Source organism: Coleofasciculus sp. FACHB-542 (assembly GCF_014695825.1).
Lineage (GTDB): Bacteria > Cyanobacteriota > Cyanobacteriia > Cyanobacteriales > FACHB-T130 > FACHB-T130.
The window spans coordinates 57,672-99,315 of the sequence record NZ_JACJPB010000031.1 but is presented as its reverse complement, the minus strand read 5'-3'; the positions used below and the strand labels follow the sequence as shown (position 1 = coordinate 99,315).

Below are 41,644 nucleotides of genomic sequence, written 5' to 3'. Positions count from 1 at the left end.
AACTCAAGCAGTATCGAGCGATTGCAACGCGCTACGACAAGCGTGCGGTTAACTTTCTCGGTGCGATTCACCTCGCTGCTACGGTCATCTGGTTGAATTGATGACACGCCCTAGGATATTCTGTTCCAATTTTATTGGCAATGGGCGTGGCTGGAGTGGTGCATTACAACATTCACAAAGTCGCTAAAGTTGCGGAAGAGGTCAAATCCATACAAAACAATATTATACAAATAGATGAAATGATTCTTGGAATATCCGTAATGGTACGGAATACTAGAGGTCATGTGGTTTTCCCCAAGGAGAAAAGCTACGAGAAAACCTACGAAGAAGGAATTAAGTTATTTCGAGAAGCATCTAGATTTTTAGAGGGAGAGATTCAAGACCCTCAGCAACGAGAAAATTTGACTAAAATTATTGAGGCGGGTCAGAAAATTGATGAGGCGTCTAGAAAGATATTCAACTTGCTCGATAGCGGTAAGATTGCCGAGGCTGTTGAGTTAACGAAGTCTATACGAATGCTGGGAATTAATGACTGGCGTGAGGATATGCTTAAACAAGCAAATTATCAGTTAGCGGCACAAGCTAAACAACAAGATACTGCGATGTACTGGCTCACGATTGTAGTTTGGCTCGGTGCCGGATTATCCGCAATATTTGCTTTGGGAATTGGTTCGTTAATCGCTTCGCGCATCAGCCAGCAGATTAATGAGATCGTCGATGCGATCGCGCACTCTTCCAGAGCGATCGCTAGCACCGTTGAACAGCAAGAACGCATCGCTGTCTCTCAAGCCAGTTCGGTGAATCAAACCACGACAACGATGGATGAGTTGGGGACTTCTTCCCTGCAATCGGCGCAACAAGCCGATTGCAGCCTCTGCGGGAGCGCATCAGGCTCTGATATTAGCAGAAGGGGGAACCGAAGCCGTGCAGCAAACTCTGGGAGGGATGGCGACGCTCAGCGAGAAGGTAGAAGCGATCGCGGCTCAAATTCTGCAATTGAACGAACAAACTCATCAAATTAGCAACATTACAAACTTGGTAAGCGATCTCGCGAACCAGACAAATATGCTAGCGCTGAATGCTGCTGTAGAGGCGGTTCGGGCTGGAGAACATGGTAAGGGATTTGCGGTGGTGGCGGGGGAAATTCGGAAACTCGCCGATCAAAGCAAGAAGTCAGCGCAAGAAATCAACACCCTCGTCGTTGACATCCAACGCGCGATTAATTCAACCGTAAAAGTGACAGCGGAGGGCACGAAGACGGTGGAAGCCGGGGTACAGTTCTCTCATCAAACTGCGGATGCCTTCACGGGGATGACGAACGCCATCAACCATGTAGTTACAAACAGCCAACAAATTGCCTTGAGTGCCCAACAACAAGCGATCGCGATTCAACAAGTCGTTGATGCCATGAACGTCCTCAACCAGGGAGCAAAAGAAACGGCGAGTGGGATCGGGCAAACCAAAGCGGGCACCCAAAACCTCAACGAAGCAGCCCTAAACCTGAAGTCAATTGTCTAATCGCCAATCGCGAATTGATAACTCCCTCCCCTCGGCACCCCTGCCCATCTGCATTTTATAGGGCTGACATTCTAGCGTTGACACTGGGGGCAAAAATGCGCGGAGCGTCCGGCTAATCTAATGCGCTCAATCGGTGTGCTACAAACTCGACAGGGGACACCCGTGCGGTTATAAACCCAGGCGACCCCGCCATAGTTGCCGTTAACGCCCTGCACGTTGAGAAAGTTACTAAAAGTCGTTCCCCCAGCCTCAATACTGGCTTGCAACACTTGAATAATTGCCCCTCTCAAACGCTCAATTTGCGCTAATTTTAGATCGGCACAAAGGGTTTTGGGTGGCACACCACTGAGAAACAACGCTTCATCGGCATAGATATTGCCGACTCCAGCCACCACCGATTGATCCAGCAAGGCGGTTTTGATGGGACGGCGGCGATTTTGCAGTGCCAGCGCCAGGTACTCCACGGAAAACGCTGTGGAAAAGGGATCGGGGCCTAAAACCTGTAAACCAGTGATGATGCTTTCTGGCGGTGTTCCTGGCGGTACCCACCACATCTTGCCAAAGGTTCGCTGGTCAACAAAGCGCAACTCCTTCTCACTGGTCTTCTCACTGGTAAAGAACAGCCGCACTCGGGTATGTTTCTGGAGTGATTCCTGCGAGTCAAGCCATAGCAGCTGACCCGTCATTCGCAGGTGAACGCCCAACCAGGCAGATGAGGAGAGTTCTGCCAGCAGGTATTTACCACGCCGGTGCCACTGAGTAATAACTGAACCGGCAAGCCCAGCCAAAAAATCTACAGAGGAAAGGGGGTGGGCAATTGTGCGTTCAAGCAACACATCGCCACCCCATATTTCCTGATTCAGGGTCAATTTATTTAGACCCCGGCGAACTGTTTCAACTTCAGGCAGTTCTGGCACAACTTAACGTGAGTCAGTTCCCTGATTGGGAGAGCCTTGTACAACTGAGCTACCTTCTCCAGACTCTGGTGCAGCGCTGGCCTTCCCATCAAGAACTCGGTTGCCCTGACCTGTTCTGCGAGTCCGCTCGTCGATGGTGGTTTGTTTGCCACCGGAAGCGGCAGTAGTGGGTTTCTTCCCTGCTGCCTTGGGTGCTTCAACCTCTACCACTTCGTTCATGGCAAAGTTGTTGGTATTAACGCCAGCGTAGTTGACATTATTGAAACGGACAATCACTGGGTATTTGATGCCGCTCTGGTCTATGGAAGCAACAGTCCCAGTATCCTGAAACCAGAAAGATTCTTTGCGGAGAATCTGAACTTTTGAACCACGTTGAACCATAAGTGTTTTTTCCCTTACGTCATTAAGGTACAGCGTACTACTCGATCGGGAGCTGCTGAGCCTCCCAGTCTTTAAGTTTTATTACTGTTCGATCCAACGCAGTCGGACGAAGTGAGCGGGACGACCCCAGATGTCAGGCGTTGCCGAAATGTCTTCTATCGCCAAATTAAAGGGAATGGAGGTTGTAATGTATTGTTGGGCAAGACCGCCCAGATCGGGCGTTAATTGGGCAGCAGCGGTGGTAGCGATGCCTAAACCCAAAAGTTGCTCGATGGGGCCACGAGGCAGGACGAGATGGATACCCAAGGCGAGTCCGGCGGTGACAAGCATCCCGACTGACAAATTCGTGCCGCAACGCGGATGCACGGCGAGGTTCCATTCTCCACGGGTAATGCGCCGGAGGGCAGTGCGAACAGCACGATGCAAATCAGCGCTGTTGACTTGACCGTAGAGGTAAAATCCTTGGTCGGTGGAAAGACCTCCTAGAGTGTTGTTATCTAGTTGCCTGGAGGTTGATGCACCCCTGGCGTTCGGGGAGTTACAGGTGTCGCTCAAGACCCAAACCGTGGCGTGTTCTAAGGCATGAACCTGACGCAGCATCAGGATTTCCTTTAGCCCAGGAACAAAGTTCAGGGTCCTGAGGAGATCGGCATCTTGTGTCGGTTGAGGAGCTGGGGAGTCAAAGCTCCAGTCAAAGCTCCAGAAGTTGCCAGTCTGAGAAGAAGCAGAAGCAGTAGTCATAGAGTAGAACTACTCCAAAAGCAGATAGATTAACTGGGATGTTTTTCAACTTTAGCGTTTACGCCTTTGAGCCGTTGCAAATTTTTGTGAGATTGCCACTCGTGCTACTCGCGCTCAAAAGCCGGTCACGTTGGGATTTTGTCGGTTGAGTTGTTGAAAGGCTACTCCAGCAAGGTAGATTGATGAGCAGGCTGCTGAATGGGAATTTCGATTGCGAATTCTGTTCCTTTTCCTGGCTCTGAAAAGCATTGCAAGCTTCCACCATGCTTCTCAACGACAATTTGATAGCTGATGGCTAATCCCAGCCCTGTTTCTCTTTCCACATTTTTAGTGGTGAAAAAAGAATTAAAAATGCGTGACTTTACTTCGGAAGCGATACCCGGCCCATTATCGATAATCCGAATCGCTACTTTATCAGCAACTAGGGGCACCACTGTGCCGTGTGCGTCCTGTTGATTATTTGTTTGATTGTCAGTTGTGTGTTCGCTGACCGCCGAACCCTGAGTGCTGACAATTGAGGTTTGGATGACGATCCGGCTGGGATGGTTTCTGATTTCACTAGGCGATCGCTCTTTGTCATAATCATTCAAGGCATCAATCGCATTGCTGAGAATGTTTAAAAACACCTGATTGAGTTGTCCGGCATAACACTCTACCGGGGGTAAATTCCCATACTCTTTGAGGATCTGAATTCCCGAATGTTCTGTTTTAGCTTTCAGTCGATGCTGCAATATTAATAAAGTACTCTCAATTCCTTCATGAATATTGACCGGCTTCATCGCTGATTCATCTAAGCGCGAGAAGTTACGCAAACTCGAAACAATCTGACAGATTCTGTCAGCGCCTACTTTCATGGAAGACAACATTCTGGGCAAGTCTTCAATTAGAAAATTTAGATCGATTTCTTCTGCCTGTTCCTGAATCCTTAAAGACGGCTGCGGATATTCTTGCTGATAAACTACCAACAAATCCAATAAAGCTTGAGTATATTCATCTAAGTAAGTGAGGTTGCCGTAGATGAAATTAACTGGGTTGTTGATGGCGTGGACAACACCGGCAACCAGTTGACCCAAACTCGCCATTTTTTCAAATTGAATGAGCCGAGCTTGAGTATTTTGCAGTTGTGTTAATGCTTCAGTCAGTTGTCGAGATTTCTCGCTAAGCATCTCGACTTGTGCTTCTACTTGGGCGTGCAACCGAGCCTGTTTGATAAAGTTAATATAGGCTTTGGAGTGGTAGCGGATACGAGCGACTAGCTCAATTTTGTCTGGCAGTTTTATCAAGTAGTCATTTACATCCAGAGCAAAGGCTTCCGCTTTGACTGCTGGATCTTCTTTCGCTGAAAGTACAATAATCGGAACATCTCGCGTTGCGGAATTAGCCCGAAAAAATCGCACCAACAGTAACCCGTTAATTTCGGGCATTACTAAATCTTGTAAGATGACTGTTGGAGCAACTTCTGTCGCCATTTGAATTGCTTGAGTCGGTTCACTACAATAGTGAAAAATGATATCTTCTTCAGTGGCAAGCATCCGACGTATTGCTACACCAACCAGAGCTTGATCGTCAACGAGTAAGACGGTTAATGGCTGTTCCAAAGAAGAAGCTGATTCGGTTTCCTTAAGCATTGCGAGCATTCATCAACAAGAACATTTCACTTTTCTAGGAAAAATTTCCCTAGTTACGTTGAAATTTGGTTTACCATGATTTATTTAGTTAGATTTATCAAGTAAAATTATTTTTATGATAAGTGATTTTTAATCAATATTCCGATTGTAAAAAATCGTCCGCGATCGCGATTGTTTTTTCGGACTTATGCCTAAAGCAATCGTCAGTGTTAAGTTGGAACGTAATCGCAGATACAAGAACTTCTAGAGCATCGGTTTATTTATCACAAACGAAGCGTAAAGTTACCGAGTCAGCCAAATTTAGAAGGGTTGCAGAAGACTCGCGGTTAATCATGTCTCTACAGCAGGTCAACCCCTGCTATTTAACTTTAGTGGGATGCGTCCATCAATTGGGAGCCGCTGGTGTGGTTGAGGCGGGGGCTTCAGGGCTGTTTAGAGGTGCCGAACGACTGGTGGGTAAGGATAATTCGACACTGGGGCCACGATCGTAAATTTCAATGTCCCACTGCCCGGAACGATTGGATTCAAAGGCAATAAATCGACCGTTCCCGCTAATGGTGGGACGGCGGACTTCACCAAGAATATTGTCGGTAATGACCTCAGATTGCAGGCTTTGGCGGTCATAAACGAAAACATCTGGTTTGCCCCGTTCCTCGGAGATGTAGACGATGTAGCGACCATCGGCACTGATATCTGGTTGTTCGTGGATGACACCCGATTGGTTGAGTCCGGGGAGAGGGATAAGGCGACGGCGCTGAACGTCGTAAAGATAGACGCCGCGATGGGCTTGACGGCTTGAGGTAAAGACTAGGTAGCGACCATCGTAAGAAAATTGGGGTTCTTGTTCGGCGGCTAAGCTGTTGAGGGAGGCTCCCAGCAGTTGCGGAGGTGGAGTGAGCAAGCCGCGATCGCGACATCCACTCAAGGTGGCGAACAAACCAACTGCTAAAACTGGCAGATAACGCTTGTGTTTAGTCATTTGTCATTAGTTTTTCGGAATAGAGATTAAATAACTTCAGTCTGGTTGGGGAAGTACGTCAAAAGGGCGGGGATTCCCCCCGCCCTTTCGATGTGGCGTTTGATGTTACGACCACCCAACCAGAGTACTGAATGTAGCGTTGGGTAACGCGATCGCTTAACCCAATCTACGAGGTGAAGGGATGTAGGTTATTGAATCCGCGACCCTGATTGATTCGTTTGCTAGCGAATTAGCCATTGACAAATTGAAAAGCAATTGACAATTCGCCATGAATTCGCTAATCTCACAATTCACAATAATTGACTGACCAACAACCCATAACCAACAACCCATAACCAACAACCCATGACCAATGACTAATGACGATTGTCTTTTTTCGCAGGGTTTCCCGGTTGCTTGCTTAGGAAATCACTTCATCCGCCGGTGTGGGCAAGGTACAGCAGTTGACTTCATTGATACAAACTTTGCCCCATTGCAAAGCCCAGCGTAGCAGCGCCACCCGATTGTCAGTCTTGGTTTTGGTCAATACATTGCTGATGTGGTTATCCACGGTTCGTTTGCTGATTTCCAGCTTTTGGGCGATGTCATGATTCGTTAAGCCAGCAGCAACTAGCTCAATGATTTGCAGTTCTCGCTCGGAGAGTGTCGCAGGGGTATAAGTCTCGCTACCAGCCATAAGTATTTTTTCCTTAGTTATATCTACTTACTATCTCTTTAATTTTAGAAGATCCTTTGGGGGTAAGCCCGTTCGTGACTGGGATTGAGACAATATCTCCCACCTCTGGGAGTCGGAAAAAAGGCTGGGATCATCTTGAGCTTCTGTGAATATCCGGATCTAGGGGGTAGAGGCTCTGGTAGGCTGAGTTCATGTTGACAAGGAGTGCAGTTGTGACCCATCCCCGCGTTCTCTGCCTCGGAGAGATTTTGTTTGATTGTCTAGCCGATCAACTGGGGCGATCGCTTGAAGATGTCGAATCTTGGACGCCTTATCCGGGCGGCGCACCCGCAAATGTGGCGTGTGCTTTGGTGAAGTTGGGAACCCCTTCTGGATTTATCGGCTGTGTAGGTAAAGATCAGCCGGGAGACCAGTTGGTGCAGTTGTTGCAGGAAGTGGGTGTGGATAGTACGGGCGTGCAGCGCCATGACACCGCACCGACGCGGCAAGTTTATGTGGTGCGATCGCTATCGGGCGAACGAGAATTTGCCGCATTTGGCGTTAGCGCTACTTCTGCAAAAGAAACTCGTGACACGACAGAATTTGCCGATACGCACCTACAAGCGTCTGCATTGCCAGAAGCTTTGTTTGAAAACGCTGATTTTCTCGTCCTGGGAAGCCTGGAGTTAGCGTACCCTGATGCGCGAGCGGCAATTACGAAAGCCCTGGAACTGGCAGATCGGTACAATGTCAAAATTGTGCTAGATGTGAATCGGCGCGATATGTTCTGGCCCGATCCCAGCGATTCCAAACCGATGATTCAGGAACTTATTAAGCACGTCGATTTCCTCAAAATCACTGACGAAGAAGCTGAATGGTTATTTGAAACCACCGATGCTGGCGCGATCGCTTACCGTCTGGATTCAGTAGAGGGCGTTTTAGTGACCGGCGGTGAAAAAGGCTGTGCTTACTGCTTGGGCGGGAATGAAGACAAGGTGCCAGCTTTTTCCGTCAAGGTGGTTGATACCACGGGTGCGGGGGATGGGTTCCTTGCCGGGTTCATCGATCAGTTGTGCAAACACGGCATTCAGTATCTCGCTGATGCTGAAATGGCAAAGCAGGTGGTGACTTATGCAAATGCAGTGGGTGGGATCACCGCAATGAAGCCGGGAGCGATCGCTGCACAGCCAACAACGGCTGAAGTGGAAGACTTCCTCAAAACTGTAAATGTTGAAGGTTGAAAGAATCGTTGATGCACGAGTCTGAATCGCTCTTGAGCTTAATTGCACAGCGAATTGCCAACAGTCCCAACCAGCGGATTACCTTTGCTCAGTATATGGAGTGGGTGCTGTACGAGCCGGACTACGGCTACTATGCCACAAACGCCGTCAACATTGGGCCGGAAGGTGATTTTTTTACCGCTCCCAATCTGGGTGCCGACTTTGGCGAACTGCTAGCCGAGCAATTTGTCCAAATGTGGGACATTTTGGGACGTCCGGCGCAATTTACGCTTGTGGAAATGGGGGCGGGACAAGGACTCCTAGCAGCAGATATTCTGCTGCATTTACACCAGCATCATCCAGCATTCTTTCATGCCTTAGAGTACCTGATCGTTGAAAAGGCAGCGGGGCTAATTTCTCAACAGCAGCAGGTGTTGCAGAAATTAGCCCCAATATTCGCCCCAGAATTCGCCCAAACGCAAGGCGCTACACCCGTCAGGTGGTGTTCTCTGGAGGAGATACCTAGCGCTTCCATCACCGGCTGCTTTTTTTCTAATGAGTTGGTGGATGCATTGCCGGTGCATCAGTTTGCGATCGCGCAAGGGAAGCTCCAAGAAATCTATGTCACCATGCCGGATGGAACCCATTTTGAGGAAGTAATCGGCGAACTTTCTACGCCTCAACTGACTGAGTATTTTGATTTAGTGGGGCTTGAGTTGCCCTCTGCTGCCTATGCAGATGGCTATCGCAGCGAGATTAATCTAGCCGCTGGTGCTTGGCTGAGTACAGTTGCCGATAAGCTGAAGCGCGGGTATTTGTTGACGATTGACTACGGCTACCCAGCGGCTCGATATTACAATCCTCAGCGGAGTCAGGGGACGCTTCAATGTTATTACCAGCATCGGCACCATAACGATCCTTACGTGCAGATTGGGCAACAGGATATCACCGCTCATGTGGATTTTACCGCTTTGGAGCGTTGGGGCGATCGATGCGGCTTGGCATTGGTGGGTTTTACGAAACAGGCGTTGTTTCTGATGGCGCTGGGATTGGGCGATCGCATTGCTGCCCTTTCCCATAGCGATCGCCCGATTGCCGAGCAGCAAAGCATTATGGATGTACTGCGCCGTCGTGACGCCCTACACCAGCTCATCGATCCAACGGGATTGGGTGGTTTTGGCGTACTGGTGCAGTGCAAAGGGCTAAGCGAGGAAGAGAGAAAGCTAAAGCTCAAAGGTTTGACGATGCCATAAAACAATTAAAAATTTGCTTTTTCATTTTTAATTGTTTCAGCAACTTCAATTAAATTTTCAATTTTCTTGATATTCGGATCGCCTGCTAAATAACCAATCCCGCGATGCAAATGCAGGCGAAATTGAGTCGCCAAAGTCTCTCGATCGGTTCCTAATCTATCGTTGTGGCAGCGCTGTTTTAAGGCAATTAACAGAATATCAGACAATTCTCCCCCAAAGACGCGCCAAGTCATTTCGACATTACTATCTGCTGGAATTGGTACCGGCGAAGGGATTGTTGGCTCTGCCAAAGAGCGACAAAATGCCCAGCGGCAAAGAATATTCCACTGATCGATTTTGGTGTTGCGCTTGAGCTTACTTAGCTGATCTTTGGCTGTTTGAGACAGGCGAATTCGGTCAATCGGTGGTTCCATCAGTCTTTAAATAAAGCCTTAAGCGATAAAACGTGAGGCTTACTCACCCGAAAGCGATCGCTTCCAAGGAGTGCTAAGCACGGAGCCTCCTCTAATTCTTTACATTAAACCGCAATTCAGTAAAAATTCTCTAACAAAATATCTTTTAAAGTTAACCTTTGCGTACCTTTGGGTTTAGAAATAAAATAGAGTTTATTTGCAGGGTGGTAAGCCAAGTGACGAAAGAACCCTATTTAAATGATGTACAGGAGCCAATTACGACAGCTCCATCAGAAGTTTATCAAATCATTGAGCGAGTATTACAGGCGGAGAAAGATAAGCTCTACATGAAACAACCGCGCAATATCAATGATGATATTTTGACAATTGTGAAGGAAGTCGTGCGATGAAGCTAACTTCCATCAAATTATGCAATTTTCGGCAATTTTATGGTAAGACTCCAGAAATTTTGCTTTCCTGTGGAGAGGAAGAAAATACTACGATTATCCACGGCAATAATGGTGCGGGAAAAACAACGCTGTTAAATGCATTTACGTGGGTATTGTACGAGAAATTTAGTGCCGCTTTTGCTTCACAAGAGCAGCTGGTGAATAAGCGATCGCTTGCAGAAGCCAAACCAGGCTTTCCAGTAGAATGCTGGGTAGAAGTTACTTGGGAGCATAACGATAAGCGCTACCGGGCAAAACGCGAGTGTCGCGCTTATAAGGGTGCAACCATCGAGAAAGGCGAAAGCAAGTTGTATATGCAAATCGCCGGGGATGATGGAATATGGAGATTACCTACCCAACATCCGGAAGATATTATTGGGCGAATATTACCCGAAAGTTTGCATCAGTATTTCTTTTTTGATGGAGAGCGGATTGAGCAAATTGTTCGCTCTGAGAAAAAGGAGGAAATTGCTGAAGCAACGAAAAAACTTTTGGGAGTCGAAGTTTTAAATCGTGCTATCAAGCATCTGAAGGATACGAAAAAAGCGCTAGAAGCTGAGTTAAAAGCGATTGGTGACTCTCAAACTCAGCAGTTATTAAAGAAGAAAGAGCAGCGAGAGAAAGAAAGCGATCGCTTATCTAATCGTCAAACTGAAATAGGGGAAGAGTTAGCAGCTCAACAGACGTTCAAAAAAGAAATTAGCAACCAGTTGCGGGAACTCGATGCGGCTAAAAGGTTAGAAGAAGAACGAAAATCTCTGGAAGAACAAAAAGCCGTAAATCAACAAAATCTCAAAAGAAGCCAAGAAGCCTTAAAACGGGCTATTTCAACCCAAGGCTACACAGTTTTATTATCCGAGGCAACAGCAGCATTCCGAGCAATTATTGATAATTTGCGGCAGCGAGGCGAGTTACCATCGGGCATCGATCGGCAATTTGTCACAAATTTATTATCTCAACAACGCTGTATTTGCGGTACGGAATTGCCTGAGGGAACTGCTGCTTATGGAAGTGTTGAAAGCTGGTTGGATAAAGCGGGAATTGCGGCTGTTGAGGAAACCGCGATTCGCATGAGTGCCCAAGTAGATGAAATTGATAAGCAAGCACCAGCATTTTGGGAAGAGGTGGATACAGAGCAAGGAAATATCAATCAGTTTAGACAAACAATCTCTCAAATAGAGACGCAGCTAGATGAAATTAGAGAGAAGTTAAGGAAAGATCCCAGTGAGGAAATTCGCAACTTCCAAAAGCGATTAGATGAAATTGAAGCAAAAATTCGAGATTTAACCTTAGAAGAAGGGGAAAATAGACAAAAAATTGCAGATATTCAAACTGAAGTTGAAAACTTAGGGAAGCAAATTGCCAAACATGAGATGAATGAGGCAAAGCAAGCGCTAGCCCAGCGACGAATTGCTGCAACCCAGGATGCAATTGAGCGATTAACCGAAGTGCGATCGCGTTTGGATCAACAGTTCCGCGTGCAGTTAGAAAAGCGGGTACAAGAAATATTTAGTGAGATTTCCTTTACCCCCTATATCCCCAAGCTTAGTGAAAAATACGAGCTAACATTAGTAGAAAATACCGCCGGTTCAGAGTCACCCGTTGCCGCTTCTACGGGAGAAAATCAAATTCTCAGCTTATCGTTTATCGGTAGCATTATCGATAGGGTTCGCGAGTGGAGTCATAAGGAAATGCTGATGGTACCAGATAGCAGCACGTTTCCAATTGTGATGGATTCTCCCTTCGGAAGTTTGGATGAAATTTATCGGCGGCAAATTGCGAAGACGATTCCCAGATTAGCAAATCAGTTAGTGGTTTTAGTCACTAAAACTCAATGGCGCGGTGAAGTAGCCGCAGAAATCGCTACTCGGATTGGTAGGCAATATGTATTGACTTATTACTCTTCTAAGCCGGAATGCGAAAAAGATTCGATTGAATTAAACGGAAACGATTACGATTTAGTTAGGCAAAGTCCTAACGAGTTTGAATATACCGAGATTGTAGAGGTGGATTATGATTTCTAGTTCATCAGCGGCTGTACAACAGAATTTAGTGACAGATACGTGGATAAAAGCACCTTGGGAAGAATTTATTGTACTAGCTGATAATCCTGCTTATGAAAATGGTAGGTTTTATTTCGATCGGGGCTACATGAGGATTGAAACAATGCCAATTGGTTCTAGTCATGGGCAGGATAATTCTATCATGTCTAAGGTAGTGATTCTTTATGCAGCAGTCAGGAATATTCGGATTAATGAATTAGTTAATACCAGTTTCAGGAAATCAGGGGTGGGCGAATGCCAACCTGATTCTGCTTTCTACATTGGCTCAGAATTTGTATTTCCACCGCGTTCAAACTCTCCAATAGACTTAAATGAGTTTGAACCCCCAACATTGGTAGTGGAAATTGCGGCAACAACGCTCAATGATGATTTAGGGCGCAAACGTTTACTCTATGAACGGTTAGGAATATCTGAATATTGGGTTGTTGATGTAGAAACTGGGGATGCGATCGCATTCTCAATTTCCGATGGGCGGAGTGGCGAAATCCAGGAGTCGTTGGTGTTACCGGGATTGACACTTTCCCTCGTTGAAGAAGCACTGCAACGCAGCGAATCTGAGGATGATGGGGCAATTACTCGCTGGCTACTACAATCATTTAGCTAAAAATGCAGTCAAACAAAAGAGGATAAAAAGAGCGATCGCTCTTTTTCAAATTTATCCGCGAAAGGAGTAGGAATGGAAGTTTCTCCCAACACAGCCCGGATGATCGATTATTGGCTTGGCGGTTCTCATTACTTCCCAATTGATGTGGAAGCAGCCAAAGTTTGTGCCGGAGTATATCCTGATTTCCCAACCGTTTTTCGCGAGTTACGAGACTACATTGGTCAGGTATCCCGCTATATCGAATCTCAGGGCATTGACCAATTTATTGTTTTTGGTTCCGGATTACCAACTTGCGGCAATGTGCATGAAGTTGTAGCGCAAGCAAAGGTTCTTTATACCGATATCGATCGAGCAAATATCAAACTGGGTCAAGAGATTTTAGCCGAGAACTCGAACGCTGGCTACACCTTCTGCGATGCGACAAACCTGGATACCCTGGAGCAATCGGTTGTTGCACAAGTGCTAGGGTCAATTCGGCGTTTAGGTATGGTTTTTGTCGGTGTTGCAGCCTTTATCCCTGATGAAATTATGACCCAGATGCTCGATCAACTTTATGATTGGGCACCGGCGGGTAGTTTCTTGGCGCTGGATTTTGATGGTGAAGCGGGGATCGTGTATCCGGAAATGCTAGAACTATTGGACTCGATGGGGGCGCATGTTTATATGCGTAATCCCGAAACGATCCGAGCCCTGCTGGGACGCTGGCAATTAACTGAGCATGGTATCCTGCCAGTTGAGGCGTGGCAGGCTGACTTATCGGCAAAACCAATTGAGGCTAGCGAGCCAGTTTTTATGTATGGCTGCGTAGTTTATAAATAAAATTGGTCGGTGGAGCACTCCTGCAATGTTACTACAACATTGATTTAGCAATCAAAAACCTAACCCCCCAGTCCTCTTCCCTGCAAGGAAAAGGGGAAAATTACTGCCTTCCTATAGCAGGAAAGAGATTCTCCCTAGGATTACTGAATCAGCGTTGTAGATACAGGGCGATCGCGCATCGCTTCCCACTGGCAACAAATTTGTCTAAAAATACTTCAAAGACTTTCGTTGACATTCAAGCCTTTTAATGGTTAAAACTCTCAAATTTTTGACAAATCCTGCCGTTACTTCCGTTCTTTTTGTGTCTCTGTTGGGTTTATCAACGCCCAGTACTGCCGCTTTTTCTGACATTCAAAGCCATTGGGCGAAAGATTGCATTACTCAGTTAGCCCAAAGAAAGTTAGTGACGGGCTACCCGGATGGCAGCTTTCGCCCAGAAGCAACGGTGACACGCGCTGAGGCGGCGGTGCTGATGTTGAATGCCTTCCCGAATGCGCCCGTAAAGCGCAGCAGCACAGCTTTTAGAGATGTGCCTGCTAGTCACTGGGCGAATAAAGCGATCGCAACCGCTTATCAAAAAGGCTTTTTTTCGGGTTATCCAGGCGGGATTTTTCAACCGAGTCAAGCCATTCCCAGAGTGCAAGCAATCGGCGTTATAGCAGGTGCGGCAAATTATCCCATCCCGGAAAATGTCAGTCAGACGCTAGGGCAGTATTTTAACGATGCGGCGCAGATTCCAAGTTATGCCCAGAATGCGATCGCCTCCGCAGCAGTGGGCACCCTTGTCGTCAATTATCCTAACGTCAAACAGCTCAATCCCAATCGCAGCGCCACCAGAGGGGAAGTGGCAGCGTCGATGTGTCGGGCGTTAAACATTTATACGATTCCGCCGCAGTATATTGCCGGGGTGGAAGTGCAACCGATGGAGGTGCGGGCTTTACCGGGAAAACTGGATGCAGTTCCCACCTTTAACAGCAACAGTCCCGAACTCGTGACAACTGAAGGCATTCTGCTGTCTACCTTCCCCCCAGCAGGCAAACAGGTGCCGGAAGCGCATTTAAATTTCCCCTTCCAGGGACGATTTGATTTATTTTCTCACCACATCGCCAGGGCAGAAAATTCCTCGCAAACGCGCACCCTTTACCAAGGCGTGATTTTGCACAATCCCGGCGATCAACCTGCCACTGTCGAAGTGCTGCAAGCAGCAAGTTACCTTTCCACTCCCGATGCGCCGTTTATTTCCTTGCCAGATATTCAGGATAATCCTAACGGCACCGTCTACGCTGGCCCTGGCAGCCGGACAATGAATGATGTGCTGCGAGGGATTCGGCAGGAAAAATTCTCCCAAAAGGTGACAATTCCACCGGGGCAAAGCCAAATGCTGATGAATCAGCCAATTCCGGTGAAGGCTCCCTCATCGAATGGTCGCACCACGATGATGCGGTTGTCGAGCGATCGCCCAATTTATGTTGCCAATTTAGCCATGAATGCCCCCCGCAATGGCAATGGCAGTGAGAGGACACCCACCTTGGCTGAATGGCAAAAGCTGCTGAATACAGGCGGTTTGGCGGGGAAGCGCGATCCAATTCCCACACCGTTAGATCCTCCCAGAGAACCTACAGTTTTTAGCCGCGTGGCGGGTGTGTCCCAAGGGGCACAATGGCAAGCACAAATGACCGATGGTTCTAATTCCTCAGATTTAACGATTCCTCAGCCGGGGAAAGCGTTTTCTTATGTATTAGGCACTCTGCATCTCATTACCCTCGGCACAAAGCAAATTCAAAGCGCCCCGATGCTAGTTCGCTATCCCGATACGGCGTATTTTGCCCACAGCAACTATGGGGTGGAATACAATCTCACTTTGCCGCTAAAAAACTCTACTAATCAAACCCAAACTGTTACTGTATCCGTGCAAACACCCCTGAAAGATGAGGGAGGAACCGATAGACTTTTGTTCTTAAATCCTCTCACTAAGCAAGTGTTTTTTCGAGGCACAGTCAGGTTGCGTTACAACGATGATAATGGAGTGGAAAAGACGCGCTACGTGCATCTGGTACAGCGACGCGGACAAGCGGGAGAACCATTGGTAACGCTAAAGATGCCGCCAGGTGACAAAAGACTTGTACAGGTAGATTTTCTCTATCCTCCAGATTCCACACCGCCGCAGGTTCTCACCATCAGCACAAATGGGTAACTCACAATGAATTTAAAAACAGAAACAACAATTGAAGCTTTATACCGCATACCGGAAAATGGCAAAGCGGAAATTGTAAACGGAGAATTGGTACTGATGGCGGCGACAGGTTTTCTGCCAGGACGTGCAGGAGGTGAAATATATGTTAGCCTGCGCGATTACGAACGCAGCACCAAAAGTGGTTATGCTTTGCCTGATAATGTTGGCTTTATTGTCAATCTTCCAAACCGCCGCTCTTTCAGCCCTGATGCTGCATTCTACATCGGCAACCCTAGCGGCGGAAAGTTCTTAGAAGGGGCACCCGTTTTTGCTGCTGAAGTGAGAAGCGAGAATGATTACGGTGAGGCAGCAGAAGCGGAAATGGCAGCCAAGCGTCGGGATTACTTTGCGGTGGGTACGCTGGTGGTATGGGATGTAGATGTACTCAAGGCGGAAGTTGTCAAGGTGTATCGTGCTAGCAATCCCTCAAAGCCGCAAGTTTACCGTCGTGGTGAGGTGGCTGAAGCTGAACCCGCTGTGCCGGGATGGTTGATGGCAGTAGACGATTTGTTTGTTTAGACGCCCACTTTTAATAACACTCAATCAAGCTATTTTTACAGCTAAAAATCTATGACTGTAACTGGTAGACGCTTGTGGACTGTAGATGAGTACCACCGCATGATCGAGGCAGAAATTCTGACAACTGACGAGCAAGTGGAACTCCTAGAAGGACAGATTCTAGAAATGAGTCCTCAACAACCTCCCCATGCTGCTACGATGCAACGGGCGTTCAACTATCTCAACAGTCTACTGACAGGTCAAGCATTCCTGCGGATGCAGAAAATTATCAACAAGAAACTATTTTAGATGGAGATGCCATCTTTTCCCCTCTTGCCTTTCCAGAGATTGAAGTTCCAGTGAATCAACTGTTTCCCTAATCTGAGGATCGCTCTGTATCTGCATCGGTTCGGCAGATAATATAAAGAAAGTTCATTGTGCAAAGTCTTATTTTCTAATCAGACTATGACTCAAAAGCCTAAAGGATTTGACCCAGCGCCTCGTCAGCCCAAGAAAAAGGAAAAAGTGGATTTGCCTCAAGAAACCGAATTCAAAAAGCCGAAAGGTGTTCTTGAGCTTGGGGGAACAATTTTTAGGCTTGGCAAGGAGTTGGTTAGCTTGGGAAAAATATATCTGGAGCAAAGATTGAAACGTTCCCAAGGCAAAAAATGAATATTTTAGCTTAGAAGATGAACAGAGCGATCGCTATTTCAATTCGTTATGAGTATTTAAGCAAAAAATATTAACACAATGGGTGCAAATAGAATCAGAATTGCGAAAGATAAAGCTGATTTGGTGCAAGCCTTAGTCGCATCTGATAGCACAACTGGCCCTTTCCAAACCTACGCTGATGCGATCGCGTTTGCAGCAGCCTTGGGGGCGAAGCGGAAAAAGCGATCGCCTTTAGGGGAAATCTCCAAAAGGGAACCGGGTGCGATCGCGCTAGAGGTTTTTGTATCTAGAGGAACCGACCGGGTAATCCAGTTATTAGCGATCGCTGAAACTAAAGACATAAAAATTCTCTCCCCGACTGATGAAAATTCTGAAGAGCAACGTATCCGGATTTTTGAAGAATATGCCAACGGAGGGTTAGAGATTATACAAGATGAGTTGCGGGGAACAGTAGACTATACAGCCACCCTTTTATTAATCCTTAGTTCTGAACGTAATAAGGAAGAACCAGTAGAAGGGGAATTCGATCTCAGCAGGTTTCTCACTTAAGTTAGCTTTTATTATTACGTCCGACAAGTTTATCTAGCTAATTTACATGAATCATTAAATTTTTTCTCTCCCTCGTGTACTTAGCGAGCATTAACGCGCATAGCTAAGCGCATCCGTGCCGCTACGCAAACGCTAACGTGGTTCGTCGGGAAAATCTTTTACACATCCAACGATACACAAAATAATTTAATCAAGCCAGGAAATGATTGCGATTAAATTTTGCCGAATTTTGAGGTTAGTCACTCAAATTTTGGCTTACGCCTACTCAGGATTTATCGTCTTGTATTTCCTGCTGAGACTAATATTTTGGGATAGTTTCTGGCTTGTTGGCTTTGTTAGCACCTTTATCCCTTTTATTTTTTTACCGATATTAATTTTACCACTATTGGCATTTTCAACTATAAAAAAACGATGGTTCTCAATTATTTCATCGATTGCTTGCATCTTTCTGGTCAGTTGGTTGCATCTGAAATACTTTTCTCCTCACGCTTTACGATCAAACAGTTCCCAGCCTAATATCAGAATTTTATCCTTAAACAGCAGTTGGCATAAAACCAGTTCCCAAAATTTAGTTAAATTAATTCAACAACAACAACCCGATATCATTTGTTTACAAGAAATTGTTCGCAGACATACTGAAAAAGCCTTTCCTCGCTTACAGACATCCTACCCCTACCAAATTTATGCCCAAAGCGTGGCAATCCTCAGCAAATATCCAATTTTATTCTCCGAAAATTTACACTTAGCGGGTCATCGAGAAATTCAGCAACGAGCGATTATCCAAATTAATCAGCAGGAGGTAGTTGTTTACAATATTCAAGTTATATCCCCCTGGATTCGTCCCCAGAAAATTTTGCCTTTCCTCACTATTCCGATTTATGATTACACAAAACGCTCGGCAGAAATTCAGGATTTAGTGCAGCGGCTCCAGAAAGAAACCAAGCCATTTATTGTTGCTGGTGATTTTAATATGACAGACCAGTCGCAAGACTATCATTATTTAAGAACAGTTATGCAAGATTCCTTCCAAACATCAGGGTTAGGTTTTGGCTTGACTTGGCCTCATGGCTGGGAACTAAGCTTCTTGATTAAAAACTCAACTTCAAAATTAAATTATCCCCTCTTCAGAATTGACTATATTGGGTATTCAAAACATTGGGTTTCTCACTCTAGCAAAGTTTTACCGACAACAGGTTCAGATCACTTACCCGTAGAAGCAGAACTCATTTATCTCAAATCTGGTTGAGTCATAAAATCACTATTAGTCTGTCAAGACAATTTTGATAGTTTGTTCCAGGCGCAATTAATCGCGTCTGGAACTTAGGAACTCATTCAGTTACACGAAAGCCGTATCTAGAAGGCAAAGCTCAAGATAAAATTGGCGGTAATCCTACCTGCCTTGGCTCTACAAACTTGCCATTAAATCCCATTGCTTTATCTTCTATTGTTCTTCCTTCAGCTACCGCGCGGCGAATTTCTGCACGTTCCATGTCATCATCAACCCCACCCAGCAAGTAGACAATTAATCTGGCGGCTAAGTCCTTTCCGGCAACTGAAACCCGCTTTTTATTTGGGTCATACAAAACGCCATACCAAAGAGAATCAGGAGACTCCATGCCGCTGAAGCCATCATCCGCATCGTATTTCTGAAGCTTTTCAAAAATAGTTTTTAGCGAAAATCCCTTTTTGAAAACCAAAATTCCTAAAGCTTGAGCTAAGGCAACTTGCCCAACCGGGCGGAAAAGTATATTTCCTTCCCCGCCACCTTTTTCAAAATTGAAGCGGCGCATTTCCGGGGTTTCTGCGCCACTTTCTAGCCTTTTAAAGCTGAGCAGAGTTGTCAAATAGTCGAAAAGTTGATTAAATTCCTCAATTCCCTCCTCCAGTTCTCCATCATCAGGGCGCATGGGAATTAAACCCTTTTTACCAACAGGTTTCCACTTGGGAAATTTGTATTCTAAGTAGCGTTCAGACATTTCTTTGAGCGCTTGCAGGGTAGTTAAAACGGTTGACTTCGCGGCAACTGTTGCGCTATCCCAATTAACGCGAGGATTGCGCCCGTCAATATCTTTTAGTAGAGGATGGGTGACAGCAACTTTTCGGGCAACAATTGAAAATGCATCATCTTCATCTAGCTGTGCCATCTGACCTTTACTTAAAGGTACTGCCATGAGATTTACATGGACAAAGATGGATCTCACTCGTCGTCGTGCCTGTTCCCGCGTCTCTCCAGTCACGACTGCTGAAATAAATTCAATGCCTATCTTTTCTTTGGCTAAGTTTTGCAAATAAGCAGGGTCTATCTGATAGTTCTGTCTGAGATCGTCAATTGTAATAACAGCACCTGAAGGCTTTTTATCTTTTTTATATCGTGGAAGTTTACCTGTTTGAAGTAACTCCATTAAACCCTGCACGCCCATCAGTCGATGTTGACCATCCAAGGCAAAAATCGTGACATCTGGGGAAACGTTCAACAACCCTACTTTGCCGTCTTTATCTAGTGCCATAAAATCAGCAGCAGATTTAATCGCACGTCCGCTTGCATCCCACTCGGCAGCATTAGGATTGTCTACCCAAGGTTGATTGACCACTACTAATACTGGCGGGAATTTGTGAGTCTTTCGAGCTGCTAAATACTGCGTCAAGGGCGCTTGACGCGACCAATCTAGGGGTCGTTGCTGAATTTCTTCAATACTCTCGGCGTCGATTTCCACATTGTCTTTCTCTGGGTCGAATTTTTGCCGGAAAAGCGGTAGGCGAGACGCGAATCGAACGCGACTGGCGAACCATTCTAGAGTTGCCGAACCGATATACGCCTCCGTGCCGCCCATTTCTATCTTCTGAACCAGGAATTGGTCGTTCCGCGCCAGATATCTATCTAAAAGGAGCGCGATCGCTTGTTTTTCTTGGTTTTCCCGTTCCAAAATCTGGCTGGCAAGGTCAGTTGTGGGGTTGCTGGGGCTGTTCATAGGCACATTTACCGGGGATTTTAATCAATTTTTAAAAACTATCAGTCAAAAGTTGTTGTGTCAAATCTAGTTTTTAAAAACTTTATGTATACTGAGATCGTGTCCAAAACTAAATAAGGCTGGGTATTTATGCTTACCCCCTCCTTTGAGTACGTTTTGCCTGTGATTCGGGGAATTCAGGCAGGGCGAGAATACTACGTTTCGATGTGTCCGGTGCGATTTATCCCGAAGCTGTTCCCCTTGGACGATGGGGAAATGCCGCCGGAAATGAGGACAAAGCGATCGCTCAACCGCACCCGCGTGCCAGAAATTGCCCGATATATTTTGAACAATCCGACTAACTACATTTTCTCGGCAATTACGGCATCGATTGACGCGGATATCACTTTTGAACCGATTGGAACAGAGACAGAAGCGCGGAAGATTGGACGCTTGAAAGTGCCGATGGATGCGCGTTTTGCCATCCATGACGGGCAACATCGACGGGCAGCGTTGGAAATGGCGCTGAAAGAAAATCCCGAACTGGGGTATGAAACGATCGCGGTTATCTTCTTTTTAGATATAGGTCTAAAGCGATCGCAGCAGATGTTTATTGATTTAAACCGTTATGCAGTCGATCCCGATCCATCGCTAAACATTCTTTACGATCATCGGGATGAGAAAACAAACTGGGTGCGGTCAATTGTCAAGCAAGTTCAGGTTTTTAGAAACCTCACAGATACGGAACGCAGTACGCTGCCTACTCGCTCTGGCAAGCTATTTACTCTCAACAGCATCTATAATGCTACTCTTGCCCTGCTAACGGATCGCCAGGAGACTGAACAGCAGATTGAACGAGCAGTCCGTTACTGGAATGCAGTTAGTCGCTATATCCCAGCTTGGGAGCAAGTTCTACACGGGAAGGTCAGTGCAGGCGAAATCCGGCGGGATTACGTGCATAGTCACGCGATCGCGATCGCTAGTTTAGGCGCTGTTGGAGCAAGTTTGCTGTCGCTTTACCCGGAAAACTGGGACTCACATCTAGAAGGTTTGCAACAAATCGACTGGTCGCGCTCTAATCCTGATTGGAAAGGGATAATTATGTCTAGCGGTGGGATTTCTAAATCCCGCACCAGTGTCACTCAGATGAGTGCTTATATTAAAAAGCACCTGAATTTGCCGCTGACACCGGAAGAGGAACGGTTAGAGAATGCCCGTCTTATAAGGAGGGAGAAATGAAAAGACGATAAGAGCGAGCGCTTACATCCATCCCAGATTAGCTTTTGCCATACTAATTGCCATTCTTACAGCGCTGGCACTGGCTGTTATTCTGTAGGATTTACCTGGATTTTTGGGGTCTGGGCTAGATAAAACAATATTCCCTTCCCAAATATGGCTGTCTTTTGACCAATTAAGCTGAGCAATTTTTGAAATCTTCTCAGCTTCAAAATAATCCCTGTTTTTATCATAGGTGCAGTATAGCAAGTGTCCTAAAATTTCTAGACCAACACTTCTGCCTAAAATACATTCTTCCTTAAATGCACCAACTTCCTCAATCGTTAATTCTCCGGCAGTTGTCTCAAATATATGCTTTGTCTGACTGCATTCTGAAAAAAGCTGATTTAGGCAACTGATCAGAGCCTCAGATGATGACTCAACATCATAATCTTTCAGCTCGTTATTGGGATCGTCAGCAAAAGCGCAGCTTACTAGCTTGGCTATGTAATTAGTTGTGTAAATCAATCTCTTTTTAGTTTCGGGACTGCCTTTAATTTTCTCGGTTTTCCCCTCAAACATTGGCACTCTTTCAAGTACAGTTTTAGTAATACCAACTCTACCTTCAAATTCACCAAATGATAAAAGTAAAGATTTGTCCAATTGCCTTGTTTGCGCCATATCTTTGAAATCTATCTGGCACTGGTTAAAATTTTCTTCTAAAACCAGAGTAATAGGGAAGTTATTATCACCAATCAGCTCTCCTTGTGTACTTTCAATTAATTCATGAATAGCCCGCTTACGATGCTGCCCATCAGTAATATCTAACTTAACGCCACGAGGAATGACTACTAGACAAATTCCCCTCCCTAATTCGATAATATTAATCTTGCCCGGAGTTACATTTGCCGTCAGTGTACCTAAAACCCAAGGTTTCCCCTTTTCAACACGTTTTAGAATATATTCTTTTATTTCCTCAGCATGACCCTTCACCTCCGGACGATTTTTTCCAGAATCAGGATCATTACCAATAGATGGTTTTGCTTGGAGAAGAGTTGGCAAGTCGTCAGCAGGGACATTAATTTGTATCATTGTTCGCTTTCCTTGCTGAAAGCTCAGTCCTAAATAGCACTTCTCTCGATAATATTTCTCAAAGTATGGCGCAAGTAAACCCATTAAAGGCTGGTTTACTTCAGGCTGAAGAGGGTTGTTTTCAGGCATATTAATCAATACAATTAATTCTGTCAGGTCAATCTTCTATTTACTGATTATACAAGGTAAGCAATCGAGTCAGAACACGATTTAATATTAAAATTAAAATTCACGTAAATACAAATAATTTCAAAAAAGTAAAATATGAGGTTTAACTAATGACAGATACACAACAAATTCCCCTCTTCCCACCTCGCAATATTGCTGAATTAATAGAGGATATAGAAAAGTTAACTAAAGAAATTCAAGAATTATATTGTCTAGATGAAATACCTTGGGTAATTGGATATAGTGGAGGAAAGGATTCTACCACCGTATTGCAGCTAATCTGGAATGCGATCGCAGCACTTCCATTAGAAAAAAGAACTAAAGAAATTCATGCAATTACAACGGACACACTGGTAGAAAATCCGATAGTTTCTGCTTGGGTTCGTCAATCTGTAGAGCGGATGAAGGTGGCTGCAAAAGAACAAAAAATGCCAATAGAACCTCATTTGCTTAATCCCGCAGTAAAAGACACATTTTGGGTGAACTTAATAGGTAAAGGTTATCCAGCACCTCGAAATGGATTTCGTTGGTGTACTGATCGCATGAAAATTCAGCCTGTTAACCAATTTATTCGCGATATGGTTAGAGTCAGCGGTGAAACTATTGTTATTCTAGGTACTCGAAAGGCTGAAAGCCTCAAACGTGCAGCAACAATGACTAAGCATGAAGCAGGTAGAGTACGCGATCGCCTTAGCCCTAATGCACGCTTACCTAATTCCTTGATTTATAGCCCTATTGAAGACTGGCGTAATGATGAGGTATGGATTTACCTCAATCAGTGGGAAAATCCTTGGGGAAATAGTAATAAGGATCTATTTACAATGTACCGGGGTGCAACAGCAGATAATGAATGTCCATTAGTTGTTGACACCTCCACCCCTAGTTGTGGCGATTCTCGCTTTGGGTGTTGGGTTTGCACAATGGTAAGTAAAGATAAATCAATGGAGGCGATGATCCAGAATGATGAAGAGAAAGAATGGATGCAGCCTTTACTAAGTATCCGTAATGAATTAGATATTGAGAATGATCGCCCCAAAAGAGACTTTCGCCGAATCTATGGTAAGGTCGAACTTTTTGAACGCAATGTAGACGGTGAAACCTCAGTTGAACCAATTCCTGGCCCCTATACAAAATACTGGCGAGAACATTGGTTGAGACGAGTCTTAGAAGCACAAACCCAAACTCGCCGCACTGCACCTCTAGAAATGCGCGACATCACCTTAATTACCCAGGATGAATTAAGCGAAATTCGCCGCATTTGGTTAGAAGAAAAGCACGAATTTGATGACAGCTTGCCGCGTATTTACGAAGAAGTCACAGGCGAATCGTTCCAAGACATTCGTCCTGGTGCTGAGAGGAAACTCCTAGGTACTGACGAGTGGGAAGTGCTACAAGAAATCTGCAATGATGAAATGCACCTAGAACTGATGGCGAAACTGCTAGATACAGAACGCCAGCATCACACAAAATCTCGGCGTGGCGTTTACGAAAAATTGGATAAATGCTTTGAAAGCAGTTCTCGCTCGAAAGAGGATGCAATTCAAAATGCCCATGATAAGCGCGACTTGAAAAATGCTGTTGTCGAAGAAGATATTGACAAAGTGAAACAGCTAACTTGGGCAAGCATGAAATTTCCATCGCCAAAAGTAGATGACGCTAATGAATAAGTGCTGTTTATTCCCGATTACCCATTAGCCGTTACTGATTACCTATTCTCAATAAGCTGTGATATTTCTCGAACTCGTCCTGCAAAATTTCGGCCCTTATCTAGGGCGACAAGTCATCAACCTCCGCCCCGAAACTGATGAAAATACTCGCCCGATTATCTTAATTGGCGGCATGAATGGCGGCGGTAAAACGACCCTGATGGACGCCATTCGCCTTGCCCTATACGGTTCTCGCGCCCAATGTTCTACACGCGGCAACTTAAGCTATAACGACTTTCTTACCCAGTCAGTCAACCGCAATACCCCACCCACAGAAAAAGCCCGAATTGAATTAGCTTTCGAGGTCATTCAAGACGACAAACCAACTATTTTAAGAGTTGTCCGATATTGGGAAAAGGAACCCAAAGACGGAAAAGATACTCTCGGTATTCTAGTAGATGAAGAATGGCCCGATAAAGCCCTTGCCAACACCTGGGATGAATATATCGAGAACCTGCTACCGCTGGGAATTTCTAATCTATTTTTGTTTGACGGCGAACAAGTAAAAGAACTTGCCGAATTGGATACTCCACCCCCTTTAGTTGTTGGAGCAATTCAATCGCTATTAGGCTTAGAACTATCAGAACGTCTATCCGCCGATTTAGATGTCCTCGTTAGCCGTAAGCGCAAAGAAATTGCTAGCGCTAAAGAACTCGCTACGTTAGAAGAAATTGAACAAAAACTTAATGTACAAAAAGATGAATTAGAAGCTGCAACCCAAGAAGTAGGTTCTCTGCAAAATAAGTTAGAGATGGCTGAAAAAAAGCAGCGCGAAGCCTCTGAAAAATTCCTGTACGAAGGTGGAAAACTTGCAAGCGATCGCAACCGTCTAGAAAAACAAAAAGACCATTTCACAACCCAGGCAGAAAAAACGCGGGAAGCGCTGCGAGAATTAGCTGCTGGTAGCTTTCCCCTCACTTTAATTTCTCCCTTGCTTGAACAAGCTAAATGCCAAGCCGAAAAGGAAAGCCGCCAACAACAGAAAAAAATCGCACGGGATGTTTTGGTAGAACGAGACTATCGTCTCCTAAATTATATTGCCGAATTGTCATTAGTTTCCGAGCAACTTGACAAAATAAAATTTTTCCTAGACCAAGAAAATCAACAACTTGAGGAAGAAATTGCGAACAATGAAAGTCCCTGGTTATTAGCAGAATTAGAAGAAATTAAGGAACTGGATAACTTCTTAAATTTTGGCATCAATACTGCTAAATTTAGAGCCAAAGAAAAACTAGAAGAACTAGAAAACCTAGAAATTGAGATAGATGCTCTCGATAGACAGATAGCCACTGCTGCTTCTCCAGAAGCGTATCAACAACTACAAGACGCTGTTAGAGAAGCGAATAATGCAGTCGCAAAAGCTCAAGTTGCTCATGAAATGGCTACCCGCCGTTGTGAAGAATTAATGAGAGCGATCGCTAAAACCAAAAAAGAATTAGCAGACTATAGCGAAGACAATATCAAGCTAAAAAATAATCAGCACATTATCGCCTCCGTTGCCAAAGTTCAAGCGACCCTAAAGCTATTTCGGGAAAAATTAACCCTGAAAAAACTGAATAAATTAGAAATAGAAGTAACCGAGTGTTTCCGCTATCTGCTGCACAAATCTGACTTAGTGCATCGCGTAGCCATTGACACTCAAACCTTCAGCCTTTCTATCTACGATCCGCAGGGACAACCCGTACCAAAGCATCGCCTCTCAGCTGGAGAAAAACAATTACTAGCGATCGCTTTCTTATGGGGATTAGCACGAGTCGCCGGACACCACTTACCTGTAGCAATCGACACACCGCTGGGGCGACTAGATTCTTCTCACCGACAGAATTTAGTTGAGCGATATTTTCCCTCTGCGAGTCATCAGGTGATTCTATTATCCACCGATACTGAGGTTGGCAAAACTGAAGCCGAAAGGTTGCGAGAATTGGATGCGATCGCTCACGAGTATCTGCTGAAGTATGACACAAGCGATCGACAGACAACCGTAGTACCCGGTTATTTCTGGTGATATATTTCTGGTGATATAGAAATTTAGGAATACTATAGCGGTTCTCACTTTTAGGCCCTACAATTTTGACCTCTCTCCAAACCTCTCTCCTCCCAGGAGAGAGGCTTTGAATTATTTCCCCTCCTCGAAGAGCGGGGAGGGGCAGGGGTGGGGTTAAAGTGTACTGCATCTAAACGAGAAGCGCTATGTATATATTGAGCCAAAGCATTACATATCCATTAACTCGTAGTTTCTCTGTAAATCCAGTAATTTTACTCTAGCTTCGCCCGCATTATCTGCCAAGTCAGCAAACTCTACAAATCGCCGCAATTCCTTTCTTAACAAATTGCGTTCTACTTCCAAAGTTTCCCGATCTAACTCTGGTGGCAGTACAATCATGTCAAATAAAGTAGCGCGTTGTTTGCCTGGGTGAGGGCGCAAAATTCGTCCTCGACGCTGAATAAATTGGCGTGGGTTGCTGCTACTAGCTAAAATTACAGCATTCTGAATTGCTGGAATATCGACACCCTCATCTAGACACCGAATCGCCACCAAACCTTGTAAATCTCCCGACTCAAATTGACACCGCAAATTTTCTCTTTCTGATAATGGAGTTTGGGCAGTGTAGGTGTTAATTCGGTATCCCAATTCATCTCCCAAAATTTTAGCAACCGCTTTCAATTGGCGCGTGCTTTCTACAGAACCATCTCCGCAATAAAATAAAGTGTGCGTCATGTCCAAGCGTTTACTCATTAACTGGCGCAAAGCAGTTAACTTGTTGGTAGCAGCGCCAATTAATCTCGCCCGTTGCATCAACAATGGCTTGAGTTTTTCCTGGTCTTCCCAATTGCTTTTGCTAGCACCGTTCTCGCGTTCCTGGAACAACAGCGCCCTGCCAATCCTAGCGGTTAATTTTACATAAGCACGGGCTTCTGCCTCTGTTAGTTCTACCAGGATAGGGTAGTACAAATAATGCACCAACGCCCCCTGTTGAATTGCATCTTTCAGCGTAAATTCCGGCTCTAAAACTCTGCCAAAATAATCAAATAAAGATTGCGTTCCTTCATCATCAAAATACCGTTCTGGTGTTGCCGAAAGCGCCAGTCTTAACCCCACTTTAGAAGGTAAACTCTTCTCCAACTGCCTTGCACCGAGGTTATGCGCTTCATCTCCCACAATTAGCGTTTTGTCTGGGAAATACTTGAGTTGAGATTGCAATCCCTCACTCATCAAGGTGGCATTTGTTGTAATAAGTGTGAGAAACCGTTGATTGCCAGAACGCAGATTGTATAGGTGCGTGGATAGCTGACTCTGCCAGTTGCGTACATTCTCAAAAGCTAAAACTGGCTGTAGTCCAAATTTCTCGCATTCTCGCGCCCACTGTGTCACCAGATGTCGATAGGGACACACTACCAGCAACACTTGCAAGCCAATTTGTTGATAGAGTGAGGTGGCGATCGCTAGCGCCGTAATCGTCTTTCCACTCCCCGTCGCCATCTTCAGCGTTCCTCTGCCTTGATTGGCAAACCAGCTAGCAACCGCTTCCTGCTGATACTGTCGCAGTTGTAAAGACGCTGGTATTCTGGGGCATCCTAGGGGTATTTCATGCCCTTCTGAGGGATGCAGATGGTAGGTTCCCTTAGAAGCAGCAACTGCTAAAAGTCTGTTAATCGGTTGCAGGTCATACTCTACTGGCGAAGCGACAGGATAGGATTGCTTTTTTGCCTGACTTTCGACTTGATAAACACCCTTTGACGACAACTTCACGCGCCAGTACCCCTGCCATTCAAGCTGTTGATTTATTTTATGGGTTTAGGGGAGTAATTGGGTGCGATCGCTATTTATCTAACCAGCTAATTTAAGTATTCACTACACTCAAATAGCTGCAAACTTAACTTAAAAATCAATTTACCTAGGCGCACAGATTCCCATTCTTCAAGTATATGTCAATACGTAGAAAAAATCAAGTAATATTTGATACAGTCTACACTTAATTCCTACGCCAAAAAAAAGCACCCACTTCAAATCAAAAGTGAGTGCTTTCCACAAGTCAACCAGGAAAAAGTCTTTCTTTCACTAATTGCCTTTTGCTTGAATCAATAAGCATCCTGCAACTCGTAGAAATCAGGCGACACATAATCCTTCCGCAACGGATAGCCCACCCAATCTTCCGGCATCAAAAGCCGCTTCAGGTTCGGGTGTCCTTCATAGACGATGCCATACATATCAAAAGCTTCCCGCTCTTGCCAGTCTGCCGTCTTCCAAATCCAATACACCGAAGGAACTCTAGCGTCATCTCGCGGCAAAAACACCTTCAGCCGCAGTTCCTCCGGTCTGTCAGCATTGTCGCTCACCTGGATTAGATGATAGAAGCTGACCAAATGCTCTCCTGGCCCCGCATCATAGCCACCTTGACACTGGAGGTAGTTAAATCCGTAAGCGTAGAGAGCTGTAGCAATCGGAATCAAGAAGTCCCGGTCAACTTTGATGATCTCAACATCACTGCGATCGCGTTCTAGTTCCTGATGCTCAAAACCGTTTTCCTTCAGCCAAAGGGAAACCTTACCCGCTTCCACAATTTGGGATTCTGCTTGGGGTTCCCCTGAAGATTCTGCTGGGGATTCTGCTTCAGCCACGACGTTCCTCCTGTTTTTCTGCCGTCAACAGTGCTGGTGCTACAGGCATACCCGTCGCTGCCGCCAGCTCTTGCGGCGGAGTTTGGCGAGTTGCCAACTGTAAATACTTGCCATCGTGGATGGTGTCTACAGCTTGCATCTTGTGCGTGGTGCTGTAATAGCGATGGATTTGCTGAAACTGATCCCGCTCTTGGATAGAATCGTTCCCGATTTTCTTCCGCAGTTTAATAATCGCATCCATGATCGCTTCCGGACGTGGGGGACATCCAGGCAAATAGACATCGACAGGAATCAGCTTATCCACACCCCGCACCGCAGTCGGGGAATCAGCGCTGAACATCCCGCCAGTAATCGTGCAGGCTCCCATTGCAATCACGTACTTGGGATCTGGCATCTGCTCATAAAGGCGCACCAGAGCCGGTGCCATCTTCATGTTAATCGTGCCAGCAGTAATAATTAAATCTGCTTGCCGAGGGCTAGAACGGGGAACTAGACCAAATCTGTCAAAGTCAAATCGGGAGCCAATCATCGCCGCCACTTCAATGAAGCAGCAGGCGGTTCCAAACAACAGAGGCCACAGGCTGGAAAGCCGCGACCAGTTGTAGAGGTCGTCAACCGTTGTCAGGATGACATTTTCAGAAAGTTCTTGAGTAACAGAAGGTCGCTCAATCGGGTTAAGGATCTTCTCTTTCTGCTGCGCCTCAAAGGCAGCAATATCACTGTTACCGTTAGATTTCATGACCATTCCAAGGCTCCTTTGCGCCACGCATAAACAAGAGCAACTACAAGAATTGCAATAAAGACCAAAGCTTCAATAAACGCCAGTACACCTAGACGATTGAAGGCAACGGCCCACGGATACAGGAAAACAGTTTCAACATCAAAAATGACGAAAACCAGCGCAAACATGTAATAGCGGATGTTGAACTGAATCCAGGCTCCCCCAATCGGTTCCATGCCAGATTCGTAAGTGGTGCGCCGCTCTGGACTACTACCACTGGGCCGCAGGAGCTTGGAGGCAGTCAGCGCCAAAATCGGCACCAGACTGGAAGCTAGCAAGAAGCCTAAAAAATACTCATACCCACTGAGGACAAACACGATCTTGTACTACCACTCAGATGAAAGGACGGCTGTTATTACTTCTTCACATTTATACATTATAAAGCGCCTGCCTCTGCCAAAGTTGCTAGTGGCGGGGCAGCGAACGTCGATCATCGATACTGTTTTCTGATTGACCCGTTCAGCTTTTCTAGTCAAGGCTCCTACTGAAGCGGACAACGTTACTGCTAGCGAGGGATGACAGCGAAGTCCTCTCCTCAAGGCAGAGGCAAGCTAAACAATATTAAGAAAATCCCCTACTTATGGCATAATTTTTAACATACATTTTAAGATTGGCTTCTCAATTTCATCTTGAGCCATGAGCAATCAAGCCGTCGATGCCCAACCACTAGATCGCTATGAATGTCGCGCCTGTGGCTACATTTATGAGCCGACTAAAGGTGATAGTAAGAGTAACGTTCCCTCAGGGACATCCTTTGAAGAATTGCCAATAGATTGGCGCTGTCCAATTTGTGGGGTGCGAAAAACACAGTTTCAAAACATTGGCGTTGTAGGCTCACCCTCTGGATTCAAGGAAAATCTGAGCTATGGTCTAGGCGTTAACCGTTTAACCCCAGGACAGAAGAATCTTCTCATTTTTGGGGCATTAGCCTTGGGCTTCTTGTTCTTTATCAGTCTCTATGGTTTGCAATAAAACCAACCTCAGCTTGCAACAGATGAAGCGAATCCCCGCCGCATTCGCTGGATTAACACTCGTATAGTAGAAGATTTGCACGCACCAGTTCTGGATAGTATGAATTTATTTGTGAGAAAGCTGAAACAAATTGCAATATTGTTGGCAGTTGTCCTCTTTTGCGCCAGTTGCAGTCAAGTTCCTTCGGTGAGCAACAGCCCCTGGCACGCCATTTCTCTACCAACACAAGCAAACTTACAGGATCTCGCTTTTACGGGCGACCCCAATCATGGCTGGGTTGTGGGGAGTGACTCCACACTGTTGGAGACAACGGATGGCGGCAAGACTTGGGAGTCTAGAAACCTGGAACTGGGAGATCGGCAATACCGCTTTACTGGCGTGAGTTTTGCCGATCAAGAAGGCTGGATTACAGGCGAACCCTCTATCTTGCTCCACACCACAGATGGGGGAAAATCTTGGACTCGCATCGCGCTGAGTAACAAGTTACCGGGGGCACCCAATAAAATTGTGGCACTCGGTCCGAACTCCGCTGAGATGAGCACCAACGTTGGGGCAATTTATCGCACTCAAGACGCAGGACAGACTTGGAAAGCGATGGTGCAAGAAGCGGTGGGCGTTGTCCGCAATATGTCTCGCTCTCCCGATGGCAAATATGTTGCGGTGTCTGCCAAAGGTAACTTCTACTCCACTTGGGAGCCGGGTCTAGATGCCTGGGTTCCCCATAATCGAAATAGCTCCCGAAGAGTGGAGAATATGGGGTTTGCACAAGATGGTCGGCTGTGGATGCTGGCGCGGGGCGGTCAGCTACAATTTAGCAGTCCTGAAAAGCCAGACGAGTGGGAAGAAGCACAATATCCAGAGGTATCCACCAGTTGGGGTTTACTCGATTTGGCATACCGGACACCTGAGGAAGTTTGGGTATCAGGAGGCAGTGGAAATTTGCTGCGGAGTCTGGATGGCGGCAAAACTTGGGAAAAAGCTCGCGAGATAGAGGATATCCCTTCCAATCTTTACAGGATTATGTTTCTAACACCCCAGCAAGGATTTATCATAGGTCAGCGAGGTGTTTTGTTGAAATACGAAGGTTCGTCGCAAGCGGCTTGAAGAGGAAAGCAAGATTGTTGTCATACAACTAATGCTTTGCTTGTGACTCTCTACCGAGTTTCGTATCATAATTAAGTTAGCTTTTAATTGTTGTCAGAGGAGGAATCTGAATGGCTGGTACAACTGGAGAGCGTCCATTTTCGGACATTATTACAAGCGTTCGTTACTGGGTAATTCACAGCATCACCATCCCTGCATTATTTATTGCAGGCTGGCTATTTGTTAGCACAGGTCTTGCATACGATGCCTTTGGGACACCCCGCCCCAACGAGTATTACACCCAAACTCGGCAGGAAGTGCCGATTGTTCAAGATCGCTTTGAATCCAAGCAACAAATCGAGGATTTTATAAAATAAGCGGGCAGTCTCTAGACATCGCTGGGTGTGAAAATAAAAGCACCTATTTGTGTTAGGATTGCCGGGGCAATTTTGGCTGGATTTGATGCAAAAAAGGGATTAAAAGTACCGCATCAATTCGGCTCTAAAGAGCGAACGGGAATCCAGTTTGATACATCGGTAGTGAAGTACCGTAGGTATACGGAAGTGTTTGGAAAAAGAATCACCTCTAGCTTGTTGGAGGAGACTTCAAAGGGTCAGTAGGCTCAATATAGGTTTACGAAGCCCTTTTTGCAGGAAAAGCTTTCCCGTTACGGTACAAAAAGTCCCATTTCTATCAAAAGAATTGGGAGTGTCAACAAGTAAGTCGTTTAAAAGAGGTGGCAAAACATGACTACTAATACGCCCAATCAGCCAGTTTCATATCCCATTTTTACCGTTAGATGGCTAGCGGTTCATACGCTGGCTGTCCCAACAATCTTTTTCTTGGGCGCGATCGCTTCTATGCAATTTATTCAACGATAGGAGAAACCTAATCATGCCAGAACGGAGTCCAAATCCCAATAATCAACCAGTTGAGTTAAACCGTACTTCTCTTTACTTGGGCTTGCTACTGGTTTTTGTCCTTGGTATCCTGTTTTCCAGTTATTTCTTTAACTAACTGGGCTTGACTGCATCATTTTTAAGTTTAATTAGGAGGGAAAAGCTGTGTCTGGAAGTGGAAGAATCCCGTTGTGGATTGTAGCTACCGTCGCTGGTCTGGGCGCGATCGCTGTGCTAGGTGTTTTCTTCTATGGTGCCTACGCTGGTCTAGGCTCCTCTTTGTAGAGAAAAGCTGGGTAATCAACTAGATTTGAGAGAACTCTCATCAAATCATCAAAAAAAACCGCCTCTCTGACTAGAACAGGCGGTTTTTTCCATTGCCCAACTAATGCCCAGCTAAAGTTAAATTCCCGTGGGATCTTCGTGTTCAATGTAAAGAAACAAGAAGGCCATCGCGACAGCCGGGAAGATCAAGCCAGTTAGCGGCACTAGGATTGAGGGTAAGAATGAAGCTCCCATCTTTAAATTTCCTATTTTAATGAAACAGCTTTCGTAATTGAATTTACAGTGAATTGGTAGCCAAAAACCGAATCATAAAAATTTTTAACAAGCGCCTAATCCGCAAACTCATCTAGCGACCAGTTGGGCAAATCGGGGGGAATAACTATACGGTCAACAGTTACTTTATGGCTCTCTCGTTGGGTATAAGTATCAACCGCGACAGCTTCAAAACGGATTTCTACGCTCCCAAATGGCACAGTTAGTTGAGTCGTTGCCTCTAGGGATTCTAAACCAGTAGGGATAAAATCGACTAGCCACCGCGGGCCATCCAGCAGCGATCGCGTTTGGCGGTCATGCACCCACAGCTTGACATAGAGCCGGGGGGACTCAGATCGCAACGTCAGGCGGACAGCCAACGGTTGTCCGGCAATCAGTTCGCCTTCGGGTAAAACTAGCTCAGGCTCTGGCACGGGTTCCTCGTCCAGCGACGATGGCTGCGGTTCTGGGGGAACCCCCCGCCCCGCATTGGCAAAACGCGATCGCCCTGGTTGTACCCCCCTTGAGGAAGCTTCTCGCGAGCCATACCCGCCTCGCCCACTGGTGCTGGGAGGGAGTTCAGAAGGATCATCGTCTACCACAATTTCTCGCTCTGTCCAGTTAACCGCAGACTCTGCCATCGATAAAACATTCTTAGCCATCTCAACCGGGTTCTGCGGAGTTGCTGGCAGTTGACCAGAGGCGGCTCCCACCTCTTGGGAATTGTTCGTTGCATCGCTGGCAATACCGCCATCTTCACCCAATTCTTCCTCCAACTCTGGGAGGGGAGGTTGTTGGTCAAGCAATAGTGCTACAAGTTCCCAGTCTGTCGGCATTGGTGGCAAACGGTCATCAGTTTCCCCCTGCGGCTCGGCGGCAGTTGCTTCGGTGCCATCCGCAGCGTCACCATCCGCAACGTCATCATCCGCAACGTCAGCGTCTTCGCTGCCCTCGGTCAGATCTGCTGAAGGCTCTGCTTCCTCGGTAGATTCCTCCTCCGTTGCAAATACCTCTTCCGGTTGCAGCCATGCTGAAGATTCCTCATCCGTTGCCAGGTCGTTCAACCGGGACAAAAAACGATCTTGCAGCTTCAGGGTCGCAAAAGCCGTATCTAAGGGCGATGCTTGAGAGTCAGCGGAGAGATGCGCTTCTCTTTGTTCGGCGGAGTGTTCAGCGGAGTGTTCTGCTCCCTCGATATCAGAAGCATCTTCAACACCTACGTCCTGCTGACTATGCAAATCTGTATCGGCATCAGCGCTGGCATCTGTTCCATCGGATTCCTCTGGACGCTGCCAAGTCTGAGCTAAGTGATTCAATAAATTATCAAATAACTGCTCTACATCAGGCGCAGCCCCCTCAGGAGGGGCGGCATCAACATGTTGGGGAGGATTTAGTGCAGAAGATAAATCTTCCTCTTTCGCAGCGGATGTGTCGCCATTCTCGATGCGCTCGGTTGCAGGCATCGCATCAGAAATCACCGGAAGTTTAAGCGATCGATTAACTGGATTGGCAGGATCGGGTCGATAAAGTTGCGGGGGGAGGGATACCACCGGCGGGGGTTCAGAAGTCACTGATGTATTGCGATCGCCCAAAGCGAGAATGTCCTCAGGCTCATCGCTATCGGTTGCCTCCCCGTTCCCTGTTGCCTCAGTATCGGAAGCAATTGCTGGAAGTTCCGGGGGTTTAAGCGCTGCAATGGCAGGATCGGATTTAGCAATCTGCTCCGGTAGGGGTTTATTAGGTAAAGGTTCTAAGTGCAGCAGCGGAGTATCTTTTGCCGTTTCCACCAGATCGAGGAAAGATGAATCGATCGGGGGTGTCTCTCCCAAAAGAGAATCTAATGGCGGGTTCAATAAATTTGCGTGCTGTTTATCGTGAGCGATCGCATCGAGCAAGTCTTCCAAATCGGCTGTCACGGTAAAGGCGTGAGTCACCAAGACTGTCTCAGCCGCATCGATTAACGTGACTTCTCCTAAAATCAAACGGGTTTGGCAATTTTCGGGCAGCTCTAAATTACAGCTAAAAGAAAAACTCGGCACCTGTTCGGGTATCAGCTGCTGGACATCTACCAAGATTTGTGAGTTTTGCGGATCGCGCATTTCAATTCGCAGTACGTCTGGCGGCAAAAGATGCAAATCCCTAAAACTGTCTAGGATCTCTACTTGTCCGCTGAAGGCAATCAGCTCTCCTCGACGCACGACCAGCGTCTCCCGATCGAGGGTCAGTCGGATCGGTGCTTCATCAATTTCAGGTGGCTCAGTTTCTGCTGAGTAACTTCTTCCGGCGGCAGCAAAGGAAAGCTCCGACGAGTTACTGACAGGGGGAGACGTTAAGGAATCGCGGGAAAACTCACTCTGCGGGATAGCTCCACGAGCCGTAGATGTCGGCTCAAACGCTTGCCAGACGGGATCGACGACTTCCTGTAAGATTTCGTCCACCATTTGTAGCGAGTGTTCTACGAGGCGGCTGACGGGCACTGCCGCCTTTGGAGGGGTGCGGTTGAGTGCCGTCTCCCATCTTTGTGCCTCCGATGCCCCGAAAGAGAGGAATAATTCATTGACTGCCTCATCATCGTCTTCTTCCCAGCCAGCATTAGTCATCGCCTCTGTCACTGATTCGTCCTCTGGGGAAGGAGGCACTGGATTCGGAAGGTCAACGTCGGCGGTGAGCGTTTCAGTGGTTGTCGGGGCAGAGTTAACGGGGCGGTCAGCGGCAGAACCTGCGGATGATTCTTGGACGGTTTCGGTAGCGACACCTACCTGGGCACTCCAAACGGGTCGCATGTGTCCAACTAAATCGACATCTGCATCTGCCGGGGTGGTTGGAAAAACCTGGAATTGAATTGCCTGCTGCCAAGTGTTGCCGAGGAAATCTGACATGATATCGCCAGAGCAACGCAACTCCCAGCGCCCCGACTTGAGATAGGTGAAGGGAATGACCACCATCAAGCCTTCGGCGTTGGTGCGGCGCGATCGCTTCTGAAACCGCCGCTTGGGGGGAACTTCCTCAGTGCTGTCATAGGTGATGCGAATTTCCACCTCGGTGTTGGGACGGCTGGAGTGAGCAACCACCCGATACCGACCTTCTTGGATTTCCACACTTGGCGTCTCTAGGGAGAGCCAGGAAGAATCACCCTCTTGTTGTATTAGAAATTGCCAGTATTCCATAGGAGGCAAGCAGCAAGCATAAAGGATGAAGTATAAAGGATGAAGTTATTAGAGGCGCGGCTGAAAGACAGTGTGACGTATTATTACACGCCAAACTTCACACTTCATACTTCATATTCTTGTTACCTTTTTACTTTAATCTGCTGCCGCAGTTCCTCAATCGTTCCTAATAATTCACTTTGAGCGATCGCACTCTGCTCTTTCGATGCCATCCACTTCAGCTTGACAGTTCGGTTCTCTGCTTCCTCTTCTCCCAAAACCAAGCAAGCAACTGCACCGCTACGGTCAGCCCTAGCGAACTGCTTTTTAAAAGCACTTCCACTCAGGTCTAGATCCACGCTAAACCCAGCTTGACGTAATTTTTGAGCTAATTGTAAAGCTTGAGATTCTGCTTTCTCGCCTCTGGAAACAACGTAAAAATCCAACGCCGGGACGGGTGCCTCTTGCAGCTGTTGCAGCAAGATGATCAAGCGTTCTAAGCCCATTGCCCAACCCACGGCTGGTGTCTTGGGTCCCCCTAGTTCTGCTACCAGCCCATCGTAGCGTCCCCCACCACAGACAGTTGCTTGCGCTCCTAGGTCGTCTGAGATAATTTCAAAGGCAATATGAGTGTAGTAATCCAGACCGCGCACCAGACGCGGATTGAGTTGGTAGGCAATCCCCAAATCAGCCAGACGTGCTTGGATTTGCTCAAAATAGCGACAAGAATCTGAACTCAGATAATCCAAGATACTGGGAGCATCTTGAACAATTTCTTGCGTCCGCCGATCCTTACTATCCAGTATCCGTAATGGATTGCGACTCAGCCGTACCTGCGAATCCGAGTCCAACTCTTCTTTGTAGGGAATCAGGTAATCTACCAGTGCTTGCCGGTAACGCTGTCGATCTTCAGGATTTCCTACTGAGTTAATATCCATGCGGAGATTTTTTAGACCGAGGGTTTGCAGAATATCGGTTGCGATCGCGATCACCTCTGCATCTGCCCTCGAATCGGCAGTCCCCAACACCTCTACACCCAGCTGGTGAAATTGCCGCTGTCGTCCCTTCTGGGGAGCTTCGTAACGAAACATCGGCCCCAAATACCAGAGGCGCTGAATCCCACTTTTGACATCAAGAGCGTGTTCAATATAAGAGCGCACAACCCCAGCCGTTCCCTCCGGTCTCAGGGTCATGGAATAGGGATTGTCCCCCCGACTCTTGAAGGTATACATTTCCTTCCCTACCACATCTGTGGTTTCGCCAATCCCGCGCTCAAATAGCGTCGTCAGCTCAAAAATCGGGGTGCGAATTTCTTGATAAGCCGCTCTGCTTAGAATATCCCGTGCGATCGATTCTACCCATTGCCAGTAACCGATCTCTTCGGGCAGAATATCCCGCGTTCCCCGTATCGCTTGAATGCTTCCCATTGTTTAGACTTTAGATTTTAGTGAGTGTCATGAGTTTTTCACCCCCAGGATTTTAACTTTACCCCCTTCGGGGATTCGGGGTTAGGTCATTGCAATGGCGAAAACTTCATGACACTGAAGATTTTAGATTCAATCCCATCTAAAATCCAAAAATTATTGGTTTTCCTCCCAAGGGCAATAGCGCTGACTATAGTAGTCCAAAATCTGCGTGACCCATTGGCGACTCAATGAATCAGCATCTTCTGCATACTGAATCCACAAGCCGCCAATTTGGCTTTGATAATAGTCGAACGATTGCCCCGAAGGCTGGGGAACCAAACCTGTGTCTACCCCTCCCACCTGACGCAAATGAGCAGCAATTTCCCGATATACCGCTAAGGGTAATCCAGGGAAGCGAATTTCATACCGCAGGCGTTCTCCTCCAGCAGTCTGCACCTTTCAACTCCTACAACAACTGAATCGTGGTACTTGTTTAAGCTTGAGGAGAGCCATTGATTCCTGGCTCCTTCGCAGGAGCAACAGCCGTCGGTGTACCGGGTTGATCGGGCGTTGCCACTGGTTTTTCCCCAACCCGTCTGGCAACTTCTCTGCCGTATTGCTCCAGAATCACTACCGGACTGGCACCATTATTGACTTCAATCCGCTTGACTAGCACCTGCCCATTAGATAAGCGCTGTCCCACTCCGACGTAGCGACTTGGCTCGTTTGGTACCCTCACAATTGCCTGAGGTTCACCCCCCACCTGAACCACTCCTGTGACTTCTACACTTCTTGCCAAGTTTGGTTCTGGTAGCGGTGGCAGTTTGGGTAGAAGTGGCGCGGGAGCCGGAATCCGAGGAGCCGTAGCAATCCGGCTACCTGGAGTTATACCGTTTCTGTTCCCTGGAGATGTAGCGTTTCTCCTACCCGCAGTCGCCCCATTCCCATTTCTAGCACCTGGAGTGGTAGTGGGGCGTATCGTCGTCCTGCCGCCTGCGTTCCCCCGACTGCCAGCATTCCCTCCGCCTCCAGCGGTTCTGGAAGGTCTGACAGGGGGCAGGGGTGGCGGTACGGGAATCACTCGACGCCCAGGAGTCAAACCCTGAGGAGGAGCTACACCAGGAGCCGGAAACGGAGGGGGAGGCGAACCCGAACCCGTCTCGTTTGGTGTCACTTCCACAATTGGTTTCAGGGGAACAAGTGCAAACGGATCTTGCCGCCCTTTCTGAATTTCTCGCAGCCGCACATCAGAGTTCGTAGATGGAATCAAGCCAGAAAGCCCAGGAACGCTTGCCGGTTTTTGGGCAACCGTCGGATTGGGAAAAGTTGACTTGCCTACAGGAGTTTGCGGGGCTATTGGTGAAGCAGTTGGTACAGCAGACGGAGCGGGAACTGGAACAATGCTAGGGCTAGGAGCTACAGCCGTATCCTCTCCCTGTGAACATCCACCCGCTAACACAGCAAGTATTCCCAACAACGCAATCCATGAATGTTGACGCATGACCAGTCTCCCAGAGCTTTACCTGCATCCGCCCATAGAAATTCCCTGTTTGCTTTCAACAGTTCTAAATATATGCGGATAATTTATTTTATTAAATGTGTGCAAAAACACCCATCTATATATTCAGTTTACTGGACAGAGATCGATCCATCGCTTTTGTGTTCCTTATCTTCAAAGAATCGGGAATCTCAGTTTCCGGTTGTTGGAAGAATCAATCGTCAATCCCTACCATTGACTTTTTCAGTGCATCCAGTCCCTTTTTTACCCGCCGAGAAACGGTCACAACACTGATATCTAAGCGTTCTGCAACTTCTTTTTGCGTTAAGTCGTGTAAGAAAACAAATTCCAAGATTTCGCGGGTTCGCTTTTCTAGCTGAACTAAAGCTTGTTGTAGGCGAAGCTGGTCTTCTTGCGCTAACTGAAAACTCCGATATTGCGGGTCTGGGACGATTTCACCTAAGCAAGTTTCACCTTCCGAACCATCCCCTAGGGGTACATCTAAGCTTACAAGTTCGCGGTTTTGAAAGGCCAACTTGATTTCCTGCCATTCTGCCTGTGAAATTTCTAGCTTTGCTGCCACCTCTGGATCGGTAGGAGGTCGGTTGTACTTCTGCTGGAAATACCGCGTCAAAGAAACTGCCTGATAGTGCAGTGCTTCCCAACGCCGAGGAATGCGGAATGAGCCGCCTTTATCCCGTAAATAGTGCTGAATTTCTCCGCGAATGTAGGGGATAGCAAAGGAACTGAAGGCGTGACCCTTGGACAAGTCAAAGCGCTCAATTGCTCGAATTAAACCTAAACAGCCGACTTGAAGCAAGTCTTCGTAACTTTCTGTACACTGATTAGTCCAGTGATGTGCTTCTTTTCTCACCAATCCAAAATTCAGTTTTACCAGCTGATTGCGAACAGTATCTAAACGATTTTGCTGGTACTCTCGCAACAGCCGTAAGCTTTCATGCTTCAGTTCAGGAGTGGCAGTGCTATACATATACGAAGTTCAGTTGGTAGAGTGGCCCGGTTAAAAACGTTTGTTTCAGTTATATTCTGTTTTTGAAGTGGGTGCTGTGATACTAAACATAGGTTGCGATAACAAAACTTTAAGCCGGAAAGCGAACAAATGCAGTTGGGGAAACGCCCAGGAATGTAGCCTTTTCCCCAAATTGCGATAAGTTGCTTTCTTTTCCTCGCTTCAAAATTCAGTTTATTCTCTGAACCTGGTCAATTACAACAGCATTTTCACCGAGAAACTCTCTTGTGGGAATCACTCACATGATTGCGGAGTGTAGGCAGAAGGATTAAACAGCAGATGCTGACCTTGCTAAGGAAAAGAAAAAAGGGGTTCCAAACCCCTTTTCTTCACCTGCAAGCAAAGCCAAGCAGCGTGGCTCGGTGCTAACGAGCAGATTTAAGCCTGGTCTGGTGAAATCCGAGCATAGAAAATGCCGCGAATTTTCACTTCCTTAGCTTCACCAGCGCCCAGATCGGTATCGGATGGCTGTTCGCTCTCAAATGTACCGGCAATTTCACCTGTGGCGTTATCCACTTTAGCGACTTGGAGAGAAATTTCGCCCTTAAGGGTTTCAGCACGCTTCACATTGGCACGTGTCAGTGCTTCCTGATCGGCTTGACTGGGGAGTGCTACTGCATTGTCATAACCAGTGACAACACCGCGACCCTTGGGATCGAGGAAAGCTGCTCCCCGATAGGAGGGAACGTTAAATTCGCCTTCAAAGTCAGTCGAGGTGTTAATACTGTCCATTCCTGGCTGGCTTTTGGCAACCAGATTTTTGATCGTGAATAGAAAGGGTACTCGCTCACCACCCGGTAGCTGGACGGTAATAGCTTGGAAGTCGAGACCATCCTGTTCAATAAAGGTCAAACGACGATCTTGATCAACTTGCAATTTACCCAGCACCTGGTCGATGCTAGAAGTAAACCGGGTCAACAACTTACCCTGAACGAATTGGGCGGATTGACGTTTGTTTGTAGATTCTTCTTT

Annotated in this window: 43 protein-coding genes and 1 pseudogene (1 of these 44 running past the window's edge); 24 read left to right on the top strand and 20 right to left on the bottom strand. The window is 46.6% G+C overall.

Annotation, left to right across the window (positions count from 1 at the left end; translation table 11 throughout):
• The 3 genes and pseudogenes from H6F52_RS10880 to H6F52_RS26415 all read left to right on the top strand — a co-directional run.
• Positions 1-101 (top strand): annotated as a pseudogene (locus H6F52_RS10880) (IS5/IS1182 family transposase); the annotation flags it as partial.
• Between the two features lie 159 nt (positions 102-260).
• Positions 261-1,022, top strand: a complete 762-nt coding sequence (locus tag H6F52_RS26420) for a hypothetical protein (protein ID WP_347276207.1) — start codon at positions 261-263, stop codon at positions 1,020-1,022.
• Positions 946-1,518, top strand: coding sequence for a methyl-accepting chemotaxis protein (locus H6F52_RS26415; RefSeq protein ID WP_347276206.1), 573 nt, complete (start codon positions 946-948; stop codon positions 1,516-1,518). Before H6F52_RS26420 ends, H6F52_RS26415 begins: the two co-directional genes overlap by 77 nt.
• Before the next feature lie 71 nt (positions 1,519-1,589).
• Here H6F52_RS26415 and H6F52_RS10870 read toward each other — a convergent pair whose 3' ends face one another.
• From H6F52_RS10870 to H6F52_RS10845, 6 genes are all read right to left on the bottom strand, one after another.
• On the bottom strand, positions 1,590-2,435 hold the full coding sequence (locus tag H6F52_RS10870) for a DNA-formamidopyrimidine glycosylase (RefSeq protein WP_190534509.1): 846 nt from the start codon (positions 2,433-2,435) through the stop codon (positions 1,590-1,592).
• 3 nt (positions 2,436-2,438) lie between these two features.
• On the bottom strand, positions 2,439-2,816 hold the full coding sequence (locus H6F52_RS10865) for a photosystem I reaction center subunit IV (protein ID WP_190411026.1): 378 nt from the start codon (positions 2,814-2,816) through the stop codon (positions 2,439-2,441).
• Between the two features lie 81 nt (positions 2,817-2,897).
• Positions 2,898-3,557, bottom strand: coding sequence for a DUF6391 domain-containing protein (locus H6F52_RS10860; protein ID WP_190534507.1), 660 nt, complete (start codon positions 3,555-3,557; stop codon positions 2,898-2,900).
• 161 nt (positions 3,558-3,718) lie between these two features.
• Positions 3,719-5,185 carry an ATP-binding protein gene (locus H6F52_RS26090; protein WP_190534504.1) on the bottom strand — a complete coding sequence of 489 codons (1,467 nt, stop codon included), beginning with the start codon at positions 5,183-5,185 and terminating at the stop codon, positions 3,719-3,721.
• A gap of 385 nt (positions 5,186-5,570) precedes the next feature.
• Positions 5,571-6,164 carry a PD40 domain-containing protein gene (locus H6F52_RS10850; RefSeq protein ID WP_190534500.1) on the bottom strand — a complete coding sequence of 198 codons (594 nt, stop codon included), beginning with the start codon at positions 6,162-6,164 and terminating at the stop codon, positions 5,571-5,573.
• A gap of 400 nt (positions 6,165-6,564) precedes the next feature.
• Positions 6,565-6,840 (bottom strand): LuxR C-terminal-related transcriptional regulator, encoded by a 276-nt coding sequence (locus H6F52_RS10845; protein ID WP_190411022.1) that lies wholly within the window; start codon positions 6,838-6,840, stop codon positions 6,565-6,567.
• A 212-nt stretch (positions 6,841-7,052) separates the two neighbouring features.
• Here H6F52_RS10845 and H6F52_RS10840 point away from each other — a divergent pair, with 212 nt between their 5' ends.
• Both H6F52_RS10840 and H6F52_RS10835 read left to right on the top strand, forming a co-directional pair.
• Positions 7,053-8,060 (top strand): PfkB family carbohydrate kinase, encoded by a 1,008-nt coding sequence (locus tag H6F52_RS10840; RefSeq protein ID WP_190534497.1) that lies wholly within the window; start codon positions 7,053-7,055, stop codon positions 8,058-8,060.
• A gap of 11 nt (positions 8,061-8,071) precedes the next feature.
• Positions 8,072-9,292 carry a class I SAM-dependent methyltransferase gene (locus tag H6F52_RS10835; protein ID WP_190534494.1) on the top strand — a complete coding sequence of 407 codons (1,221 nt, stop codon included), beginning with the start codon at positions 8,072-8,074 and terminating at the stop codon, positions 9,290-9,292.
• Positions 9,293-9,297: 5 nt separating this feature from the next.
• Here the strand turns inward: H6F52_RS10835 and dndE are convergent, their stop codons facing one another.
• Positions 9,298-9,705 (bottom strand): DNA sulfur modification protein DndE, encoded by a 408-nt coding sequence (gene dndE, locus H6F52_RS10830; RefSeq protein WP_190428657.1) that lies wholly within the window; start codon positions 9,703-9,705, stop codon positions 9,298-9,300.
• 215 nt (positions 9,706-9,920) lie between these two features.
• On the opposite strand from dndE, the gene H6F52_RS10825 reads away from it, so the two are divergent.
• The 10 genes from H6F52_RS10825 to H6F52_RS10780 all read left to right on the top strand — a co-directional run bounded on the left by H6F52_RS10825 (position 9,921) and on the right by H6F52_RS10780 (position 18,817).
• A complete protein-coding gene (locus H6F52_RS10825) occupies positions 9,921-10,094 on the top strand; it encodes a hypothetical protein (protein WP_190434928.1) in 174 nt (57 codons plus the stop codon).
• Positions 10,091-12,157 carry an AAA family ATPase gene (locus H6F52_RS10820; RefSeq protein WP_190534491.1) on the top strand — a complete coding sequence of 689 codons (2,067 nt, stop codon included), beginning with the start codon at positions 10,091-10,093 and terminating at the stop codon, positions 12,155-12,157. Before H6F52_RS10825 ends, H6F52_RS10820 begins: the two co-directional genes overlap by 4 nt.
• Positions 12,147-12,800: a Uma2 family endonuclease gene (locus H6F52_RS10815; RefSeq protein WP_190534488.1), complete on the top strand. Its 654-nt coding sequence runs from the start codon at positions 12,147-12,149 to the stop codon at positions 12,798-12,800. Before H6F52_RS10820 ends, H6F52_RS10815 begins: the two co-directional genes overlap by 11 nt.
• Before the next feature lie 72 nt (positions 12,801-12,872).
• Positions 12,873-13,619: an SAM-dependent methyltransferase gene (locus H6F52_RS10810; RefSeq protein WP_190534485.1), complete on the top strand. Its 747-nt coding sequence runs from the start codon at positions 12,873-12,875 to the stop codon at positions 13,617-13,619.
• Positions 13,620-13,866: 247 nt separating this feature from the next.
• The gene (locus tag H6F52_RS10805; RefSeq protein WP_190534483.1) at positions 13,867-15,813 is read left to right on the top strand and encodes a DUF3370 family protein; all 1,947 of its coding nucleotides are present in this window, start codon (positions 13,867-13,869) and stop codon (positions 15,811-15,813) included.
• A 6-nt stretch (positions 15,814-15,819) separates the two neighbouring features.
• Positions 15,820-16,371, top strand: coding sequence for a Uma2 family endonuclease (locus tag H6F52_RS10800; protein WP_190529795.1), 552 nt, complete (start codon positions 15,820-15,822; stop codon positions 16,369-16,371).
• 51 nt (positions 16,372-16,422) lie between these two features.
• Positions 16,423-16,659: a Uma2 family endonuclease gene (locus H6F52_RS10795; protein ID WP_190534480.1), complete on the top strand. Its 237-nt coding sequence runs from the start codon at positions 16,423-16,425 to the stop codon at positions 16,657-16,659.
• 126 nt (positions 16,660-16,785) lie between these two features.
• Entirely contained in the window at positions 16,786-17,022 is a 237-nt protein-coding gene (locus H6F52_RS10790; protein ID WP_190534477.1) for a hypothetical protein, read from the top strand.
• 78 nt (positions 17,023-17,100) lie between these two features.
• Positions 17,101-17,571 (top strand): DNA phosphorothioation-associated protein 4, encoded by a 471-nt coding sequence (locus H6F52_RS10785; protein ID WP_190529799.1) that lies wholly within the window; start codon positions 17,101-17,103, stop codon positions 17,569-17,571.
• A gap of 202 nt (positions 17,572-17,773) precedes the next feature.
• A complete protein-coding gene (locus H6F52_RS10780; protein ID WP_190534474.1) occupies positions 17,774-18,817 on the top strand; it encodes an endonuclease/exonuclease/phosphatase family protein in 1,044 nt (347 codons plus the stop codon).
• Between the two features lie 121 nt (positions 18,818-18,938).
• On the opposite strand, the gene H6F52_RS10775 is transcribed toward H6F52_RS10780, so the two are convergent.
• On the bottom strand, positions 18,939-20,540 hold the full coding sequence (locus H6F52_RS10775) for a DGQHR domain-containing protein (RefSeq protein WP_190534471.1): 1,602 nt from the start codon (positions 20,538-20,540) through the stop codon (positions 18,939-18,941).
• Positions 20,541-20,669: 129 nt separating this feature from the next.
• On the opposite strand from H6F52_RS10775, the gene dndB reads away from it, so the two are divergent.
• Positions 20,670-21,758 (top strand): DNA sulfur modification protein DndB, encoded by a 1,089-nt coding sequence (gene dndB, locus H6F52_RS10770; RefSeq protein ID WP_190534469.1) that lies wholly within the window; start codon positions 20,670-20,672, stop codon positions 21,756-21,758.
• Between the two features lie 21 nt (positions 21,759-21,779).
• Here the strand turns inward: dndB and H6F52_RS10765 are convergent, their stop codons facing one another.
• Positions 21,780-22,955, bottom strand: a complete 1,176-nt coding sequence (locus H6F52_RS10765; RefSeq protein WP_190534466.1) for a DNA sulfur modification protein DndB — start codon at positions 22,953-22,955, stop codon at positions 21,780-21,782.
• A gap of 149 nt (positions 22,956-23,104) precedes the next feature.
• Between H6F52_RS10765 and dndC the strand changes: the two genes are divergently transcribed.
• Both dndC and dndD read left to right on the top strand, forming a co-directional pair.
• Complete coding sequence (gene dndC, locus H6F52_RS10760) at positions 23,105-24,661, top strand: DNA phosphorothioation system sulfurtransferase DndC (RefSeq protein WP_190534463.1); 1,557 nt, start codon at positions 23,105-23,107, stop codon at positions 24,659-24,661.
• Positions 24,662-24,719: 58 nt separating this feature from the next.
• Entirely contained in the window at positions 24,720-26,705 is a 1,986-nt protein-coding gene (gene dndD, locus H6F52_RS10755; RefSeq protein ID WP_190534461.1) for a DNA sulfur modification protein DndD, read from the top strand.
• Between the two features lie 207 nt (positions 26,706-26,912).
• On the opposite strand, the gene H6F52_RS10750 is transcribed toward dndD, so the two are convergent.
• The 4 genes from H6F52_RS10750 to ndhC all read right to left on the bottom strand — a co-directional run bounded on the left by H6F52_RS10750 (position 26,913) and on the right by ndhC (position 30,418).
• A complete protein-coding gene (locus tag H6F52_RS10750) occupies positions 26,913-28,310 on the bottom strand; it encodes a DNA phosphorothioation system restriction enzyme (protein WP_199300514.1) in 1,398 nt (465 codons plus the stop codon).
• A gap of 470 nt (positions 28,311-28,780) precedes the next feature.
• On the bottom strand, positions 28,781-29,320 hold the full coding sequence (locus tag H6F52_RS10745) for an NAD(P)H-quinone oxidoreductase subunit J (RefSeq protein ID WP_190529815.1): 540 nt from the start codon (positions 29,318-29,320) through the stop codon (positions 28,781-28,783).
• Complete coding sequence (locus H6F52_RS10740) at positions 29,313-30,059, bottom strand: NADH dehydrogenase subunit K (protein ID WP_206754032.1); 747 nt, start codon at positions 30,057-30,059, stop codon at positions 29,313-29,315. The genes H6F52_RS10745 and H6F52_RS10740 overlap by 8 nt, the downstream gene beginning before the upstream one ends.
• On the bottom strand, positions 30,056-30,418 hold the full coding sequence (ndhC, locus tag H6F52_RS10735) for a photosynthetic/respiratory NAD(P)H-quinone oxidoreductase subunit C (RefSeq protein WP_190411000.1): 363 nt from the start codon (positions 30,416-30,418) through the stop codon (positions 30,056-30,058). Before ndhC ends, H6F52_RS10740 begins: the two co-directional genes overlap by 4 nt.
• A gap of 319 nt (positions 30,419-30,737) precedes the next feature.
• Here ndhC and H6F52_RS10730 point away from each other — a divergent pair, with 319 nt between their 5' ends.
• The 6 genes from H6F52_RS10730 (at position 30,738) to H6F52_RS10705 (ending at position 33,340) form a co-directional block, all read left to right on the top strand.
• A complete protein-coding gene (locus tag H6F52_RS10730; RefSeq protein ID WP_190410999.1) occupies positions 30,738-31,073 on the top strand; it encodes a rubredoxin in 336 nt (111 codons plus the stop codon).
• Positions 31,074-31,172: 99 nt separating this feature from the next.
• The gene (locus tag H6F52_RS10725) at positions 31,173-32,177 is read left to right on the top strand and encodes a photosynthesis system II assembly factor Ycf48 (RefSeq protein ID WP_190426782.1); all 1,005 of its coding nucleotides are present in this window, start codon (positions 31,173-31,175) and stop codon (positions 32,175-32,177) included.
• 110 nt (positions 32,178-32,287) lie between these two features.
• Positions 32,288-32,533 (top strand): cytochrome b559 subunit alpha, encoded by a 246-nt coding sequence (gene psbE, locus H6F52_RS10720; protein WP_190410997.1) that lies wholly within the window; start codon positions 32,288-32,290, stop codon positions 32,531-32,533.
• 369 nt (positions 32,534-32,902) lie between these two features.
• Positions 32,903-33,037, top strand: coding sequence for a cytochrome b559 subunit beta (gene psbF / locus H6F52_RS10715; RefSeq protein ID WP_190410996.1), 135 nt, complete (start codon positions 32,903-32,905; stop codon positions 33,035-33,037).
• A gap of 13 nt (positions 33,038-33,050) precedes the next feature.
• Positions 33,051-33,173 (top strand): photosystem II reaction center protein L, encoded by a 123-nt coding sequence (locus H6F52_RS10710; RefSeq protein ID WP_190410995.1) that lies wholly within the window; start codon positions 33,051-33,053, stop codon positions 33,171-33,173.
• A gap of 47 nt (positions 33,174-33,220) precedes the next feature.
• Positions 33,221-33,340 carry a photosystem II reaction center protein J gene (locus tag H6F52_RS10705; protein WP_190410994.1) on the top strand — a complete coding sequence of 40 codons (120 nt, stop codon included), beginning with the start codon at positions 33,221-33,223 and terminating at the stop codon, positions 33,338-33,340.
• A 117-nt stretch (positions 33,341-33,457) separates the two neighbouring features.
• On the opposite strand, the gene psaI is transcribed toward H6F52_RS10705, so the two are convergent.
• The 7 genes from psaI to H6F52_RS10670 all read right to left on the bottom strand — a co-directional run.
• On the bottom strand, positions 33,458-33,574 hold the full coding sequence (psaI, locus tag H6F52_RS10700; protein ID WP_190410993.1) for a photosystem I reaction center subunit VIII: 117 nt from the start codon (positions 33,572-33,574) through the stop codon (positions 33,458-33,460).
• 95 nt (positions 33,575-33,669) lie between these two features.
• Positions 33,670-36,759 carry a hypothetical protein gene (locus H6F52_RS25225; RefSeq protein WP_199300510.1) on the bottom strand — a complete coding sequence of 1,030 codons (3,090 nt, stop codon included), beginning with the start codon at positions 36,757-36,759 and terminating at the stop codon, positions 33,670-33,672.
• A 122-nt stretch (positions 36,760-36,881) separates the two neighbouring features.
• Positions 36,882-38,165 carry a histidine--tRNA ligase gene (hisS, locus tag H6F52_RS10690; RefSeq protein ID WP_190534455.1) on the bottom strand — a complete coding sequence of 428 codons (1,284 nt, stop codon included), beginning with the start codon at positions 38,163-38,165 and terminating at the stop codon, positions 36,882-36,884.
• A gap of 153 nt (positions 38,166-38,318) precedes the next feature.
• Positions 38,319-38,600, bottom strand: a complete 282-nt coding sequence (locus H6F52_RS10685) for a hypothetical protein (RefSeq protein WP_190534452.1) — start codon at positions 38,598-38,600, stop codon at positions 38,319-38,321.
• Positions 38,601-38,637: 37 nt separating this feature from the next.
• Positions 38,638-39,645: a hypothetical protein gene (locus tag H6F52_RS10680; protein WP_190534449.1), complete on the bottom strand. Its 1,008-nt coding sequence runs from the start codon at positions 39,643-39,645 to the stop codon at positions 38,638-38,640.
• Positions 39,646-39,856: 211 nt separating this feature from the next.
• A complete protein-coding gene (locus H6F52_RS10675; protein WP_190534447.1) occupies positions 39,857-40,633 on the bottom strand; it encodes an RNA polymerase sigma factor SigF in 777 nt (258 codons plus the stop codon).
• Between the two features lie 417 nt (positions 40,634-41,050).
• On the bottom strand, positions 41,051-41,644 hold the 3' portion of the coding sequence (locus H6F52_RS10670; protein ID WP_190410988.1) for a photosystem II manganese-stabilizing polypeptide. It continues 246 nt past the right edge of the window; the window shows 594 of its 840 coding nt (coding positions 247-840); its start codon lies beyond the right edge, outside the window; its stop codon occupies positions 41,051-41,053.

Excerpts from the sequence above, each read along its gene's own strand:
- psaI (WP_190410993.1), bottom strand. The coding sequence starts at position 33,574 with ATGGGAGCTTCATTCTTACCCTCAATCCTAGTGCCGCTAACTGGCTTG.
- H6F52_RS10865 (WP_190411026.1), bottom strand. The coding sequence starts at position 2,816 with ATGGTTCAACGTGGTTCAAAAGTTCAGATTCTCCGCAAAGAATCTTTC.
- H6F52_RS10785 (WP_190529799.1), top strand. The coding sequence starts at position 17,101 with ATGGGTGCAAATAGAATCAGAATTGCGAAAGATAAAGCTGATTTGGTG.
- H6F52_RS10775 (WP_190534471.1), bottom strand. The coding sequence starts at position 20,540 with ATGAACAGCCCCAGCAACCCCACAACTGACCTTGCCAGCCAGATTTTG.
- H6F52_RS10805 (WP_190534483.1), top strand. The coding sequence starts at position 13,867 with ATGGTTAAAACTCTCAAATTTTTGACAAATCCTGCCGTTACTTCCGTT.
- hisS (WP_190534455.1), bottom strand. The coding sequence starts at position 38,165 with ATGGGAAGCATTCAAGCGATACGGGGAACGCGGGATATTCTGCCCGAA.
- psbF (WP_190410996.1), top strand. The coding sequence starts at position 32,903 with ATGACTACTAATACGCCCAATCAGCCAGTTTCATATCCCATTTTTACC.
- H6F52_RS26420 (WP_347276207.1), top strand. The coding sequence starts at position 261 with ATGGTACGGAATACTAGAGGTCATGTGGTTTTCCCCAAGGAGAAAAGC.
- H6F52_RS10820 (WP_190534491.1), top strand. The coding sequence starts at position 10,091 with ATGAAGCTAACTTCCATCAAATTATGCAATTTTCGGCAATTTTATGGT.
- H6F52_RS10845 (WP_190411022.1), bottom strand. The coding sequence starts at position 6,840 with ATGGCTGGTAGCGAGACTTATACCCCTGCGACACTCTCCGAGCGAGAA.
- H6F52_RS10765 (WP_190534466.1), bottom strand. The coding sequence starts at position 22,955 with ATGCCTGAAAACAACCCTCTTCAGCCTGAAGTAAACCAGCCTTTAATG.
- H6F52_RS26415 (WP_347276206.1), top strand. The coding sequence starts at position 946 with ATGGCGACGCTCAGCGAGAAGGTAGAAGCGATCGCGGCTCAAATTCTG.
- H6F52_RS10725 (WP_190426782.1), top strand. The coding sequence starts at position 31,173 with ATGAATTTATTTGTGAGAAAGCTGAAACAAATTGCAATATTGTTGGCA.
- H6F52_RS10815 (WP_190534488.1), top strand. The coding sequence starts at position 12,147 with ATGATTTCTAGTTCATCAGCGGCTGTACAACAGAATTTAGTGACAGAT.
- H6F52_RS10740 (WP_206754032.1), bottom strand. The coding sequence starts at position 30,059 with ATGAAATCTAACGGTAACAGTGATATTGCTGCCTTTGAGGCGCAGCAG.
- H6F52_RS10680 (WP_190534449.1), bottom strand. The coding sequence starts at position 39,645 with ATGCGTCAACATTCATGGATTGCGTTGTTGGGAATACTTGCTGTGTTA.
- H6F52_RS10780 (WP_190534474.1), top strand. The coding sequence starts at position 17,774 with ATGATTGCGATTAAATTTTGCCGAATTTTGAGGTTAGTCACTCAAATT.
- H6F52_RS10810 (WP_190534485.1), top strand. The coding sequence starts at position 12,873 with ATGGAAGTTTCTCCCAACACAGCCCGGATGATCGATTATTGGCTTGGC.
- H6F52_RS10860 (WP_190534507.1), bottom strand. The coding sequence starts at position 3,557 with ATGACTACTGCTTCTGCTTCTTCTCAGACTGGCAACTTCTGGAGCTTT.
- psbE (WP_190410997.1), top strand. The coding sequence starts at position 32,288 with ATGGCTGGTACAACTGGAGAGCGTCCATTTTCGGACATTATTACAAGC.
- H6F52_RS26090 (WP_190534504.1), bottom strand. The coding sequence starts at position 5,185 with ATGCTTAAGGAAACCGAATCAGCTTCTTCTTTGGAACAGCCATTAACC.
- H6F52_RS10850 (WP_190534500.1), bottom strand. The coding sequence starts at position 6,164 with ATGACTAAACACAAGCGTTATCTGCCAGTTTTAGCAGTTGGTTTGTTC.
- H6F52_RS10675 (WP_190534447.1), bottom strand. The coding sequence starts at position 40,633 with ATGTATAGCACTGCCACTCCTGAACTGAAGCATGAAAGCTTACGGCTG.
- dndB (WP_190534469.1), top strand. The coding sequence starts at position 20,670 with ATGCTTACCCCCTCCTTTGAGTACGTTTTGCCTGTGATTCGGGGAATT.
- dndE (WP_190428657.1), bottom strand. The coding sequence starts at position 9,705 with ATGGAACCACCGATTGACCGAATTCGCCTGTCTCAAACAGCCAAAGAT.
- H6F52_RS25225 (WP_199300510.1), bottom strand. The coding sequence starts at position 36,759 with ATGGAATACTGGCAATTTCTAATACAACAAGAGGGTGATTCTTCCTGG.
- H6F52_RS10730 (WP_190410999.1), top strand. The coding sequence starts at position 30,738 with ATGAGCAATCAAGCCGTCGATGCCCAACCACTAGATCGCTATGAATGT.
- H6F52_RS10710 (WP_190410995.1), top strand. The coding sequence starts at position 33,051 with ATGCCAGAACGGAGTCCAAATCCCAATAATCAACCAGTTGAGTTAAAC.
- H6F52_RS10835 (WP_190534494.1), top strand. The coding sequence starts at position 8,072 with ATGCACGAGTCTGAATCGCTCTTGAGCTTAATTGCACAGCGAATTGCC.
- H6F52_RS10795 (WP_190534480.1), top strand. The coding sequence starts at position 16,423 with ATGACTGTAACTGGTAGACGCTTGTGGACTGTAGATGAGTACCACCGC.
- dndC (WP_190534463.1), top strand. The coding sequence starts at position 23,105 with ATGACAGATACACAACAAATTCCCCTCTTCCCACCTCGCAATATTGCT.
- H6F52_RS10800 (WP_190529795.1), top strand. The coding sequence starts at position 15,820 with ATGAATTTAAAAACAGAAACAACAATTGAAGCTTTATACCGCATACCG.